The following is a 51,086-nucleotide window of genomic DNA, read 5'->3' on the forward strand; positions in this document are numbered from 1 at the left end:
AAAGAGAACTGGCTTCCGCATCAAGCGAAACTCCCTCAAGAGCAAGTTTTTCCATCCATACCATGAGAAATTTATCATCTGGAGTGATGGATTTCTTTCTGATTTGCAGAGTGAACGGCATCAGGAGATTATCACGAACACTACCGGGCAGAACAATAGGAGTCTGCTGAACAAAGCCGATTCTGGTTCTGAGTTCCGGCGGATAGAAAGTATCAATTGAAGTACCGCGCAAAAGAATTGCGCCCTGCTGTACTTCTTCCAGCCGGACGGCAAGACGAAGTAAAGTAGACTTGCCCGCACCGGACGGCCCTGAAATCAGAACAAATTGCCCCGCAGGCACAGCAAAAGAGATATCATTCAACTCAAGCCCATCGGGCCAACTGAAATTCACGTTTTTAAATTCTAGAACAGGAACGCCCTGCTCAACTTCATCCGGTTGTGGAATGTTCATTTTTGTCTCGGTTATATTGTTTAAACCCAGCCCTATTTAACCTTACCTTTCTTCTTGATCACACGGCGGGGCTGAGCAGTTGCATTCTTCATATTATCAGAAAAACTTTCCTGTTTCGTAAAATCCATAAAACATACATCAGAGCCGTCAACGGGAAGGTCTTTCACAAATATACGCTCTATAGGCACGACAACCGGACTGACGACAAACGAAACAACTGTGCCGACAAGATTCAACGCACTGAGTTTGATGCCGAAGTCTTTAAAGGTCCCGTGAACAGCCACCGGAGTCGCAAGATTGAAAAACTCAGGCCGCTTCGGTGTAGGTGCGGCTTCAAGGTCAATATTGCGCTTCTTAAAATCAATCGCGGCCTTTCCAAAGATTCGCATCTTTGACGTATCAACCACAATGGATTCGGAATCCATCATACCGTTCTTAATGCCCATTTGAAGTATAGCGCAGTTTATTTTTGACTTTTCCTTTTCCACACTGTCCATAACAGCGGTAAACAGGTTTACTGCCCAAAGATCAATAATTCCTGACTCAAGATTCTGAGGCTTGGCACCGATGCGGAAATGACCATTTGCATATTCCATAATAGAATTAAAATCCGGTGCTTCGGACTTTAAAGAAATATCCAAACTGATAAGCCCGCCCATATCCGTATCAGGTTTGGCTTCTCGGGCTATAATACCGTAATCGAATTTATCTATCAGAGCATTAATGCCGGCATTAACTCCCTGTGTTGTTATAGCAAAGGTTCCGTCAAAGTGAGCTGCGCCCCCGGGGATATATAAATCCAGAGGATCAATGGAGAGCACGCCGTTTTTAAGAGTTATAGCCAGCACTCCGCGCCCAAGACTGCTCTTACCTTTTTTAACTTCCTTTGCTTCAAATTTAAACTGGGCATCCAGACTGTTCATAAGTTCGGGACTTAAAAGATGTCTGACCTCAGAGCCGGAATCCACCTCAACATCAATTTTCGAAGTAGCATTAACGGATGGCTCATCCTGACTTCCACCGGAAGGGGACCAGCCGTCCAAATTAAAATCATCAAGCTGAATCAATTCGGCTGTAAGCTGCGTTTTTATGTCCGGTTTCGCCTTTGTCCCGGGCACTTTAGCGATATAATTAGATAAACTTCCGCTACCGACCAACCTGCTTTCCCCTACCCGCACATCCAGTTTTCGCAGACTGGCCTTACCTTTTCGTGCGTTCAATTCGCAAATGATTCCGTAATTTTTAAAAGGAGGAAGGTCAACTTTAAGTAAAGAATTTAAAGTAGTTAGATTCTCCCCCTTTACTGAAACACTTAGATTGGCAAATCCGGTTGAAGATGGAAGTTGTACTTCTCCAGTCAGAGCGAACTGAGTCCGGGCAATCTCACCATTTATTTCCGCCCAGCTTTTCTGCGTTGCTAAAAATTCTGAAAGAGATCCGACCTTCACACCAATAGTATAAGGATGCGCACCTATTATCCCCTTAAAATCCAGATAAAAAGGTTCCCCGGCCCTACCAGCTCCATTGCATTCATCAATACGATACTCTGATCTTAGTCCGGGAACTATTTCGGTAACTTGAATATCTTTAAATAAAATTTTCTGGATGCTTAAAGAATCGGAGGTCAGCTCTAAATGATTCTTCGCAGATTTCAGATCCGCAGATTCAGGTTCAATTTTCAGATGATCCGTGGCTCCGGTACCTTTGATCTCCATATCCCAATTAACGGAACCGTCCTGCTTACTTTCAAGATTAAGTCGAATCCCTTCAACCGTAAGCTCGTGAATTTCAATCTTCGCAGCCAATAATTTTAGGGCATTAACATGCAGTCTTGCGAATTTCAGAACAGCAAAATTTTTATCTGAAAAACCGGGGGGGTTGGCTATAGTAACATCAGCAACTTCAATAGCGGGACTGAGGGACGTAACAAACTTAAGCTCTCCGCCGAATGTAACTTTGCGACCTAAGGCATAGGAAGATACTTTTTCCAAAGAAGGTTTAAGCAAAGTAGCATCAACCGGAATCTCAAAAAAAAGGATTGCGGCAACAGAAAGGACAGTCAGAACCACCAAACTTAAACCCGTTAATAAAAGTATGCGAATAGCCCTGAAAAAAGACATGTCCCCTCCTGAAAGTTATATCACGCGATAATTATAAAGAGCGGTTTACCATTTAAGCATGTATCGTCTTTAATTGATGTTCCAACCTATGTCCGCTATATAAATAAAGAGTTATTTAAATCAATATCTACTCGCTGACACTAAATTATCAATCAACTACACCTAATTAACTACGGCTAATAAAAATGACTATCAATAAAAATAACATTAATTCAGAGACTAAGAAAGCAGCAGAAGAGTATGTCGAACATATTTTCTACCAGTCAGACAGTGACTGTAAAATAGTAAAAATGTTGAAAGAAGATGCAAATGAAAGGGTTTACCATGACATGGTTGATAACCCCGATGAGTTCAAACAAAAACCTCAGCTTTTATCTATTGAGCCTTGGAATGGTACAAAGCCTTCAAGCCCTCTTGAATTTTTAAGGAAAAAGAAAGTCGTGCTGCCTTCTTTACCGCAAGTTTTAATTCAAATTAAACGTGTCATTAACGATCCCCAAAGTACTATTGATGATCTAGTTGCAGTAATCAGCAAAGACCCTAAACTAGTTGCGGCAGTACTGCGCCTTGCCAACAGTAGCATATATAATCTTAGCGAGAAGATTGACACGCCAAGCAAAGCAGTTGCTGTTTTGGGCTTAAAAAAGGCGGGGCTTTTATCTCTTGGAACAGTGTCACTCAGTATGTTTAAAAAGTCTGAAGTTGCCGTTCTTGAACTTGAAAAATTCTGGAAACACTCCATAGCCTGCGGAATAATTGCTCAGGAAATTGCCCGCACGGCAAAACTTGGCGATCCTGAACATTTCTTTGTGTCGGGTCTTCTCCACGACATTGGAGTTCAAATAATTTTTGAAAGTGAAAAAAGTCTTGCTCTCGAACTGATTCGTGTCGCCGAAACAAGGCAAATAAGTTTTTATGAAGCAGAAACGGAAGTGCTGGGATTTAATCATGCGGTTCTGGGAGGAATTATCAGCAAAGACTGGGATCTTCCGCAAACACTTATAAGAGCCGCTACCGGTCATCACGATCCGGAAATAATCAAAACAGATCCTGAAGCCGCAGTTGTCCATATTGCTGATTACATCGCCAGAGCTCTTGGCTATGAACTTGGATTGTCAACGACTATAGGCAATTTAAATAAAGACGCATTAAAAAATATAGAAATAACTGCTGAGCAAATTAAAGAACTGATTCCTGAATTTAAAATATTGATTGGTGAAACTTTTAAAATACTGACCCCAGAATAAAAAACCCTCCTGCCGTGCGGTTGCCAAACCACATAAGTCGAGATATCTTGGGCATAATGAATGACACCGGAGGAAGCATGTCCAAGACAAAAGCAACAGAAGAGATATCCAGAAGACAAGCGCTTAAACTGATTGCCGGGGGCACGTTAGGTGTTCTTACCGGATGTGCTGTTAATCCCGTTACCGGTGAACAGCAGCTCATGCTAGTTTCAAAGCAAGAAGAAATACAGCTCGACAAACAGAACTCGCCTCATCAATTTTCTGCCGACTATGGCGCTGTGCAGGACAGTGAAATCAATCAATACGTCACACAGGTGGGGCAATCTCTCGCCGCCACCAGTCACAGACCGGACATGCCCTATAATTTCCGCTGCGTGAATGCCAATTACGTCAACGCGTACGCTTTTCCCGGCGGCAGCATTGCCTGTACCCGCGGTATTATGCTCAAGCTCGAAAACGAAGCAGAACTAGCCGCGCTGATAGGTCACGAAATAGGCCACGTAAATGCAAGACACACAGCCGCACGCATGAGTTCCAGCATGGCAACTCAGGGTGTTCTCGCCATAGGTGCCGGAGTTCTCGCGACACAGAACAGCGACCTTGCCCCGCTGGCAGCCGGACTTGGCGGAATAGGTGCAAGCCTGCTTCTCGCCAACTATTCCCGTGCCGACGAACGACAGGCGGACAGCCTCGGCATGAACTATATGAACAAAGCGGGATATGACACGGAAGGTATGGTCGGCCTTATGGATGAGCTCAATAAGCTGCACAAAACGGAACCTTCATTCGTACAGCAGATGTTTGCCTCCCACCCCATGAGCAGAGAACGCTACGACGACGCAGTTAAACAACGCAACACAACCTACGCCGGTAAGCACGGTAAAATTCTGCGTGAACGATACATGGACAACATCGCCTCCATCCGCAAAATCCAGCCTGCCATTGAAGAGATGCAAAAAGGTGAAGAATCCATGAGCAAAAGGGCTTTTGTAAACGCTGAGGAACACTTTTCCAAAGCCCTCAAAATTGCGCCAAGCGATTATGTAGGGCTGTTGCTCATGTCTAAATGTCAAATGGCACAGAACAAAAACAGAGAAGCAATACAATTTGCTGAACACGCCAAGAATGTTTATCCGGCCGAAGCACAGGCTCTCCAGATTGCGGGAATATTAAACTTTGAAACAAAGCAATATAAACAGGCATTAGTTGATTTTAATGGGTACGATAAAAGGTTGCCCGGCAACTCCATGATTACTTTTTTCAAAGGAATTTCCTACGAAGCTTTAGGAAACCGCCGCATGGCCGCGAGTGAATATTACAAATTCCTCCAAAACAATCGTGAAGGCAAATATGCTAAGCACGCATATGGACGGCTTAGTTCATGGGGATATACGCAATAGCAAGCCAAGTTAATTCTATAAATAAATTTAACTTTAGATGGAGACATTAATGAACCGCAAGGCAACTTTTACACTCCTCATAATGGCACTATTGTATTTTGCTACGCCATTTTCTGCACATGCCGCGGAAAAACTTGTCTTTTCAGGTATTGAATCCATTAACTCTGATATAAGCTTTAAAGTCCTTGAAGAAGCATATGGACGTATCGGAATTGAAATAGAACTAAAACATTATCCGATCCTGCGTGCATTACACTCATCCGATTCAGGCATTGTGGATGGTGAATTATTCAAAAAAAAAGGACTCGATAATAAATATCCCAACCTCACAATGATTCATGTCCCTGTGAACAACATTGAATCTATGGTTCTCACTAATAAATCATCCCCTCCCTTTACAGACTGGCAATCACTTGCCCCGTTCAGAATAGGAATCTACCGTGGGGTGGCTTTTACAAAAGAAAAAACAGCAAAGGCCGGTTGCACTCAAGTCTTCGAATTAGACACACATGATCAAATGATCAAAATGCTTGAAATAAACAGAATTGACGCGGCTATTGTCGCAAGAATTGCCGGATTGATTATTTTACGAAAAGCCGGACCAACCGAAATAAAGCTTACTGAACCACCTCTTGAAAGCTTCCCTGTTTATCACTACCTCAATAAAAAACACTCCAACCTCGTTCCCAAACTGACAGCAGTGCTGAAACAAATGCAAAAAGAAAGAAGGATACAGCAAATCCGCGAAGAAATTATTCAAAAGGAATTTGGAACACTTGGCAGGATGTAATTTTATAATTAGAAGAGGTTAATTGTAACCTTCCACCAAAACTCACTTGTTTTTTCCAGACTTAATCTGTTAGTAAGTGTGTACACGCTATCAATGATGTTATCATTTAAAAATATCAAAAAGATTTGGAAGGTATGATGCACTTACAAAAGTTTAACCTTTATCTATTATTATCAATTCTTCTATGTTTTCTTATTTTACCTTCTACAGTCTATGCTGAATCCTTTCCCAAACTCACACTTATAACAGAAGAATGGGAACCTTATAATTTCCGAAAAAACGGGACGATAGAAGGTATATCAACCGATGTGCTTATGCTTATGTTAGAAAGAGCAGGTTCTACGCAGGCACGAAATGACATAAAACTATATCCTTGGGCCCGTTCCTATAAAATGCTTCAAAAAAACACCAACACTCTTCTTTTTTCAACAACAAGGACCGAAGAAAGAGAACATATGTTTAAATGGGTCGGCCCAATTTTTAACACAAAATACCATTTTTATGCCCTAAAAAACAGGCACATAAAAATTAACTCATTTAAAGATCTTAAAAAATACCGCATAGGGACAATCAGAAAAGATGTTATCGAAGACCTGCTCGTAAAAAATGCTGACATGAACTCCAAAGATTTTGATCAGGTATCATCAACCTTACAAAATATAATAAAACTATCAGTTGGAAGAGTAGACCTTGCCGCTCAGAGTAAAGAATCCACTCTCAATTCGTGTAAAGAAGCAGGACTCAATCCTAATAATTTTGAATCTGTTTTTGTACTTGATAAAAACAGTGTATATTACGCATTTAATAAAGAAACACCTGATTCCGTAATAGCAATATTGCAAACAGTCTTTGATAATATTAGAAATGAGGGGAAACTGGCTGAAATTTTTAAAAAATATGGGAAATAAAAAATATTATAATCTCCACACATACAAGTTCTACTTTTCGGACTAAACTCTTCGCTTTCACTTTTCCTCTTTACAACCCAAATAGATTAACATACATTTTTATCAGCTAGGGGCGTCTTTTTAGACTGAGATGGCATTAACGCCTGTCCCTTCGAACCTGATGCGGGTAATTCTGCCGGAGGGAAGCTGCAATAGATTCTTATGCTTTTTCTATTTGCGCTTACCTTTTTTAAGGTAAGCGCTTTTTTTTTGCCGGAGCAAATTATGATTGTCATACTGAATGGGGAAAGAACCGAAATAAACAACAATACGAGCGTACTTGCACTGCTTGATTCCAAGCAAATAGCTGCGGACACAGTCGTTGTTGAATTGAACAAGGAAATAATCCCTTCCGACACTTTCTGTAATACAATGCTAAACGACGGAGATCATCTCGAAGTACTCCGTTTCGTTGGCGGAGGATGAAAAACACAATGAGCGAAGATCTTTTTGAACTCGGTGGTCGCAAATTTAACAGTCGCCTACTTAGCGGTACAGGCAAATTTGCCGATGATTCAATTATTCCTGCTGTATGCGAAGCTTCCGGTTCTGAGATTATCACCGTCGCACTACGCCGGGTTGATCTTGAATCAAAAACTGACAATGTCATTAATTTTATTCCTAAGCACATGCAGCTTCTGCCCAACACTTCCGGAGCAAGAACAGCCGATGAAGCTGTACGCATCGCCCGTTTAGCCAGAGCTATGGGATGCGGAGACTGGATAAAAATCGAAGTTATCTCAGACAACAAATATCTTTTACCTGACGGATACGAGACAGCCAAAGCCACCGAAATTCTTGCCAAAGAAGGTTTCATTGTTCTGCCGTACGTCAATGCTGACCTCTACATAGCACGTTCTCTGGTTGACGCCGGAGCTGCCGCTGTTATGCCTCTCGGCTCACCTATCGGAACAAACCGCGGCCTCCAAACCCGTGAAATGGTACGCATCCTAATTGAAGAAATCTCCCTGCCCATCATCGTTGATGCGGGCATAGGCCGTCCTTCTGAAGCATGCGAAGCAATGGAAATGGGTGCTGACGCATGTCTGGTCAACACTGCTATTGCTACAGCCTGTGATCCCGTCACAATGGCAAAAGCTTTCGGCCGGGCTGTTAAAGCTGGACGCGAAGCATACCTTTCCGGCCCCGGAGCAAAACACCGCCAAGCAATGGCTTCATCTCCTCTTACCGGCTTTTTGAGCGAGGATTAGGCAATGAGCTTTTATCCCATCTGCGCTGAATACGGAGCTTTACCCCTCGCAGAAAAATTTGCCGCGGTAACAGAAGACGATGTCCGGCGCGCAATAAACGGTACCACAGCCAGCCCCGAAGATTTCATGGCCATGTTAAGCCCTGCGGCTGTCCCCTTTCTCGAAGAAATGGCGCAAAAGGCGAACAAGCTGACTGAGCAGTATTTCGGTAAAACAATTCAAATGTTCACCCCGTTATACCTTTCCAATTACTGCACCAACCGTTGCATATATTGTGGATTCAACACCACAAATAATATCAAACGCGATCATCTGGAGCCGGAACAGGTCGAAGAGGAAGCTAAAGCCATTGCCGCCACGGGAATGAAACAGCTGCTCATCCTTACCGGAGATGCACGCACCAAGGCTTCCCCGGAATACCTTGAATCCTGCACAAAGATTCTCAGCAAGTATTTCCCGTCAATCTCAATTGAAATTTACGCTATGGAAGTTGAGGAATACGCCGCTCTGGTAAAAGTTGGAGTGGACGGGATGACAATGTTCCAAGAGACCTACAACGAGGAACTTTATCCCACGCTGCATCCTGCCGGACCTAAAAAGGATTTCCACTTCCGCCTGAATGCACCGGAGCGTGCTTGCAAAGCGGGAATGCGGGTGGTCAACATCGGTGCTCTGCTTGGACTGGATGACTGGAGAAAAGACTCTCTGCTTACCGGAATCCATGCCGCTTATTTACAGAAAAAATATCCCAATGTTGATATAGCTGTATCCCTTCCCAGAATGCGTCCTCACGCCGGATCTTTTCAGCCCGCTTCTATAGCCACTGACCGTGACATGGTTCAGAACATGCTTGCACTCCGCCTTTTTCTGCCGCGTGTAGGTATCACTGTTTCCACGAGGGAAAGTCCTGAATTCCGTGAACAGATTCTACCGCTCGGCGTTACTAAGATGTCAGCCGGAGTTTCGACTGAAGTTGGCGGACACAGTCAGAAAGGTGAAAAAGTCGGACAGTTCGATATCTCCGACGGACGCAGTGCCGCAGAATTATGCGCGGATCTCAAAAAACACGGTTACCAGCCTGTTTTCAAAGACTGGCAGTGTCTGGACGAGCATTACGGAGAACCGATTTGAACCTGACGGAACAAGGCATAGCCGCCTATCTGGGCGAAGAACGGTTAAAATATATCCAGACCGTTACCATCGGTATTGCCGGAGCAGGCGGTCTTGGTTCCAACTGTGCCATGCATCTGGTCCGTAGTGGATTCAAACGGTTTGTGCTGGTGGATTTTGATCAGATTGAAAAATCCAACCTCAACCGCCAGAGCTATACATTGAAACAGCTGGATCAATACAAAGTCACAGCTCTTTCCGAAAATATGCTCGCAGTGAACCCCGACCTAGACCTTGATGTGCTGGCAACGAAAGTTACTCTGGAGAATATGCAACCCCTTTTCGAACGCTGCGATGCGGTTGTCGAAGCGTTCGATGACCCAAAGATCAAAAGGAACTTTGTCGAATCATTCCTGCCTACCGAAAAATTAGTTATCGCAGCCTCGGGCATAGGCGGCACCGGCAATGCTGATGCCATCATCACCCGCAAGGTACGTGATAACTTTTACATAATCGGAGACATGGTAACCGAGTGTTGCGCCAAACAACCGCCCTTTTCACCGAAGGTCGCCATTGCCGCAGCCAAACAGGCTGACGTTATTCTCAGCTACTATCTTGATAAATTCGAGACAGAAGGAGGCGCAAAATGAGCGCGATAAAAATCACCAGAAAAACTATTCTCGACACGGACATTTACTGTCTGACCGCAGAAAAGTTTTCGCTGGGCCGTTCCAATCTTGAAGTGATCAAGGCCATGCTCGACAACGGAATCAAGCTTGTCCAGTACCGCGAAAAAGAAAAGAAGATGGGACTCAAATATCAGGAGTGTCTCGAAATCCGCAAGATGACCCGCGATGCAGGAGCCGCCTTCATCATTAATGATGACATCGACCTAGCCATACTGGTTGAAGCTGACGGCGTGCATATCGGGCAAGAGGATTTCCCCATTGAAGCAGTGCGTAAACTGGTTGGAAACGACATGGCAATCGGCCTTTCCACCCACAGCCCCGAGCAGGCACGCAATGCACTTAAACGCGGCGCGGATTACATCGGAGTTGGTCCGGTTTTCCGCACCTTTACCAAAGACGATGTCTGCGATCCAGTAGGATTTGAATATCTGGAATATGTTGTTGAAAACATAGACATCCCCTTTGTCGCCATCGGCGGCATCAAAGAAAACAATGTAGCAGAAGTGGTCCGGCACGGCGCACGCTGTGTGGCACTGGTTACTGAAATAGTAGAAGCCGACAATATCGGAAACAAAATCAACGCCCTGCGTGACGCTATGCTGTCCGCGGCAGAAAGTTAAAAAAGCCTGAAAAGGAGTTTATCATGACATACACCACACAAATGGACGCAGCCCGTAAAGGCATTGTCACCCCTCAGATGGAAATAGTTGCCCGCAAGGAAAACGTCCGCATTGAAGACCTCATGGAGCGCATGGCTAAAGGGACTGTAATCATCCCCGCGAACAAGAATCACAAAAATCTTGATCCCGAAGCTGTGGGCGAAGGCATGAGCACCAAGATCAATGTAAATCTTGGTATTTCCAAAGATTGCTCTGAAATTGAACCTGAAATGGACAAAGTCAGAATGGCTTTGGAAATGAAAGCCGAAGCTATCATGGACCTCAGCTGTTACGGAAAAACACGTGAATTCCGTCAGCGTCTGCTTGAAATTTCACCGGCTATGATCGGAACTGTTCCAATCTACGATGCCGTTGGTTTCTATGATAAAAACCTTCAGGATATCACCGTAGACGAATTTTTTGACGTTGTTCAGAAACACGTTGAAGACGGCGTTGACTTCCTTACCATTCACTGCGGTCTGAACAGACACACCGCTGATAAAGTTAAACAGGGCGGAAGGCTCACAAACATCGTATCCCGTGGCGGTTCACTGCTGTTCACTTGGATGGAAATCAATCAGGCTGAAAATCCATTCTACGAACATTTCGACCGCCTTTTAGATATCTGCGAAGAGTACGACGTTACACTAAGTCTCGGTGACGGCTGCCGTCCCGGTTGTCTGCATGATGCCACCGATGCGTGTCAGGTTGAAGAGCTTATCACTTTAGGTGAACTCACCAAACGCGCATGGGAACGCAACGTACAGGTCATGATCGAAGGCCCGGGCCACATGGCTATGAACGAAATCGCAGGCAACATGATGATGGAAAAACGTCTCTGCCACGGTGCACCGTTCTACGTATTAGGACCACTGGTAACAGACGTTGCCCCCGGTTATGACCACATCACAGCCGCAATCGGCGGTGCTATCGCAGCCATGAACGGAGCAGATTTCCTCTGCTACGTGACACCTGCTGAACATCTGCGCCTCCCTACACTTGACGATATGAAAGAAGGGATCATCGCAACCCGCATTGCAGCCCACGCTGCCGACGTTGCCAAGGGTCACCCCGGCGCAAGAGACTGGGACGACAAAATGAGTAAAGCACGCGCCGCCCTAGACTGGAACGGCATGTTCGATCTCGCTATGGACCCCGTTCGCCCTAAAGAATACCGTGAATCCTCCATGCCGGAACACGAAGATTCCTGCTCCATGTGCGGTAAGATGTGTGCGGTTAGAAATATGAATCGCGTTCTTGCAGGTAAAGATATTCAGCTTGATGATTAATTTTTATTAATTATATATAGTTGTAATATTTGGAATTAGATTACCCCGGCGGATTTTGTGTCTGTCGGGGTATATTTGTTTTTAAATTAATAGACGAATTATTCTTCACTCTAATTTGAAAGTTGTTTAGTTTAGTTGCTTAGCTCTTAATTCTTCCATATAATCCATAAAATAAATACCATATCAGGAGAATCTTATGGATCAAATCGCAACGGCAGGCTTGGATAATTTGGGATATATATTAGCCGCACTAGGAGCATGCGCGTGGATTCCACAAGTACCAACCTTATGGAACAAATACATTTCAAAACCAAAAATATCTATTACGGCAAAAAGTATTGAACTTGGATTTGATCTTAATGGTCCATTACTTAATATGAACCTCGCACTGTTGAGCCAAAATAAATCAGGTACAATTGGAACAATAAAAGCAATTATTACACATGAAGATAAACAAGAAACTACATTTGAATGGTCTACCATTGCAAGTGGAGTTGAAAACAAAAGTACCGACAATAATGGAGGTACAATAACAAATAGATCTTCAGTTGAAGCCCTTATGCTTCACCTTCCCTTAGATTTTACACAAGTAATTTCATTATGGTTTTTTAGTAATTTAAAAAAAGCTAGATTTGATAATATTATTTTCCCTTTTGAATATAAAATTGATCGAATGTGTAGAGATAACCAGCTAGACAATGAAGCCCTAGAAAAATATTTAAAGAACAACACAGAGTGGACCAACGTAAAAGATCTCATACCTGAAATGTTCACTTGGAAAGCTGGTAAATACAAACTAACTTTATTAATTGAAGCTTTAGATGGAAAAATTTCCTACACACCACAGACTTTCAAATTCAAAATAAATACGAATAGTGCAGAAATACTCAAAGATAATATTGAAACAACTTTGCATAACATGAACGAAACACTCATATGTAAAATAAACCCTACGTACCAAAAACAAAATAAAGCCTACTATTGGCAAAACTTTATGTTAGAAAAATGCTAATTTTTCAGCATGTTTTCAAGCTTCCAACATTTATCCCTCAGCACACGAAAAGGACTCCCAGTGAAACAGGATAAGAAAAAAGCCTTATTCATCGTTCACAAGATGTTCGCTGAAATCATCTTCGACTTCCAATCGCTAGAAGGAATGCCGTTCACTTTTCCAGAGGTACAAACATACCTCCAAGGCATCACTGTGGGTGGTCATAAAATCGCGGATGAAGATAAACTAAAACAGCAGATTCTCGGCTGGGAAAAACTGATTGAGCTGGTCAAAACAGATCGCTTTGCTATCACTAAAGAAATCGCCTGTTCCATACAAAAAGTTATCGCAAAAGATGAAGCTCTTGAAATCGGACAATTCAGGTCTGGACAGGTCGGCATTTCCGGAACGGAATATGAGCCTCCTAAAGCTGATGAGCTAGAAAATTTATTTCCAATCGTAATTAATGAAATATCAACTTTATCAAACACTTGTGAACAAGCTTATCGTATCCACTTAGACTTTGCGCGTAGCCAATTCTTTTATGACGGAAACAAACGCACAGGCTTGCTCATGGCAAACGGACATTTGCTTAGCAACGGATATGCCCCCCTCTCTGTTCCTGCTAAATGGCTGACTGAGTATAATACCGGCATGATCAAATTTTACGAAACAGGCGACCGTTCCGAGATGATGATTTTTCTAAAGAAATGTCATGAAACTATGTATGGACGGTTTGAATAATTACGACTTAATTTTTCCCGCATTTCCTTTGTCCACCCCACTCATGTGTGTTATACTTCTCCTAAACCCAGCTTCTGAGCAGGTCATCAGAGGTATCACACATTATGGAGGCGAATTATGGATAAGGTTTCCTTCAATGCTTATGAACGCGAACTGGAACCCGGATATCGGGCAATGATTGATAAGGCTGAATCTACCGAGGATATTCGTAAATTTTACGAGCGCACTGCCTTGGATTTTCTGCAAAAAGCTGTAGGTGATCAGTTCGACATTGGAACGGACTCTCTCATGTTCGCCCCGGATTCCAAGCCAGGATACCTGCTTTCTCCCCCTCTCATGGAAAACGCTGATTTTCAAGCTATTGTAGACCAATCAGACCTTACAAATATTCTCAACCGCTTTACGGAGAGAGCTGTAAATAAATATGCCCATATGGACCGGAAACACCCGGACAAGACTGAGGCAAAAATAAATCCCACTCCGGGTCAACGAAACAAATAACCAGAACATTTTTCTGCACAAATTATATACCGAGACCTGTTTCCTGATCACATGACACAAAAAAAGGCTTGGAAGATTTTTCTTCTAAGCCTTTATAATTACAACTATTAAACTTATATTTTTATTTTACGGCAGCCAGCAATGCATCTGCACCTAAACGTTTAATGGTGCCGCTTGTACGTTCGCGTTTTCTACCATTTTCGCGGTAATAAACTAGAGCTTTACCGATCAGGCTCAAGGCTTCGTCTTCACTTACATTTTTACCCAGTTGAATTCCTACGCCCGCATTTCTTGTCGCTGCGCCGCCGAAATAAACATCCCAACCTTTGGGGGCTCCAACTAAGCCGATGTCACGGATAAAGCTTAAACCACAGGCCATCTTACAACCGGACACGCCACTTTTAACTTTAAACGGATAAGGCCCGTTCTCTTTGACCAAGGCCAATATTTTATCGCCCATAGCGCGTGTTTTCTGCACACCGTAGATACAGATTCCGGCGCCACTGCAAACGGATAATCCGGGAGGAGCTTTCTCAACAGCTATGCCAAGACTTGCCACAACTTCACTTAGTTTTGCTTCGGGAATACCTTCAAGATTCATACGTTGTCCGGTCGTCGCCCTTAGCGAAGTCAGATTAAACTTAGCCATGGTATCCATGACTGTTTTCAACATACCGACAGTGAGTTGTCCCTGATTAATACATAACCGCAAAGAATAAGTACCGTCTTTACGTTTAACAGGCGAAACAACTAAAGATTCAGAATCAATATTATCCATTAAAAAGCTCCTATATAGCTAATTTATCTAACTGGAAACAGATGTGAAGATTATCAGGTGAGTTTTTTTTCGATATTATTTATATCACTTTCGCGAAGCAACGGAAGCTTAATTACGAATCTTGTCCACTGACCAGGTTCAGAAAAAACTTCCATACTGCCGCCGTGCTGATCGGTTATGATAAAGTAGGAAACCGATAAACCTAAACCTGTACCTTTTCCCGTAGCCTTAGTGGAGAAAAAAGGCTCAAAAGCTCTATTGCAAATATCCGGATTCATGCCCGGGCCGTTATCTTCAATTTGAATGACTGCCATGCCATCCTTTTCAGAAGTCCGCAACACGAAAAAAGGACTGCCATCTTTGTAATCCTTTTCAGTCATAGCCTCTCCGGCGTTCTTAAAAAGATTAAGAAAAACCTGTTGAATCTGATTACCTTCACAATATACAGGGGGCAAACTTGGATCGTACTCCCTATACACTGATATCTGCTTAAAATCATAAGATTTTTTAAGATCATAATCGCTCATAATCAATTCAATAGATTGATCCAGAAGAACAGCTATGTCGTGTTTGGTGAAATTATCACCGCTTTTTCTGCTGAAATTGAGCATGTTGCTTACAATTTTTGCTGCCCGGTTTCCAGATTCATAAATACCGTCAAGCATCTTAGGAATTTCACGCAATTCCAGATAGGCACGCAACTTATCCAAGGCAACATCGCACTCATTTGCAGCATCAATATTACTCTTCTTTTCCCCAAAAAGGCGATTCCTTATATTCTGAGTGTACCCAAGGATGGCGGCCAGAGGATTGTTAATTTCGTGAGCCATTCCTGCGGCTAACCCTCCTACAGAAAGCATCTTCTCGGACTGCACCAGAATCTGCTCAAGGCGGACGCGCTCTGTTACGTCGTCGATACGGATAACCGCCCCGTCTATTCCGTTAGCAATTAGGGGAAAGATGGTTATATTTTCATAACGTATCACCCCGTCAATCATATGGACCCGCTTGGAATCCTCCAAAGGGGAACGACAGCGCATAGCCTCATGAACCCGCTCCATCTCGTCAGAAAGATAAGGCAATATCTCTCCCAAAGGATGCCCGGTAACCGCTTGCTTCTTTAATCCCGTGGCCTTTTCAGCCTGAATATTCCATTGAGTAATATCACCCTCGGCATCAACACTCACCAATACCGACGGCATAGAATCAATGATGTTAGCTATATAATTTCGCGCATTGAGCAGATCAAGTTCACCCTGTTTACGTTCAGCAATATCTGTAATCACAGCCATAATTCGCAATCCCTCAGGCAAATCGAGTCGCCGCAACCTTACATAAGTTGGAAACTCACTTCCGTCCTTTCGGCGTGCTACCCAGTCAAAGGCCTGCAACCCGTGTTCGATGCACGAATCTATCAGATGCAGAGCGTCCTTCTCAGTCAACCCACCACCACTGATATCTTCAATACTTAGATTATGAGCCTCGTTCAATGAATGACCGAACGTGTTCTCAAAACTTTGGTTCGCATCGAGAATAGAGCCTTCGGCATCATGCAAAATAACAGTGTCGGGCAAAGTATCGAGAAGAGACTGCAATCTTTCAGTCGAAGCCAGTAAACGCTGACGAGATTGAAAGAGAGCCTTGCTCATCTGGTTGAAAGTCACGGCCAATTCGCCAATTTCATCGTCGGATTCGATAGGAATAAAGACCTTATCCTCCCCTCCGGACAAAGCCCGGGCGGCGCCAGTGAGCGCAAGGACCGGATGCGTGATGCCTCGGGTAACGCCTACTGCGACAAGAAGGACAGCCAGTACTATGCACAACACAACCACAAGGGCATAGTGCGACTGCGTAGCAATTTTAGCAAGATTAGCAGCTTCGGAATAACCGAGCACTATGGTCCAAGGCATATAGCGAAGGCGAACCTTAACATTCAACGTAGGTTCGCTGTCTGGCCCATACAGAGAAGTATGGAAAAATGTAACACCGGGATCAGACAGTTCCTTCCTGCTCATACCAATAACAAGCCCTTGATCAGATTCAACTGTGATACGCCTCTCGGATGCAATCTGCGTCTTGACGTTCTGATACAGTGTAAAAGTAGGAGTAAGCACTAAATCCGGTCGATGACTATCCGCCAATCGGAGCCCCTCGTCACCGAAAAGAGCAGCACTGAAAGCATGATCCTCTATGTCCATCCTCGGCAGAATCATCTGCTGAAGAACTGCAGCATTGTAACGGGAACGCAATACACCCAATATACGTCCTGAGGTATCACGCACCGGAGAGCTGAAATATAAGGACGGTTGCTGTGCGCTTTCTGACAGTCCCACAGCAGCGACATAAGGCAATCCTGTTTCTATAGGAATTAAAAAATAGTCCCGATTAGATTTGTCCAAACCTATATCATACCCGAAAGTGTCAGCCACTGCGCGGCCACTCAAATCCAGAAGAGCAAGAGAAGTTATGTTGGTCTGATCACGCCGCTTAAGCGAGGTAAGAATACCCATAGCCGCCAGTTCTTCCGGAGAACCTGCCCGCTTATCCGGAGGCAGAGACAGGTATTGCGCAAATTGTGAGATTGTAGATTCTGTTCGCACAGTGGAAAGATTTGCCAAGATAAAAGAATCGATAGACTCTGCTGTATGCGAAGCTGCGGCAAGCATGGCCTGACGGCTGTTCTCCGAAAGGGCTTCAGAGGTCACTTTCTGATCTAAAATGGATAGAATACAAATGGGAACCAGCGATATAAACAAAAAGGAACTGATCAGCTTGGTCCGTAGCCCCGTTGTCCATAAAAAAGCACGTAACGCCAAAAACACTACCAGCAACACAATGGAAACCAGCACCACCTCTGTAGCATTAGAAAAAAATAAAAAGACAGGCTCCTCTGCATGGCTTGCCAATACAGATCTTGCAAAAAGAAGCACAGCCAAGCTTATACACATAGACAGTGTAATTCTGAAGCTGAGAATGCGCCGGATAAACTTGATCATTTTACGTCGGCTCCCATGCCTTGCACATATGACGGATCAAGAATTTTGTTCAGATCAGGAGCCGTGAAAACGTCACCTACACTTATAAAAAAATCTACCTGCTTAGCGCCGGTGTCGAAGAGCGAAGTACGCTCATCCTCTTTAATAAAAGCCTTCTGATTATCCGAACGTGACAAGATGCGACAACCTTCTATAGAAATATCTTCGGCGCGCTGCCCTGTGGCCTTGGCAATAATAGCATCACACTCTTCCCTGTTTGCCATCCAGTATTCCTGTGCCTCAAACCACGCATCCACAAAAGCCTGCACCTCTGGGTGGCGCTTTTTCGCAACTGCCCCCTGAAAAACGATGACGTCAGGGACCATTCCCGGCGTATCAGCCGTGGTAAAAAGTACCTTATAACCTTTTGCCTCAGCCTTGGAGAGATAAGGTTCCCATGTGTACCCCCCTTGAATCTGTTCAGGCATAGTATCCAGAACTATTTCCGGCCCGACATCTACAAGGATAAGATCGTTTCGCGAAAGACCGTGACGGCGCAACAAAGTGGTGATTATGAACTCGCTTCCGGACAGCGCTCCTTGAATGCCTATGCGCTTTCCTGCCAAATCCCCCGGAGTAACAATATCCGAGGTTACAACAACTCCTTCAGCGCCGTCTGAGTTATCAGTAGCCAAAACTACCTTCATATTCGGAACATTAATTTTCAATAGTTCGTAAAGCCCTCCGTGAGCAGCATCAATCTTAGCAGCCGCAAAGTCGGAAAATATGTCGGTATACGAAGTGTAAAGTATTGGCTCTACCTGCACGCCGTGTTTATCGAAAAACCCTTTTTCTTTGGCAATAACAATGGGGTACCAACCGGGCCACAAAAACCATCCCACTCGTAGAGGTTTGGCCTGAACAGGCGGAGGAGTTTGAGAACAGCCCGGAAGAAGAACGACAGTTGCCGTTAGAATTAATACGAGGAAATATGACAAGAGTTTACGCATATCAAAACCTCTCGTGAAAGTTCGCGATGCAAGTCCTGCAAACCCAAATACCATCGCACTGAATGTTTATCAAATTAATTGCCGCACCCGAAAGACTGTCAGAGCATGCAAAATATAACTTTTTCTCAAAATTCATTGCAAAACATTTAAGATAAAAAAGCAAGAGCCGTTCCGATTTAAATCGGAACGGCTCTTATTATATACAAGAAGGAGGTTCTGCTCGTCTAAAATTATAATTAACTATTATCACTATTAATTTCTTCAATTATACTTTGAAGACGTTGTGCCTGCGAAGCTAGATTCATCACAGCTTCGGAAGACTGGCGCATCGCATCACTTGTTTCAGTTGAGATATTATTAATTTCATCTATTGCACGATTTATTTCTTCAGACGTGGAGGACTGCTCTTCACAAGCGGTGGCTATGCCTCTAATCTGATCAGAAACTTCATCGGTAAACTTCTGAATTCCTATTAGAGATTCGCCGGCATTCTTCGCCATTTCAGATACTGAAACAACTTCTTTTACAGTGTCTTCACACTGAGCCATACTGTTGCGTGTGCCATTCTGGATACCTGAAATAGCATCTTCAACTTCTTTTGTTGCGGTCATTGTTTTTTCAGCAAGCTTGCGAACTTCATCCGCTACAACCGCAAATCCACGCCCGGCTTCCCCTGCACGTGCAGCCTCAATTGCGGCATTCAGAGCCAGCAAATTAGTTTGATCAGCAATGTCAGAAATTACATCTATAATTTCTCCAATTTTTTCAGAACTATGTCCAAGCTGAACCATTTCATTCTGGAGATTTTCAGAATGTTTTTGGACTACGCCGATTCCACCAATCATTGTATCTACAATGTTTGCACCGGAGGATGCAGTGGCTTTGGCGTCATGCGCCGTACCCGAAGCATTACTTGTGCTTTCTGCAACTTCTAATACAGAGGCCGTCATCTGCTCCATAGCGGTTGCAGTTTCACTTGTACGCTGAGCCTGTATGTCGGAACCTCTGGACGACTGTTCTATTTGAGCTGACAATTCTTCTGATGCTGTGGAGATTATAGCTACAACTCCTTCAAGTTCGCGAGCCGCCTGCAGCATGCCTTCACGCTTGGCTGTTTCGGCCTGAGCTCTAGCTTCCTCTGCTTCGGCCATGGCCTGATGAGCTTTTTCTGTCTCGCCTGCGGCCAAACGGGTCTGTTCCTGAGCATGTGCAATCATGTCTTTAAGATTTGCAACCATTTTTATCAAAGCGCCTGCGAGGACTCCGACCTCATCTCTGGTTGTAACAGTAAGTTCGTGATCCAAATTACCTTCAGCAACAAAAGAGGCAAATTCAGTAGTAAGAACGATGGGTTTCGCTAAAGATTTTGCTATCAACCATGCAGCAAGAATCATAAGGGGAACAATTACCAAAATTACAAGCAATGATGAATTAACAACATTAGACTCCGCCTTCATTAATGCTTCAACAGACATTCCAATAAACCACATACCTAAATTTTGCCCGGAGATCCCTTTTATAGGCCAATATGCTGTCTGAAATTCTTTGCCGAGAATATTGTTACGAGCTAAAAAAACAGCCCCTCTATCAAGAACAGTCGAAATGACTTCAGGGTTACTAATTCTAGTGCCGACAACTCGTTGCCCGGACTTAAAGATTGTAGTCATTGCGCGTGTTTCTTTATTGAAAACCGTAACTTCCAGACCTGTAAATTCTTTAATATCATCAACAAAGGATTCCTTGTTCAAGGAAACACCAAGAGAAACGGTTCCAATTACTCTGCCATCATATTTAACAGGTGAAGAAGCACGTAATGAAAAAGGGACTTCTGTCCCTCTAACAACCCCGACCTGACTTTGATTGCTAAGCGCGGACCGCACTGTAGCTTGACTGTTTACATTATCGCCACGCCTATCAGAATGACCGCGGGCAAGAACTTTACCATCCGCATCTGTCACAGTAATCAGGTCAACTCCTGTTTCTCTTAAAAATAAATCAATCACCGATTTTAGCTTAGAATAATTTTTCGACTGAACAGCTTCAATCAGCTCGTCCTCGTTAGCTGCCATTTTAGATTCTTCAAGATACCCATTCGAAAGCGTGGCAATATGATTATCGACAACTTTTTTTAAGGTCTTGATGTTGTTGCTTGATTCAATTGCAAACCCTTGGGCCATGTAATGATCAACCGTAAAAAAAATGGATGATGCAGTTAGAAGCACCATACATACTGACATCAATACTATCTTATTCAATATACTGAACTTCATACAAAAGACCTTCTCTCTTTTTAATTAAAGAACTAAATTATCAACAAAAACTAAATGATCTATCGCCAATTATTGCTTAATTTTACAAAAATAAACGAATTTAATCATAATACTCCAAAAAACACTATTTGAAAAGCAAGTAATCGCTTATTATAAAAAACTTCAATTATAACAGACTTCTACATGCCGTTACTGGGCATCTTAATTAAATATATCCTCACGGTTAGTCCTCAAATTCTTTATTACAAATATCCTTGTTATCGTTTCGGTTTTGAACCTAAAAAAACACCCATCTTTAAAAATGGGTGTTCGGGGCATTAGAACCAACAAGCTGTTTACAACTCAGTTTACCAAGGGAGAGGATCTGGGATAACTATATCCTCAGCATAATCGAATCTCTCAAACTGAACTGCAAACCATTCAAAAAAAAGATCATTACTAAAAATACGGCGTCCAACTTCTACTTTATCCCATACCACATCCTCGTCGTCTGCAACCTCTTCTGAAGCTGTAGCCATCACGGCATTAATATCTTCAGGACAAAAGTAAGGAACATTCTCAATAACGAAATACCGAATCGTAAACTCTCCAAAATCAACTTGTTTCAAAGACAAATCACGCATACTCCCCCCTCAACACTCAACACTCAATGGTTAACTGCATTATCCAATCATGTCTTCTAAGATATATTATACCAGTTAAAACACATCATATATAAAGAAGTGTTCTTCCTTTCATGCCTTATTCAGATAAAAAAAGAACTTCACTTGAAAAAATGAGGTTCGTCAATATAGTAATGAAAATAAATCTTACAGCAAAAAAAAACTGTTTTATGTTAAAGCCGTACTGAATCTTTAGCCATTTCAGTTACGTCCTCATTTTCAAAATTATACAGTTTTACAGCTGTTTGTGAGTTTTCATCCGCCCTCTGTGGAGTTATAACCACAAAGGTCATTGTGACTTTATCTGGATTATGATCAATCCATGTTCCTGAGTTTACATAGACTGTTTTTTCCCCTTTATCACTTGTAGAAGCCTTTATTTTAGGGACATGGCTATGACCGAAAACAACAAGTTTTTTATCGGAAACGGGATTCATAAAATATTGGGTTACTGCCATATTATCCGTTTGGCTTGCAGAAAGAACATTATCAATTGCCTCGGCAGTGGGAATCGGCACAGGAACATTGTTGAGAAGACACCTTGCAGCCCACTTGTCTTCAATCCCATTAAAAAGAATTACCGAAATTGGACCTTTATCTACAGCTTGCGAAGGAAGTAAATCATTAACAGCATATGTCGCGGTAAACTTGTTAACATTTGTAACGATAATATTTTCGTTAAAAAGATTCTTTATAGGAAAGGCCTTCAACGTCCACTCCCATTTTTGCCAATATTTATATGGCAAAAATTGAGCGCTGTTCCACAAAGGATCTGGAACAACAAGGGGTACTACATCGGCTCCGCTTTTGCATTTCTGTACAACATGCTCCGCTGCAATTCGTGTAAAGAAATAGCCCGGAGGCAATATTGTTCCCGGGTCGATACTAACTTTATGAGAAATCGGATCCGGTGAACAAAAGAAATTGTATCGATGACCATGCTCAATTGCAATTTTAGGCTGTCCAGCGGGTGAATATGTTCCCAGACCCAACAACCCCGTATCACGAGCCTGATTTATTCCGGGCAATACGTTTTCAACATTTGCATCCGTGATAGTTAAATCATGATTTCCCGGAACATATGTAACTAAAATTTTTCCAGCTGTAATAATACGATTAAAAGCATCAAACACCCTGTTGTTGGTAGCAGCTATGCGCTCAACAAAATCGAACTGATCATATCCATTATAGGTATCAACTGTCGCCGGAACAAACCACTCGTCAAGCAAGTCTCCCCCGATAACAAGTTCTTTAACATTCGTTGAATCTTCAATTCTTTTGAGAAAATTTTCAAGAGGAATCAAATTATCTTTAGTTTCTGTATAACTTATATCAGCACCTAGATGGAGATCGCTTATAACTACAATTAAATTCCTTTCATCGCTGCCATTATTGAACGGGTCAAGGCCATCACCTGATTGGTAACATGAAGTAAATAGACAAGCAGGCCCCATGCTCATAACTGCAGCAGTGGTTGTTGCACTGAACTTCATAAAATCGCGGCGGGATATCCCTTTCTTTTTAAGACTGTTCTCAGTTTCAACATTTCCGATTTCATCAGATAATTTCATAAGAACTTACATCCCCCAATTTAAAATCAGCGGGTATTCCCCCCCGACAGCATACTTTTCAATCCAGAATCAGAAACATATCAAACGCCAGAACCGTGAATATAATAATTTTATTTTACAGCAGTGATTTCCCATATTTTTATTTAAATTCATTACAATCCTCAGCCCCTCTAGCGTATAAACTTAATAATACCAAAATATTATTAACATTATCACTCAGACGTTATTGAAAAGCAGCTACCATTAAGAAGAAACGGTTTACCCTTAATAAAAAAGGGCTAGCTAATTAATTAGCTAGCCCTTTGACATTATAACGATACTGAAAAACTCAGTTAATCACACAGAACTTTGTCTCTAATATCATTTTGATATGCTTTTTCTAATTTATTTTTGAAATTGTCAGGAGTCCAGTTTTTTACGAGTGTTTCAAGACGGCCAGAACATATCATGCCTTCTAATATTGCATCAATTTTACGAATCATGACGCCTCCCCATTTGGTTTTAGGCGTAGCATAATAGCGATATATAGGGGTAACTGGCAGCTCTAAACATTCAATGAACTCTATATTCGATTTCTTTATATCATCTTGGTGTGTATAATAAGCTACAAGTGGGTCAGCAAAGAAGAAATCAATTCTATTATGAAGAAGTAAATTTATTTGATCAATAGTGTCGAAAGCTGCGACTCCGTGATTTTTAGAATTTGTTTCTTTTATTATATTCAAAAGTTTCCCATAATATATTCCTTTCATATAGCTAAATATATTATTAGTATTGTTTAGATTGGTGTATAATGAAAATTTTCCGTTGCTTGTAAATTTATTTCTATCTTCTTTTCTAATAACAGCAACTATACTCCATGAAACCATACAAGGATATTTTGAATAATATAAATATTTTTCTCGTTCAGTAGTTTTAACTATTCCTGTAATGACTATATTTTTCCCGGATTTTGCATCTAATAATCTTTTACTGGAGATCCAATTGCATTAATATGTGCGTCATTGGGTAACATGTTCTGAATATATTCATTAAGTGTATTGCCTAATCCAGAACGTTCCCCTGATAAACTGTACGTGAAAAGCGGTGGACAATCGAAACTTGGCCAAAACACCTTATCTTTTGCAAAGGCTATTTCAATACAAATTAAAACTGACAAGAAAGTTAAAAAAACTATTTTTAATTTGCTGATCCGCATATTAATCCTGTGGTCGGTTTTCATGTAAATTGAATACATTCCTTACTGCTAATACAATAAATAAGGCTATCATCCCGGCAACAGAAGAACGATACTTTAAATAAGAGTGACATACAACAGCACAAAAAAATGGTCTACGATTTTACTCGTAAACCATTTAAATTTATTACCCTATCAGGAACACTTCTTGCCTATTTTCGGAACTTTACAGCGATGAGAGGTTTCCCGGAATTAAGTTTGGAAAACCGACGTAACACCAGAGACAGAATTGCGATCAGCATCAGGAGAATCGGGCCATACTCATTATCCATTCCCACAGTGCATCCTGTTCCGCCCGTATCAGGCGAATTCATACCGAGAATCTGCGGGTCGTCGATAACTCCCGGATCTGGATTGTCATCATAAGAACCGTTGTCCTTAAGAACTGAAACAACATAATACGCAGTATCAGAATTCAAAACATGAACAGGCTCAATAAATTTTCCTGACACATCTGTAAGCCACCAGTTGCCGTCCGTATAATTCTCAAGATTTGCATATTTGAATTGTTTATTCGTTCCGTTGGTAAACAACTTAGCCAGTGTTAATTCTCTTGCCTCCACCACAGGCAATCCGGTTACAGAATACCGAATACTGATTATACTTTCAGCTGTTGTTTGAATACAAAATGAAGACTGATCGCTATAAACACTCTCAAGAGCTGTTCCGTATATAGTATTTACGTTTACAGCAGAGCTGGCCGAATGCGCTTTGCTCAAAAAGGTCGATACTGGCGCACCAGGCTGATCAGTATTAAGTTCAATCTCGCCTTCAGTAGGATTCTCACCCACCATACCGCTCATAACCAGAGCATAAGGCTGTGGACCGACAGGAATATTATTAACGGTAATTTCCGCCTTGTATGTGCCGGCCTGCGGACTATTAACTGTTACAGATACAGTATTGTTCAAGCGGTCAAAATTAGTTGCGACTATCTGCGTCCTGAAATTAACACCAATAACCGGTGTAAAAGCAACCGCCGTCCAAACTCCCTCGTCATTAATCATTCCACGGTCAGAATTAATATTCTGACAACTAACCCCAAGGTTGCTGTTTTCCTTTTCCACAGCAACTAAAATCTCGCCCTCCGTAAGAGTCAATCCGACCGGAAACGCATATTGCCCTGAGGGAATATATGCAAATGATTTTCGAAAAAGTTCATCCCCGACACCACCGTCATATTTGTATATAACGATTTCAATCGTCTCAATAAGGTCAGATGGATTGGTAAAAGCAAGACCTACAACCTCAAGAGTGCAGGGATAAGAAGGAGGACTAACACGCAAACCGGTTACGTCGTCATCATAATGGCCATCAATTGCGGTAGCATACAGACATTTTGTCAATGGGCTTAGACTGACAGCGTTATCCGGATAGACCCATGTTCCATCAGGTTGTTGAACCCTGAGATCCAAATCATTAACCAACCCGCCGGACGCGGCAACTGACCCTGGATAATCAGTCCACCCAAGAACAGCTTTGAAAGGTTTTTCGTTATTCTCCACTTTAAAAGAAAAGGCCCGGGAATAGGTTGTATCTGAAGGAGCAGAATCCTTGATATCATGGTATTCTGTTTCATACTTGTCATCAGAATTGATAGAAGACTCTAGGTTGACTCTTCCCCACCCCTGAACATTATCCGGTGCCGCAGTGACTTCCTGTGTAGAACCGGTCCCGTACTGACCGGGAACAAGTGATCCTGCCCCGTGGATAAGACTCGTTTTAACCAGAGCGGCGCTTGGATCGGTAAAACCTTCCTCCTTCATCAAATACTCACGCAAAACAGCGGCAGTTCCGGCAACCAGCGGGGTTGCCATACTGGTTCCGCCCGACCAGTAATAGTCGTCGTTGAAAGAACCCCATCCATTTCCCACCTGATTCGAGGACCGTGTTGAAAGAATGTTTGTTCCCGGGGCAACAATTTCCGGTTTGTAACGACCGTCTATAGTCGGTCCACGACTTGAAAAGGCAGCTAAGCCGTTGGGCTTATTAGCAACCGGATCAGAAGCTAAAGGCTCAGCAGAATAGCTAAAAATATTCCAGAATTGAGAACCGTACCCCTCACTGCTGCCGATTCGGTATGACTCAGAAGCACCGACAGTCAAACAATTTTTAGCTGTTGCCGGAGAATCAATGCTGTAAAGATCGATAACTCCGTCCAGATCTTTGTCTTTCCCGGAATTGCCTGCAGCACAAACAATCAAAAAATCTTTATTGTTCCACATAAACTGGTCGACGCTGACAGATTCACTGTCGTAATTTCCCGGCCCTGAAGACCCCCAGCTGTTGCTGTGAATACGTGCTCCGGCATTATATGCAGGCTCAAAAACGTCAAACAAATCATTAGGAATTCCGGGAAGGCTTGACCCTCCATCAGCCGGCCCCACAGTTTGAAAATAAAGCCGGGCCTTTGGTGCCGCCCCCGCATAACATGTGCTCGGAAATGAATTAGCCAAAGGCGATGAACCTGATTTCATACCGTTGCCGAGAACAGTCCCCGCAACATGAGTACCATGCCCGCTATAGTCAATAGTACTTACTTCTACTCCTGAAAATACGACATTGTCGATAATCCGACTTCCGCCCTGTCCATCACTGAAATCCTCATGAATACTAGCCTGTTCACCAGTATCAATCCCGCTGTCGCAAATGGCTACAATCTGACCTTCACCAAAAAGATTACTACGGGAAACCGGCCATACTTTTTCCTGTTCTGAACGGGCTTCGATTATACCGAGTCCAATATTATTGTCAGTGCGATGTTCAGGGGATCTTTCGATCCATTTCACGCCCTTTATATCTTTAAGTCCGTCTACATTTTTAATGGATATTTTAACATTGATCAAAATACGCCACTCTGACGAAGAGCTTGAAAGCACAGATCCTCCGGCCGAACTGATTTTACTTTTCAGCAAAACCATATCTTCGCCGGGAAATGCAACGACCCTGACGTCCAGAAAAGCTTCCTGCTCCCGCAGTTTTTCAGGAGTGATATCATATACATCTCTGGACAGCTTCAAATCAGCAGCATACTCGCCAATCCAACGCACAAAACCCAGCCCCTTGACGACATCAACCTTTGCAGTTCCTAACTTAATTATGAACGCATATTGGGGAATGTAATCAAAAAAAACTGCTCCAAGATCTGCAAGAGACTTTTTCCATGAGGATTGAATAGGGCCGGTAAATTGAACGACGTAGTAATTGTACTCTACAACGTCAGTTGGAGCAGAAAAAGAAAAAAGCCTTTTAAAAGTTCTTGCAAAACTTGTTGCAGAACTAGAATCATCTGATTTTTCTAAGGGAGGAGATGCCTTGTCAGAGGGCAAAAGAGTGTCGCCCAGAGATTTATTTAAAGGGTCCACCTGCTGATTCTGAAAATAAAGTTTTGGACCGGAAGAATCACTATCTTCACCACGAACTGAACAGGGACACAGAAGAAATGTTAATGTCAAAAAAAACAGTAGTTGTTTAGTCGCAGCGGCTCTGAATGGGCGCACTATACATTTCCTTTTTATAGATTATTGCCACTAGCTAATAGTTATTAATCTTCTAACATGTCAAGAAATATGTGATAATTAGCGCAAAAACACGCCAGCCAATGCCCCCCCACTTGCCCGAATTTTTTTTTTCGAATACGATACTATAGTTCATATCATAAACACACTAAAGTAAGAGGTTTCTCATGCTAATGACTGACTTATTATCCAAAGATCAGTGGAATGATCTGGAAAAAACAATCCATAATGACTGGGGGTTCAATGCAAGTGCATACGATGCCAAAGGAATGACCTTCACCGGCTTTAAAAATTTCGTAAATCCGTTGTGCTCTGAAATTAAATCCCACCCTGAAGGCATTCAAGCCATCTGTTCAGTGGCCCACCAGCACATGGCCCAGCTGGCCCGGTCCACAGAAAAAAGCGTCATAGAACAATGCGACGCAGGAATGGTCAAGATTTGTACCCCCATCATTGTTGATGGCGAATTCATCGGCATTGTAGGCGGCTGCGGACGAGTGCCCGATGATTCCGAAATCGAAACCTTCACGGTACACAAAGCCATCAATGTTCCCTTGAACAATATAGAAACACTCGCAAAGGATGTTCCAACCATCTCCAATAAAAAAGCTCAGGATCTGGCCACATTCCTTGAAAAATTTGTTGCAGACATTCCCCGCCCCTAACATCGGGAAACTGACTTTTAATCAAAAGACCTCAATTTAGATGGGGTCTTTTGATATCTTTGATGAAAATACCGATAATTACACTTTTTTATTTGTGCTAACCTTCCAACAGTAATTGACAATAATTCCCCTTCAAAATATACGTTAATTATATATGCTTAATAATATATAATAACTTTAATTGGAGCGAATATGCGTCTATTCTTACTTGGAGTTACACTCTTTATGCTTTCTCTTCTTTCTGCGGCACCTGCATTTGCAGGTGAAGATCTCAGTGGCGATGTAATCATGTTCCATGCCGGATCCCTTTCTGTTCCTCTGGCAAAAATGGAAAAAGAATTTGAAGCCATGCACCCCGGCGTTGACATAAAAAGAGAAGCTGGCGGTTCCACCAAAATGGCCCGTATGATTTCCGAAGTGGGCAAACCTGCTGACATTATGGCTTCTGCCGACTACGTGGTTATTGATAAGAACCTCATCCCGAAATATGCAGATTTCAACATCCGCTTTGCTACCAACCAGCTTGTTCTCTGCTATACAGACAACAGCAAATTTGCGTCAGAAATTAATGCTGACAACTGGTATGACATTCTCCAGAAACCCGGCGTAATCTGGGGTCACTCTGATCCAAATCTTGATCCTTGCGGATATCGCAGTGTTATGGTTCTTCAACTGGCTGAAAAATTTTACAACAAACCTGGTCTTTACGAGAAACTGGTTTCAGTCCGCAAAAAAGAATGGGTTCGTCCCAAATCTGTTGAGCTTATCTCTCTGCTTAAAACAGGCAACATGGACTACGCATGGGAATACCTTTCCGTTGCAGTTCAGCATGGCTTGAAATACATCACACTTAATAAGCACATCAACCTTTCCGATTACAAATATAATAAGTTCTACGAACAGGCCCAAGTAACCGTAAGCGGTAAAAAACCCGGCACAACTATTGTTCGCACCGGTAAATCCATCACTTACGGCATCACCGAACTGAAAGACGCGCCGAACAAACCGGCAGCAACAGCATTCCTAGCTTACATGCTTTCTCCTGAAGGCGGTCTCAAAATCCTCAAGGAAATGGGCCAGCCTCCTTTCGTTCCTGCAATCATTCCTGACGATGCAATGCTCAAAAAAATGCCTGCATCCCTGCAGAAACTCGTAAAAGTAAAAAAATAATCAGCCCACAACACATGAAAGCCGGACGAAATATTCGTCCGGCTTTCTTATTAAGAACCTCATGAAAAAATTCCACAATATTTCAGTAAGCAATATTATCTCGGCTTTCCTTGTTCTCGGCTTTATCCTCCTCCCACTGAGCCAGTTGATTTTTGGCTCAAGCCCTACAGAAATAATTGATACCATCATGGATAAGGATGTCCGCGAGGCAATTATTCGCAGTATGGCCTGTTCCGGGCTTGCAGCCATATTAGCTTTTGCCATAGGAACTCCATTTGCATTTCTGCTGGCCCGCAACAATTTCAAAGGAAAAGAATTACTTAATTCCATAATCGATCTGCCTATCATGATCCCGCATCCAGTTATCGGCATAGCTTTGCTGGGCATTGCCGGACGCAACCACTGGATAGGACAACGACTGCTTGATGCCGGAATCCGGCTCATGGGAACATCCACAGGAATTGTGGCAGTGCTGCTCTTTGTAGGACTGCCCTTCTATATAAATGCGGCGCGGGACGGTTTTGAAAGTGTCCCTGAACGACTGGAAAAAGCCGCTCGTACTCTCGGAGCAAACAGAAGCCAGACATTTTTCAGGGTAACATTCCCGCTGGCGTGGAAATACCTGCTCACAGGAATGATCATGTGCATGGCACGTGCACTCAGCGAATTCGGCGCAGTGGTTATTATAGCCTATCATCCAATGGTCGCTCCGGTGCTTATGTACGAAAGATTCACAGCTTACGGTCTTTCATACTCCCGTCCTGTAGCGATTTGGCTTATTGCCCTTTCACTAGTTCTGTTTGCAGCTCTCAGACTTCTTTCAAGAGGATTAAAAGGTAACAAAATATGATTACCATTGAGAACTTAGATGTAAATCTTCCAAATTTTTCTCTTGATAATATCAACCTTCAAATAGATGAAGGTGATTTTTTTACATTGCTGGGCCCTACCGGTTCCGGAAAATCTGTACTGCTGGAAACCATTGCCGGACTTATCCCTGTTTCGAGCGGATCAATTAAAATAAACCGGACTGATATTACCCGCACAGCTCCGGAAAAACGCGGTCTGTCTATTGTTTATCAGGACTATGCTCTTTTTCCGCATCTCAGTGTTAAAGATAACATTACTTTCGGTGCAAGATATAAAAATATTGAAAAAATTAAGGCTGACAATAAAGCTCATGAACTAGCTGAAATGCTGAATATTTCACACCTGCTGGACCGCACTCCCCGAAATCTTTCCGGCGGAGAAAAACAACGGGCTTCCATCGCCCGCGCACTGCTGGTCGACCCTGCTGTACTGCTGCTGGATGAACCTCTTTCCGCTCTTGATCCTGCTTTCAGGCAGGAAGTTCAGGATCTACTGAAATCCATTCACAGGGAAACCGGAATTACTTTTGTAATGGTCACCCATGACTTTGATGAAGCCCTCTACCTGGCAACCAATGGCGCTATCATCAAAGATGGGGAATTAATCCGAAAAGGATTAATCCGGGATATTTTCAATACTCCCGGATCTGAATTTGTAGCTAATTTCGTAGGCATGACCAATATTTATGTATGCTCTCCTGAAAATGACTGTATGCGTTCAGGGGAACTGTCATTGCAATGCGAAAAACAAATAAGCAACGAGAAATGCCACATGGCATTCAGGCCGGAAGAAATTATACTAGGGAACGAGCTACCTGAACAAGGACATCCGAACTGCTTTGAGGCGGTAATAAAAACCATAACCGTCGGTGGATTTCATGCCCGGGTTACTTTGGATTATGCGGGGATTGAAATTAACGCCCTTGTGCCTCGAAATTTAATTATTAATGGAGAGCTTGAAACAGGCTCTAAAATAAAAGTATCTATACCACCAAAAAGTATACATCTTTTTTAAACATGCAAAACAAATCAATAATTTTAATATTGAAAATAAAAAAACCCGAACAATGTCAACATTGCCCGGGTTCAACTTTACTACAATAACGGCTTAGTCAAAAGCCATGCCTACTTTCCACTCATCACACACCTTGCCCACCAAATCAGGACCGGGGTTAAGAGTTTTTTTACCGGGTTTCCAGCCGGAAGGGCAAACTTCTGAGGCCTTGGTTTTACGAACCAATTGATAAGCCTGAATCTGACGGATAGTCTCGGATACGTTACGGCCCACAGGCGGAGTCAAGACTTCGTAGCCGACAATCACACCATCAGGGTCGATCAAGAACCGACCACGCATATCAACACCGGCATCATCGTCATACACTCCGTAGAGTTCCCCTACTTTGCCACCACCGTCTGAAAGCATAGGGAAAGGAATTTTCCCGGCAGTTATCATCTTACCCAACTCTTCCTGCTCCCACATTTTATGCACAAAGACACTATCTGTACTCATAGTAAGAACCTGAACACCGAGTGCTTCAAATTCAGAATATTTTTCGGCGACCGCCGAAACTTCAGTAGCTCAAACGAAGGTGAAATCGCCAGGGTAAAAGCACAGTACAACCCACTTCCCGAGATAATCGGAAAGAGTAACGTCCTTAAACCCGCCGTTCTGATAAGCTCCAGCGGTAAAATCCGGGGCTTTATGACCTGCTTTAATCATGGATACTGCTCCCTTATTAGTTGCGGTGGATTCAGCTTGAACTTCTTGCTTATCTTCTGCCGCAGCTACGTTAACAGGCTTTGAACAACCTGCTGGTTGTGAATTACTCATATGTCTATTCCCTCCATCTCTTGATTACTTTTATTGCTATCAGTAATTCATATCAATAGGAAGTATTTTCATCACAAAAACGAATACTTTATATAAAAAATTAATTCATCAGCTAGAGATTCTAAATCGAAAAACATTAAAACAAAGCAAATACTATTTTTAAAGACCTCAAGTTCACATTTTTTTACCAGCTACAATTCAATATATTTCATATAATTACCTGCGAATGAATACAAGTAGACCAAGATCTTCAACAAGTACGCAGCTATTTTTCATGTTTCTTCAAAATAGTTTTCTTTATGATTCTTTATTTGCTAGATATTTTTACTTTTTGTTGAGTCTGGGATACGAGAGAGTTGTCTCACAATATTTTAAAACAAAAAAATTATTAACAAATATATGAGAAATATTACGACCATTTTAGTGATCGCGGCCGGAACATTCCTAGTTAATCTGGATGCCAGCATCGTTAATATCGCACTTCCAACACTCTGCACAGATTTAGGAGCCAGCACACAGGATGTCGCGTGGGTAGTGCTCATCTATTTGTGCGCACTGGGAAGCCTGCTTCTTTTTTCAGGAAAACTTGGAGATGCACTGGGTTCAAAACGAATTTTTATCACGGGGTTTTTAATTTTTTCCGTGGGTTCTCTTATCTGTGCTTATGCTCACCAGATTCACATAATGTATCTAGGCCGACTGGTTCAGGGAATCGGTGCGGCATGCATTATGGCGAATTTTGGCGCAATTTTACTCCAGAACTTACCTTCAGATTACATAGGTAGAGCATTTGGTCTTAATACGGTTCTTGGAGGAATAGGATATGCCATGGGCGCGCCTCTGGGCGGCTGGTTGATCCACTCTTTCGGCTGGAGATGGATCTTTTTAATCAATATCCCTGTAGGAATTGTAGCGATTATTGCTTCTGTAATATATCTAAAGAAAGACCAGACAGGAGAATCAGAACCTGAACGTTTTGATCTATATGGCCTTTTCCTAAGCGTAATAGCTGTGACTCTCTTCCTCCTGATCCTGACCCGGGGATTCGGTGAAAGTATTTTTTCAGCACCATACGCTGTTGCTGTTATTATTTTTCTCTTATGCACAATGGCCTTTGTCAGGCAGGAGCTTAAAACTAAACATCCCCTCCTTGAAATACCTCTGTTTTTAAAAAAAGGCATACTCGCATGTATTGCCGCCAATATGGGATTTGTGATTGTTCTTTCCGGCTTGAACTTTCTATTCCCATTTTATTTTATGGAAGTGTTGCAAATAGGGGTAGGCAGGACAGGCTTTTTCCTCATGTTCTTCCCGGTGGTTTCCATCGCGGTAAGCCCCCTTGCCGGATATTTAGCGGATAGATTCGGTCCCAAAACAGTTGAGGTCAGGGCTTCAGCTCTGGCAGTGCTTACCACCGCAAGTTTCTATTTTTTCTCACCCGACATTTCAAGTGCATTAATCATTATCATTTTTATCGGATTCGGTATTGCTCTTGCCATGTTTTTCACAGCAAACATAACTCTTTTCATGAGCAATGCCCCGGCTGACAGAGCCGGAATGTTCACTGCGGTCGCATCTTCGGGCACAACCATCGGGGCGGCTCTGGGTGTAAGTATTTTTGGAAATTTTCTGGAAACCAGTAAGGGATCTGCCATTTTAAGCCGTGCCTTGCAGATTGATTCCGGTTTTCACTATGCAGTTTTTCTGGCTACAGCCTTTGCCCTGACAGCGTTTGGGGCTTCCATGATATCTAAATCAGGGCAGCCTTCACTGCCTGAAGAGGAGCATAAATTGTGAAAAATAAAAAATCAGAACATAAACTATATGACCTGTCACATCCTCAAAAAAGAATCTGGTATTCTGAAAAGACATATCCCGGAGTAGGTGCCGCCAACCTCGTTTTCCTTGTAAAGTTTGATTTCAAAGCCGATAATACTATACTGGAATCCGCTATAAATGCGGTAATCAAAGCCCATCAAGGGATAAGAATGCGAATAACAGAGCTTACCGAACAGGAAACGGTAAGACCCTGTCAGTACATTGAACCCCATAAAGATAAACTATTTGATGTATATGACTTCCATGTTCCCGGTGGTACTGCAAAACTTAAAAACTGGACAGGTGACCAGACTTCCCAGCCCTTTGAATTTTTAGATTCCGATCTCTTCTATTTTGCGCTGTTGCGTCATGACGACGGGAAAAGCGGCTATTACATGAAGCTCCACCATATAGTCTCAGACGGCGGCACTCTGCTGTTATTTCTCAGAGATATCAAAAATACCTATTTTCGATTTCTGGAAGGAAAAACAGCTGATTTTTCAACGACCAATTCCTATCTTGACTATTTAACCTATGAACAAAAATATTTGAATTCAGCCAGATACAATGAAGACAAATTGTACTGGGAAGAAGAGATGCTGCCCTTACCCGAAGAAATTAATCTATCAGGATCACGTTCTACCGATGATTCCATAGCAGCAGGTAAAAAAACATTGGCCTTCGACAACAGTCTGAGAGCCGGTATGCGCAAATGGGCAAAAGAGAATAAAACTTCTGTTTTTAAACTCGTTTATACAGCGGTTTCTATCTACACGAGTCGCATTACAGGCATAGATGATTTTGTACTGCCCACCTTCAATCACAACCGTTCTATAAAAGAACAGTATGAAATGGCAGGTATGTTTATCAGCACCATCCCCGTTAGGATTCGAATGAAGGGGGATGAAGTTTTTGGACCACTGGTCAAAACCGTCGGGAACCAGATGAATTACCTTATCAAAGAACGGCAGAAATACCCTTTTGATGAATTGGTTGTAAATCTGAGAAATAAATCCGGAATTGACCCATCCTTTTTTCTAAACGTTTCTGTGATAGGCCATCAGGACGTGCTTTTTGAAGATCTTAGTGTTGAGCATATTCAGCCCCCCTATGAAGCCGGCGGCCTTTCCATCCATGTTAATCCGGAAAACAAAGATATTCTCGGAATTTTAGAGCTTGAATTCGACTATAAAGAGGCTTTGTATTCGGAAGCATCCATTGAGACAATTTTTAAAGGAATATGTAATATTATTTCTGCGGGAATTAAGCAGCCCGACCTGAAAATCAAAGATCTGCCTATTATAGACAAGGCTCAAATAAATCAGGTCATACATGGTTTTAACGTTACAAAAGAAGCTTATAACCTTAAAACTACCCTTGTTCACATGTTTGACAAACAGGTGGAAAACTATGGCGACTCACCTGCCCTCGTTCTCAATGATGAAAAACTTACCTATAATGAGCTTGCAAGTAAGGCTGATTCTCTCGCCTTTAAGTTGCATGAAGCTGGAGTTGGGCCGGAAACCATTGTGGGACTCATTGCAGGAAAGCGCATAGAAAGTATCATCGCCATGCTTGCCATATTAAAGGCTGGCGGAGCCTATCTTCCCATCGACCCAAAATATCCCGAAGACCGTATTCTCTACATCCTTAAAGATTCTGGGGCAAAGCTCCTTCTGGCACATTGCGATGAAGTTCCAAATTCATATACCGACAATTATTTTGATCTTTCAAATAGTTCTCTTTTCACTGCGAAAGCTGAAAAACTCCCCATACGGACGAATGCCGGAAATGCAGCCTATATAATTTATACATCAGGCTCAACGGGGCGGCCCAAAGGGGTTGTCATTGAACACAGGAATGTTGTTAATCTTGTTAACTGGCACAGCCGGGCCTATGGCATAACAGCCGGAGTTAAAACAGCCGAGTATGCTTCTTTCAGCTTTGATGCCTCAGTTTCCCAGATATTTTCTCCCTTGCTAAACGGTGCAGAACTTCATCTTATTTCCGATGATATCAGACTCAATCCCGTGAAAATAAATGAATATCTTGAAGAAAATCAAATTATTTATATCGATCTTCCCACCCCTATGTGTGAACAGTTCCTTGAAATGTGCGACAATAATTCTCTCAAGGTGATGACCACAGGCGGTGAAAAGCTAAAGAAATACAGCCTGCCTAAATTTCGGCTGGTTGATGAATATGGTCCTACAGAAAACACAGTAATATCCACACATATCCATTTGGATAAAAAATGGCTTAAATCCCCCATTGGAAAACCAGTTCCCAACACCCGTGCATATATTCTTGACCGGTATAAAAATCCTCAGCCCCTTGGTGTGTCCGGAGAACTTTATCTCGCCGGAGCTGGTCTTGCCAGAGGATATCTGAATCGGCCCGAGCTTACGCTTGAAAAATTTGTAGCTGATCCTTTTTTCCCCGGGCAGAAAATGTACCGGACAGGAGATCTCGCAAAATGGCTTCCAGATGGCAATATAGATTTTCTGGGCCGGATAGATTTTCAGGTAAAAATCAGAGGATACCGGATAGAGCTTGAAGAAATTGAAGCACGAATAGTAAAGCTGCCTCATGTCACAAATGCTGTGGTTGATGTCAGAGAGGATAATACCGGATCACCCTTTTTATGTGCATGGGTTGAAACAGCGAAAGAAAACGGGTTTTCAGACATACAGGCCAGCTTAAAAGCAGATATGCCGGACTATATGGTTCCTTCATTTATTACCGCCATTGATAATCTTCCTATGAACAGTTCAGGAAAAGTAGACCGGAGAGCGTTGCCGGAACCCGATCTTGAATCCCAAAGACAAACCGAATATGAACCTCCCAAAACCGAAACAGAGAAAAAACTATCCCTTATCTGGGAAAAAATACTGGGCATAAAGAAAATCAGTGCCAATGATAGCTTTCTATCTCTGGGCGGCCACTCATTGAAAGCTTTGACCATGCAATACCGGATACAAAAAGTTTTCAAGATCAACCTTCCCATATCAGAAATTTTTAAACTGCAAACATTGAGAAGAACTGCCGCCTTTATTGAACAGTTGAAAGACAACAAAGAAGACGGAATAAAATCGGTACCTGTCCGTAATTTTTACCCGGTAACGTCTGCCCAGAAAAGACTCTACCTGATTCACCAGATGGGAAATGTGGACACGGCATACAATATCCCCCTTGTCATGAGAATGCAGGGTCCTCTGGATCATGTGAAACTGGGAGCCGCCATTGATGAACTTGTTTTGCGTCATGAAATTCTGCGCACAGATTTTAAACTAGAAAAAGGAATTCCGGTGCTGAAAGTTCATCAGGAAGTGGCTCCTAAAAGAGTTTTTGCCGAAACTTCTCCCAATAATGTGCAAGCCCAGATAAGAGATTTTGTAAAACCGTTTGATCTGGAAAATGCTCCTCTGTTCAGAACAGCATTGTTCAGGGAATCTGCTGACAGCCATATATTTGTTTTTGATGTTCACCATATCATTATGGATGGGCTTTCAGTTTCCATTCTTATGAAGGAATTATGGGATATTTACGACGGCAACGAACTGCCCGCACTCGAGTTCAGCTATAAAGATTTTTCAGTATGGCTGCAGGAAACCAACGTAGGCGGCAGATTACCTAAACAACAAACGTATTGGCTGGATGTTTTTAAAGGGTTTAGCCAGACTATGGAATTTGAAGCTGACCATGTGCGGAAAGCCTCCATGGATTACAGCGGAGGTCGCCTGCTCTTTGACGTATCCAAAAACGTCAAAAACAGATTGGCAAAAGTTGCTGAGAAATCAGGGGTTACTCTGTTTACAACTATGCTCGCAGCCTACGGAATCTTTTTAATGCGTCATACCTCCTGCACAGACCTTGTTGTGGGAATTCCGTCATCAGGCCGCACCATCCCGGAAGTGGAAAATATGCTGGGCATGTTTGTCGGAACTATGCCGCTAAGATTGTTCCCGAATAAAAACACTCCGATAAAAGATTACCTTTCGTCGGTAAACCAGACGGTCATGGGTGCTTTGGATAATCAGGATTACCCTCTGGAAGACCTTGTTGAAAAGCTTGGCGTAAAAAGGGAACCCGGAAGGACTCCACTGCTTGATGTCCTTTTTACTCTCAGAGAAATGCCATCGACAATGAAAACGGGAGAACTTTCGATTTCGCCTGTGGATTATGATCCGGGAGTTTCCAAGTTCGATCAAACCTTTGAAGCCATCATTCATGAAGAAGGCATTCAACTAAAAATTGAATATAAAAAAGCTTTGTTTGACGAAGAAACCGTGCTTGGCTGGGGAGATCAGTATATTCAGCTTTTAGAGCAAATCTGTGAACACCCAGATAAAACGGTTGGTGAATATGATATAATTCTGCCTCGGGAACGAAAATTTCTTCTAGAAGAATTCAATGATACCAGAGTGCCATGTCCGAATCAGACTGTGACCGATTGTTTTTGTCAGCAGGCCAAGCTAACACCGGAAGCCGTTGCTATTAAACAAGAAGACAGGACCATTTCATTCGGCGAATTAGACCTCCTGACCAATCGGCTTGCCAATAGACTTAGAGCCGAGGGCGTGTGTTCGGGGCAGGTTGTAGGAGTAGTAGGTTCAGCTTCCATTGAATTTATTGTCGGTATTATGGGCATTCTGAAAGCTGGGGGAGCATATGTTCCTGTTGATGTAGGCTACCCTGCTGAGAGAATAAATTTTATGATGCAGGAAGCCGATGTCCGGATTGTTTTGACAACATCAGGCAATGATCAGGCTCAAAAACTGGACCCGTCTTTAACCTGTCTGAAACTTGAAGATGAACAAACGTATTCGAATAATGACCTCATGCCGGATTCCGGCAGTAATCCGTCTGACCCCATTTACATCATCTATACATCCGGCTCCACGGGTAAACCTAAAGGAGTAATGGTAACCCACAAAGGGGTTCTTAATTATTTGCTATGGGTAAAAAGATGTTTACTTCAAGATCAGGTCTTTGACGTCCCGCTTTATTCTTCACTTTCATTTGACCTTGTTGTCACCTCAGTATTTCTTCCTCTTTTGACTGGTTCCCGTATGGTTATTTATCCGGGAGAGGATAAAAGCGGGTTGGTAGAGAAAATTATCAGGGAAAATGAAGTCGATGTATTGAAAATGACTCCAAGCCATCTGGCACTCCTTGAGATGGTTGATTGTCAGAGCACCCGTGTAAAGAAGCTGATTGTAGGTGGTGAAAATCTAAGTACAGATCTATGCCGCCGGGTTCTTGCAAAATTCCCGCAGGGACTTTCAATCATAAATGAATACGGCCCCACAGAAGCATCCGTGGCCTGTTCATGGCATGCTTTCAATCCCGCAACTGACAGAGGGGGAGCTGTCCCCATTGGAATCCCTGCCGACAATGCTCGGTTGTATATACTTGACGAAGACCTGCGCCTCGTTCCACGGGGAGCTGTGGGTGAATTATACATCGCTGGTGACGGACTGGCTGATTGTTATGTCAATCGGCAAGATCTCACCGATCTGGCCTTTTTGCCTGATCCATTTATTTCCGGCGAAAGAATGTACAAAACAGGAGATCTTGTTCGTATGTCTGTTCAGGGACGAATTGTTTATCTGGGCAGAAAAGATCATCAGGTGAAAATAAGAGGGTACAGAATTGAAACCTCTGAGATAGAAAATGTACTGGGAAGATACCCTTCTGTGAAGGATACTTATGTGTTGGCCGTGGCTGGTGATAATTTAGAAGATTCATTTTTATGCGGCTATTATACCGGCCCTCAGAAAATAGCTCAGGCAGAATTAAAAGATTTTCTACTCCAAGAACTGCCCGGCTATATGGTCCCTTCCCACTTAATTTATCTGGATAATATACCGGTAACAGCCAACGGCAAAGTCGATCGCCGCGCACTCCCTATGCCCGGTAATGACACGAGTGAAAAAAGACAGATTGTTAAGCCTCATTCAGAGGTGGAAAAGAAAGTTTTGGATGGATTTTGCAACATTCTCAAGAAAAAAAATATCAGTATGACTGACAACTTTTTTGATATGGGAGGAAACTCACTCAAGGCTGTAACCCTTATCTATGAGTTGAAAAAGCATGTGGAAATCGGAGTGAATGATATTTTCAAATATCAGACGCCGGAACGACTGGCCCGCAATGTCAGACCTCTTGAAAATAATCTAATGAAAAAATTGCTTGATGTTAAAGAAAGATTCGGGACCGGACCGGATTCAGAGATCGAAAAATCTTTTGCACAGATGGAATCATCCTATAAAAACCAGTATACGCCATATGAAAATTTGGATCTTTCTGATCAGCAGCAATATGAATCTGTGCTGTTAACTGGTGTTACCGGATTTTTAGGAATTTTCCTTTTAAACGGATTACTGACAACGGGAACTTCCCGTATCCATCTGATCATCCGAGCCAAAGACAGTGATACGGCCCGTGCAAGGCTTGACTCCAAATGGGAGTATTACTTCAAGAGCACCATGCCGAAATCATATAAAGACAGAATTAAAATCCATGCCGGGGATCTTTCCAGTGAAAGACTGGGGCTGGATGTAGCCGACTGGGAAAAACTTGCACAAGAAGTGGATTGTATTATTAATGCTGCGGCCCTTGTAAAACATTACGGGCATTATGAAGAATTTGTAACGGCAAATGTGGTGTCTGCCAGCAACCTGATCGAATTTGCTCTTCATGACAGAGATAAAGTCCTACACCAAATTTCAACCACTTCGGTAGGACTGGGAAATATCGATGATAAAAAAACTTTTCTGTTCACAGAATTTGATACTGACGCTGGACAGAAAACAGATAATTTTTACCTGACCACAAAACTTGAAGCGGAAAAACAGATTATTTCGGCAAGGCAGCAAGGACTGACAGCCAATATCTACAGGGTTTCCAACATTGTTTTTGATTCCATTAACGGACGCTTTCAGGAAAACATCGAAGACAACGGATTTTTCAGGCAGGTAAAATCCTATGTTGCCATAGGCGCAGTCCCCGAAGGTATGGACAGAAGTGATTTTTCCTTTGTTGATCAGGTTGCCGGAGCAATTCTCACCCTGTTTGACAGGCCTGCACTGTTCAATGAGATTTTTCATATACAGCATGAAACAAAACAAAGTGTTGCCGAATTGCTGGAAGATCCTGCTCTGAACCTGCCCACACAACGAATGCGTATTCCGCAGTTTATTGATTTCCTAATGGAAAAATTAAATTTTGACGAATATCGCGAAGATATTGAATCTCTTCTGCTTCATCTGGGTTGGCTGGAGAAAAAGACCGCGCAGACAACCACTATGATCAGCTCTGATAAAACCATTCTAGTACTCAAAAAGCTTGGCTTTGAATGGCCTTCTCTAAATCCTGAAACGGCCCGCAAATTTATTTTGGAAGCTTTAAAAAAACGCATGGAATTTTTGAAGAGTATCAGAGCCTTTACCGGTCTGCCCACTCAGGCAATAGAAGGGCTGGCGCTTAAATCAAGACATGAAGTTTTTGCTGAAAACGGCCTTATTCAAATGGAAGGAGATGCTGCAACAAACATTTTCCTTATTGTAAAAGGGTTTGTTGAGATAAGTAAACGTTCCCATTCAGGATGGGCAGGCACAATAAAAATAGCCCATGCCGGTGATTTTGTGGCTGTGCAGAATTTTTCTGAAGATAAAGGGGCCAGTATAACGATAGAGGCGATCATGGGAGAAGCTCAGGTTGTTATTCTCAACCGGGAAGCTCTATTTGCTCAGATTGTTCAAACCCCGGAATTGGCAGTAAAGGTCATGCAGGTCATGGCTCGTCAGCATAGAGATCTGGAGCAGCTTTTGGTGTATTCAAGTTAGTTCGTTTTAGCAGAGGAATAAAACCCTGTACACTTTTTGCACAATTCAATGTTGCTCTTATTTCCTTCACTAAACTTCCGCAACATTTCAAGTCGTTTTGGGCTGGTGGCTAACTGAGTTAATGTCTGATCAGCAATGTTCCCGATAACTCCACGAGCATTTAAGTCATTACAACAAACCGTAACATTACCGTCAGGCAAAACCACTAAATTTCGTTTTAAAAGAAAACAAACCTCATTAATTCGGTCTACTGCGACTTCTTGATAAAAACTATCGTCGACTTCAAGCTCAACGCTCCCGTCCCAATTGTGAGGAGGCCTAAGGCTAACTTTATCGATCATAGACAACAAAAGTTTAAATTGCGGATCCAAGTAGGCGCTTTCGTTCAAATCCGGTGGAATTATGCAAATAGCCTCTGTCGAAATAGGTCTCCCGGCAACTTCATTTGCTTTAAGAAAATTATATATATTTGCCTGTACCTTATTCCAAGAAGCGCCTTTCCGCATCGATTCGAACAACTCCGGAGTGCCACCATCTAAACTAAAACGCATTTGATCAATTGCTTTACTCCTTACGATCTGTTCAGATTTTACAGGTGTAAGCAACGTCGCGTTGGTAAGAAGCCCAAAAGTGGCCTTTGAATTAAGGTTCTGCCTAGCTCGCCGAATAATAGTTAGCATTCTCGGCAAATCTGGATGAAGTAATGTCTCGCCAGCATTATGCAGATCTACACGTCTCAAGTTTGGGAGTTGACCTGCTACAAGCTCATCCATGACACGGGCTAAAATGTCTTCAGACATGACCATTCTTTCCTTGTCGTGGTCCAAAGAACACCATTGGCACCGCAAGTTACAGCTTGAGTTAAATTCTAAATTCAAGAGTGTAATATCTGCAGCTGTAAATTTTTTTTCTTCTGGTGCATGAATTGACATAAGAGTCCTCTTCTTTAACAAAAAAAATATATTCTTATAATTTAATTATGGTTCATATTCAATAAGACAACAGGATTAGCATCAACAAATACGACACAAAAAAGGGGAACTATTAATAAAAACGAATAAATATTAATATTATCATTACGAAGATCCTGACTAGCTGACAAGTTCTTTATAAATTTCAAAACAAACTTCCCAATCAGCTGTGAGAAAGCACTACCTCATGAGAGAAAGGGACTATTCAGAATAGTTGCTCCGGATATTATAAAACCGTTCTTCACTTCATAGCGGCCATGTATTTTTGAGCAAACCAGAGAAACTTCAGGAGATTCATGATTGACGGCAACACAAAAAGACAACTCATTAAAATCTAATGTAATTTCAGCTTGAGCATAATCAATAAATTCCAGAGTAATCGGAAACTGACATTTAAATGCCGCCTCTTTTACACTAAAAAGTATCTTCGCTAATTTGCCACGTTCGCTGAGAGAATAGCTGGAAAGCCAGACAAGCTCTTGCGGAGAACATATAAGCTCAGACAGTTTCCAATCAAGTGGAGAATACAACTCTACATCAAGGCCGACACCTTCAATATCATCCATTTTTGCCACCGCAGCCGCGCAATATCCTTGAGTGTGCGATATCGAACCAGTCACGTTGTCCGGCCACCGTGGTGAACGATCTTTATTTTGTAAAATAGCACTATCAACCACGCCTAATTGCTTCAAAGCCTGATGCGCGCAAACCCGTCCCCCGCAAAACTCCGCCTGCCTTTCAGGTACCGAGTCTGCGACTATCTTCCATTCATCTTCATGCAAACTGCTTCTACAAATATGGGGCGAAGATTCTGCGGTAACCACAAAATTTGGAAACAAGAGATCAAGGAAAGAATTCTTATCCGGCCTAACAGATTGGGGCGACATAATAATTACATCCTAAAATTTACCATATTTTTTTTAAACGCCTATTCATAAAAGCAATGACTGGAATAAGAGCACGCATAGCTGAATCTGCACTAAGCACTACATCTGCATCGAAACCATTAAAAATGAGGAGCCTGTTCCGGTAGCTTGTCAGAATCAATACCTTCACACAGCACATTTTCCACAGTAAGATTGCCGCTCGCATCAATCGTCACAGTCCAGATAGTGTTGTAATCCGTGACTGGCCAATCCTCATTGAGTAATGAGCCGGCGGCTACGTTATAACTTTCAAGAAGCTTATTTATTATCGGCTTAATCCTTGTTGATTCCCACGCAAGCAATATAGACTTACCAGTAAATTTTCCACCCAAAAAGAAAAAATCACGAGCCTTTTCGTTCTGATCCGGTTTCATAAGTAAGAAACTGGAAACCAAGTGATAAGGTAAATTATTGGCAATAACATAAGGCCATACAGTTAATGAGGGCCTGACATATGATACGTTGATATAATTTGATGGATTAATAGGTTTTGTTGAAAACCACTGTGCGGGATCACAGGAATAAACCATGTCGGGGCTAATTTTGCCGGAAAGAGCATTGGAGAGGTCCAACGCACGCCATTGCCCTGCTCCTACAAAATTGCCGTTCTCAAAACCAGGCTTTGGATCAGGATGAGCTTCTGCATGCCTGACCATATATACAGTCTCGCTTTTATTGACACCCGCAGGAGCTTTAGTACCGGCAACCGAAATTTTGACAAGAGGTTGCTGTGAATTTGTACATGGAACTCTTACAACAGGCGAAGGGAGTTCGGGATATGTAGAAGGAGGATTAATATTACTGTTATAGGTAATCAGACTTGCTTTGCCATCAGGCGAGATAGAGATCACATACACAATATCTGGCCCACTATAATTCGTCGGTATATCCAGAGCAAGTCCATGATACCGATTGATCTTATCCATCAAAGCGCTGGTAGTCTCCCATGGCGCAGAAAAAACATAAAATCCCGGATTATTTTCATAAATAATACCCGTTGCTATACCAACGTTATTATCTTTCATGTCATTAAAATCAAGCCCGACACAATCAGGACAATAAATAACTGGATCAACTACTCCGGCAGGCACAGAACCTTCTGCATATGCGGCTTTAATGGGGTAGCTGTTCGCGGTATAGGAAGAGTAATCAGCACCAGCAATGGCTACAGTATGCCGATTAAGAAGGGCAAAATGCTGTATTGATCCTATTGCTGCCATGTCCGGATAGTTATTTACAGTTTGCAAATGAGTCATCGGCGAGAGCGCATAAATGCTGGTTACATTCTTTTTTCCAAGCACATGATTTTTCAAGTACGTGCCCATGCGGAGCGCGCGCTGTAACCCTTGACTGGTAAGGTTTGCAGTGTCCGGGTAAATATCACCAGGACCGTTGTAAGCCAAATCCGAACTTACCACGAAGATAAGGTTTATATTTTCAGCGCTTAGTGAGTCACTCTCATCGGAAGAACCAAACAAACATCCTGACAAACATAAAATTAGTAAAACATTCAAAAAGATTAAACAAAAACTTTTGAATTTTCCAAGAAAAAACATAAACCTATTCCTTCCTTATAAAAATCCCGACAAAATTCAGATGAATGGTGCGATTCTTATTTTTTATTTGGAAAAATGAATTGCATACCAGAGTATTATTTTAAATATGACAGGCAGACTGTCACACATAAAATTGATAATTTAAACACTTATATTTCAAATATTTTTTTTCGTAAGCAATAGGAATTAGGTCTGAAAGATTTGACAAAAAGTAAGGTCTGAGGTGGTAAGGCAAGAAAGCCCCGTCGTGTTGTAGATCTGGACTTGGAACGAATGACTCCCATAAAATTTTGTTCTTTGTTGTTTCTCTTCGTACGGGTAATCAGCCTTAATTACTCTCCGGGAGACATTGATCTAACTGCCTTTTTTCCCAGCATTCATGCACATAATCTTTTAATATTTTACCGAAATCAGAAAATATATGAACTGACTCAAACCCTGCTTCAACTCCGTTTAAATATTGTAGAATCAAACTCTCACTGCCCTTGTATCCGGGGTTTATTCCAGCAAAAAAGAATCCGATTTTCTCACATTTTTCGCATATTTTAAGAGTCGCAGAGTCGCTAAGGGGAAGTCTGATTTGAATGGATGGAACACCCTGAGCACTAGCCTTGTAAAATTCACTTCTTATATGTGGAAAAGTATCAATTCCATACTCCTGCACAACGATTGAAAACCAACCTTCTTGTAATTCTGACTCAGTTGTAATGCGTGAAGATCCATTTTTTGCTTCAGTAAAACTATTCTCATCGGAAACAGATGGCTCAACACCTGCGTGAGCATAAATTCTCATAATCATGTCGCGATGATGCGGCGGCAGAAACACTGGAGCTTGATTTCGTACGCCAAAATACTTGGCATAGCCCATATTACCGATTCTGTCGGGACCGTTTTCGTTTTTATCCTTGTGTTTTGAAGCTGCATTTAAGGCAAGAAATAAACTATTTTCTGCAAAGTTATCCCTTTGAAGCCCTCGCTGGGAATAAATATGATTGGTCACCGCATATGCACTTACAGCATAGACCCCTCTGGATGTGGCATCTTCCATAAGTATCTCAGGTATTTTTGAAGAATCATGACTCCTAAAATTACCATCAACAACCACATAGGTTAATTCCTCCACCGATGATCCTGAAATTTCTTTTACAAGAGCAAAATGTCCCATAAGTTCGCCGCATTCAGTCTCACTAACCACGGAAATCATATCTCTTTTTTCAAGCATTTCCCGGACATGATCAGGGTAGTAAATAGACTCACTGAACAAGACTTCGCCATGCGCTCTCAAAAGAAGGCGGGAAATATTTTCGGCATCGTCAGGAATCGCAAATCTTGTTGTATGTGTGGTGTTAACTCGCGCAATTCGTTTGCGTGTAATTTTTTCCTGAACTCTTTTTTCGGGCAGATATTTTTCAAAAGAAAGCTCACGCTCTCCGTCTTTACCTATGGAAATATGAAGGTTATCCACCATCTGCTTCACTAAGTGAAAGCTTAAACCAGTAGTATCATTATGGTCGGACATTCTCTGCGAACAATACTGCGGAAGTTTTTCCGGCACTAATGGCAAACATAAACTGTTTATTTTGACTCCGAGCCCAGACGGTGTTTTTGAAAATAAAATGCCTACCTCATCGTCATGACCGCCAAAACCCATTTCAATTGAATTTGTGACTGATTCTTCCACAGCAAGACAGAATGACTGTACATCTTCAGGGGCAAACCCTCTCATTTTTGCACATTCACGAGCAGCAACACCAACTATTGAAATATTGGTTAATTGGGCAGGTATTTGTATCCCGAAAATTTTATTAGATGTCATTAATGGTCTCCTATTTTAAAATAAGAAGCAGAACCATTTAAAACATTTAACGTGGAAAATAAAGTTATTTTCTTTTTCGGGATATGATTTCAGAAAATTTTATACAGTCCTAAAACAAGAATTTAAACACTATCACTACCATCAAACAAATCATAAATAGAAGGGCGGCGACAGACGAAAAAACTCTGCCACCGCCCCCCACAAATTATACGTTTAATCTATCAAGCATGGAGCGCAAATCCTGTGCAAGAGTGTTCAGTTCCTGCACTGCGCGGGAAGATTCAATCATTCCGGAAGAAGTCTCATTCACAATCCTGTGCACCTCTTCCACTGCGGAATTAATCTGCTCAGATGTGGCGGACTGCTCTTCCGCAGCAGTCGCAATACTGCTGATCAATGCAGAACTTTCAATCGAAACGTTTACAATTTCAGCCAAAACTATACCGGAATCATTGGCCTGTGTGGTTGCTGATGCAATCCTATTCACAGCGGTTTCCACCTGTCTGATATTAGCTTCCGATGAATTCTGAATAGCCTTAATGTTTTTTCCAACTTCATTAGTGGCAGTCATGGTCTTTTCCGCCAGTTTACGGACTTCATCAGCAACAACTGCAAATCCTCGTCCGGCTTCACCGGCACGGGCAGCCTCAATTGCTGCATTTAGAGCCAGCAAGTTGGTCTGGTCCGCAATATCTAGAATCACAGTCATAATGCCCCCGATTGAATCAGCCTGTTTGCCAAGTTCAAGCATATTACCCTGCAAATCTCCGGCAATATCATTGACCTGATTGATTGAGGTGACGACCTCACCCACAAGTCCGGCACCTTCTTGCGCTTTTTCTGCGGCCTGTTCAGACTGCAATGTAGCATCAGCGGCATTGCGGGCCACTTCCAGCACAGTGGCATTCATTTCCTCCATTGCAGTAGCTGTCTCACCCACACGCTGCTGTTGGATATCAGTGCCCCTGCCAACCTGTTCGATCTGCGCGGCAAGCTCTTCAGAGGAAGTAGCAAGGCTGGTCGAAATACGGTCCGCAGCATTAGCTACTTCCACAATCCGATTATGAACAGCCTTGATCTCAGTCTGATCAATTAAAATTTCAAGAGCTCCGACAGTCAGCCCATTACGATCCACAACCGGCAATGCGGAACTGCTGAGTTCATAAGTACCGCACGAAGTTTTTGCAATGGTTTCAAAATTTTGTTTCTTCCCGCTATCCATACATTTTTCTGGAATACAACGGCTTTCGCGGCAGGCACCAGTTTTCATCACATCATCGCACTGCTTACCTGTAAAGTAGCTGATTCCGGCTATATCCATCCCGGCCTTATTGAGAAAAAGAATTTTCCGATCCTTCCCTCTGGTCAGCACTCCCACAGGAAGGGAGTTAAGCAACCCGCAATAAAGACTTACAAGGGTATTTACTCCCTCAATCATTGTTGCAAATCCGCCAGTATACCCGGAGGAATCCCCCTTCCGCTCAAGTTCACCTTTTTCAATGGCAGTAATGATCCGGTCAGTATCGCTCTGAAACTCCTTAAGTGACTCCACCAGACTGATTACTTCACGGTAAACACCGCAGGGCTTATCGTCATTTTCAAATTCGAAATCACCCTTTGCCACCCTGGCTACGACTTGTTCAAGCTCTGCCGGGTCCTTACCAAGAGCGCGGTGAACTGAACGGAGAATCCAGAACGCAATAATAATGGAAAAAACAAAAGCCATTCCGACCATTGCCCACAGAATGCGGCCTGTTTCTACGACACTCTCTGCCGCATTCGTATTAAAGGCAGCAGCTCTTTCTTCCGCAGAAAATATGAACTTTTCCATGCTCGATTCAAGTTCTTTGTGCAATTTTGCTTCTTTGGCCCGCTCAGCTTTGATAACACTACGCAAGGCTCCTTTTTCGTGAGTCTCGATGAGATTTTGCTCCAGAGAACTCATCTGAGTATACGTTTCGGTCAGCACAGAAAGCCCTCCCCGGTCATCAGGAGAACGCTCGGCAACCAAGTCAAAATCTTTAAGAATCTCCGAATTAAAATCATCGATATTTTTTCTATGCTTAGCAATTCTCAATTTATCGTATGATGTTATAATCTGAGACATTTCATTCTGAATTCTCATCAGGTTAACATCAATACGCAACATGGCGGTGCTGACGGCATAGGGACGCTTGTACAAGGAATCGGTAAGTGCTCCGACAGTTTCCAGCTTTGTGGCAGCAAACAGACCCAGTGTAGCTATAAGTAGCGAAATCCCTCCGAAAGCGACTATCATTCTTAATCGTAAAGTCATTTAATGCTCCCTGTATTTATTTAATTGACAATATTCGGACAGTCTTGCCATCTGCATAAACAAATAAATATCAACTAAAAATGTCGACATTCGACATTTTCTAAAAACATTTACTTTGTCAGAAAACTGATGTCAATCTCGCTCGGGATTTAAATATAAGGGTTAAATGACACTAAAAAGTCAAAAATACTGGCATATTACCAGACTTTAAAAATATTTTATCTTTTTTTTAAAAAGAAAAAGTTCTTAAAATTAGAATTGATAGATAGGCATGAATTAGAGAAAGCTACAATTGCTTCACGATAAAAATATTACATATAAAAACGTAAGCTCAGATAAAAAAACTATATATCGAAAGACTCAATGACTTTCTTCAGCAAGACTTGTGAATCATCTTCGAAACTGACAAATTTAAAACCCATTGAGAATTTATTTCCACAGCTGATAAAATTACGTACGACTCCTACTCCGAACAACATTGCAGAGCCTTCATCATATTGAAACTTGAAATTGACGAACTCGTCTTCCTTAATATCCCCCATTGTCTCGCCTTTACGAAAAACAAAAGAAATCCTACCGCCCCCTTCAGAGATATCCCTGAATACTCCCTTATATTCTTGATTCTTATAGGTAAGAACTACAGACTGAAAGCATTCAACTCGCTTATTATTTCTGAGATTAACTTTTTCAAATTTACTTGGATAAGCTAAATAAAGAAGTGGATAGGGATAAATAATAACGCGTGTGACAGTTGCCCTGAATCCACAGAGATAACACCCGTCACACTTTGCTCTGACAGTTACGTCTGAATCATCAACCAATATTCGTTTGTAATTACCTTCCCGCAAAGCAGGAAGCCAGATACTAAGAAAATAGCCGGGCCTAATCCCGACAACTTCTCCCCACAATCTTTCACCTGTAGAAAACAGCTCAACATTGGCATTCGCACCATGCTGCAATCCTAAATTATCACATGTTCCACAGAAAATAACGTCCTGTTCAACCTTCTTCTCACACATTATATCCAGTCCCATCCTTTAATAAATATCTTAAACAGAATATCGCACTAAAATAGGCTCCTCGACGTTTCGTGTGGAATTGACTTGATCGACAACACAAGTGAATGCAGTATATTCGGATGACTTATA

The 51,086-nt window shown here is 42.3% G+C and carries 36 protein-coding genes and 1 riboswitch (1 of these 37 cut by a window edge); of the genes, 19 read left to right on the forward strand and 17 right to left on the reverse strand.

The features are described from left to right. Together JEY82_RS12150 and JEY82_RS12155 are read right to left on the reverse strand one after the other, a co-directional pair. Positions 1-451: the 5' portion of an ABC transporter ATP-binding protein gene (locus JEY82_RS12150; protein WP_304085781.1), read on the reverse strand. Its footprint begins 239 nt before the window's first position; 451 of the gene's 690 nt are visible here — the first part of the coding sequence; it begins with the start codon at positions 449-451; the stop codon falls past the left edge of the window. A gap of 32 nt (positions 452-483) precedes the next feature. Further along, positions 484-2,571, reverse strand: a complete 2,088-nt coding sequence (locus tag JEY82_RS12155) for an AsmA family protein (protein WP_304085783.1) — start codon at positions 2,569-2,571, stop codon at positions 484-486. Positions 2,572-2,756: 185 nt separating this feature from the next. Between JEY82_RS12155 and JEY82_RS12160 the strand changes: the two genes are divergently transcribed. From JEY82_RS12160 to JEY82_RS12220, 13 genes are all read left to right on the forward strand, one after another. Next, positions 2,757-3,818 (forward strand): HDOD domain-containing protein, encoded by a 1,062-nt coding sequence (locus tag JEY82_RS12160; RefSeq protein WP_304085785.1) that lies wholly within the window; start codon positions 2,757-2,759, stop codon positions 3,816-3,818. A 77-nt stretch (positions 3,819-3,895) separates the two neighbouring features. Continuing rightward, on the forward strand, positions 3,896-5,218 hold the full coding sequence (locus tag JEY82_RS12165; RefSeq protein WP_304085787.1) for a M48 family metalloprotease: 1,323 nt from the start codon (positions 3,896-3,898) through the stop codon (positions 5,216-5,218). A gap of 49 nt (positions 5,219-5,267) precedes the next feature. Further along, on the forward strand, positions 5,268-6,008 hold the full coding sequence (locus tag JEY82_RS12170; RefSeq protein WP_304085789.1) for an ABC transporter substrate-binding protein: 741 nt from the start codon (positions 5,268-5,270) through the stop codon (positions 6,006-6,008). 134 nt (positions 6,009-6,142) lie between these two features. Continuing rightward, positions 6,143-6,916, forward strand: a complete 774-nt coding sequence (locus JEY82_RS12175; RefSeq protein WP_304085847.1) for an ABC transporter substrate-binding protein — start codon at positions 6,143-6,145, stop codon at positions 6,914-6,916. 98 nt (positions 6,917-7,014) lie between these two features. Further along, a riboswitch (TPP riboswitch) is annotated at positions 7,015-7,117 on the forward strand. A gap of 63 nt (positions 7,118-7,180) precedes the next feature. After that, positions 7,181-7,381, forward strand: coding sequence for a sulfur carrier protein ThiS (gene thiS, locus JEY82_RS12180; protein WP_304085791.1), 201 nt, complete (start codon positions 7,181-7,183; stop codon positions 7,379-7,381). An 8-nt stretch (positions 7,382-7,389) separates the two neighbouring features. After that, positions 7,390-8,166, forward strand: coding sequence for a thiazole synthase (locus tag JEY82_RS12185; protein ID WP_304085793.1), 777 nt, complete (start codon positions 7,390-7,392; stop codon positions 8,164-8,166). Between the two features lie 3 nt (positions 8,167-8,169). Continuing rightward, on the forward strand, positions 8,170-9,297 hold the full coding sequence (thiH, locus tag JEY82_RS12190; RefSeq protein ID WP_304085795.1) for a 2-iminoacetate synthase ThiH: 1,128 nt from the start codon (positions 8,170-8,172) through the stop codon (positions 9,295-9,297). Next, positions 9,294-9,926 (forward strand): sulfur carrier protein ThiS adenylyltransferase ThiF, encoded by a 633-nt coding sequence (gene thiF, locus JEY82_RS12195; protein WP_304085797.1) that lies wholly within the window; start codon positions 9,294-9,296, stop codon positions 9,924-9,926. Before thiH ends, thiF begins: the two co-directional genes overlap by 4 nt. Continuing rightward, complete coding sequence (gene thiE / locus JEY82_RS12200) at positions 9,923-10,585, forward strand: thiamine phosphate synthase (RefSeq protein WP_304085798.1); 663 nt, start codon at positions 9,923-9,925, stop codon at positions 10,583-10,585. The genes thiF and thiE overlap by 4 nt, the downstream gene beginning before the upstream one ends. A 23-nt stretch (positions 10,586-10,608) precedes the next feature. Next, positions 10,609-11,913, forward strand: coding sequence for a phosphomethylpyrimidine synthase ThiC (gene thiC / locus JEY82_RS12205; protein ID WP_304085800.1), 1,305 nt, complete (start codon positions 10,609-10,611; stop codon positions 11,911-11,913). Between the two features lie 196 nt (positions 11,914-12,109). Continuing rightward, positions 12,110-12,925: a hypothetical protein gene (locus tag JEY82_RS12210; protein WP_304085802.1), complete on the forward strand. Its 816-nt coding sequence runs from the start codon at positions 12,110-12,112 to the stop codon at positions 12,923-12,925. 60 nt (positions 12,926-12,985) lie between these two features. Then, complete coding sequence (locus tag JEY82_RS12215) at positions 12,986-13,648, forward strand: Fic family protein (RefSeq protein WP_304085804.1); 663 nt, start codon at positions 12,986-12,988, stop codon at positions 13,646-13,648. Between the two features lie 117 nt (positions 13,649-13,765). Beyond that, positions 13,766-14,149 carry a hypothetical protein gene (locus JEY82_RS12220; protein WP_304085806.1) on the forward strand — a complete coding sequence of 128 codons (384 nt, stop codon included), beginning with the start codon at positions 13,766-13,768 and terminating at the stop codon, positions 14,147-14,149. 121 nt (positions 14,150-14,270) lie between these two features. Here JEY82_RS12220 and JEY82_RS12225 read toward each other — a convergent pair whose 3' ends face one another. The 8 genes from JEY82_RS12225 to JEY82_RS12260 form a co-directional block, all read right to left on the reverse strand. Further along, entirely contained in the window at positions 14,271-14,927 is a 657-nt protein-coding gene (locus tag JEY82_RS12225) for a nitrite reductase (RefSeq protein WP_304085808.1), read from the reverse strand. Between the two features lie 53 nt (positions 14,928-14,980). Then, positions 14,981-17,923 (reverse strand): PAS domain S-box protein, encoded by a 2,943-nt coding sequence (locus JEY82_RS12230; protein ID WP_304085809.1) that lies wholly within the window; start codon positions 17,921-17,923, stop codon positions 14,981-14,983. After that, entirely contained in the window at positions 17,920-18,912 is a 993-nt protein-coding gene (locus JEY82_RS12235) for an ABC transporter substrate-binding protein (protein WP_304085811.1), read from the reverse strand. The genes JEY82_RS12230 and JEY82_RS12235 overlap by 4 nt, the downstream gene beginning before the upstream one ends. Before the next feature lie 236 nt (positions 18,913-19,148). Then, on the reverse strand, positions 19,149-21,182 hold the full coding sequence (locus tag JEY82_RS12240) for a methyl-accepting chemotaxis protein (protein ID WP_304085813.1): 2,034 nt from the start codon (positions 21,180-21,182) through the stop codon (positions 19,149-19,151). 347 nt (positions 21,183-21,529) lie between these two features. Continuing rightward, a complete protein-coding gene (locus tag JEY82_RS12245) occupies positions 21,530-21,805 on the reverse strand; it encodes a hypothetical protein (protein ID WP_304085815.1) in 276 nt (91 codons plus the stop codon). Between the two features lie 212 nt (positions 21,806-22,017). Next, positions 22,018-23,415, reverse strand: coding sequence for a metallophosphoesterase (locus tag JEY82_RS12250; protein WP_304085817.1), 1,398 nt, complete (start codon positions 23,413-23,415; stop codon positions 22,018-22,020). Between the two features lie 332 nt (positions 23,416-23,747). After that, a complete protein-coding gene (locus JEY82_RS12255) occupies positions 23,748-24,395 on the reverse strand; it encodes an ABC transporter substrate-binding protein (RefSeq protein ID WP_304085849.1) in 648 nt (215 codons plus the stop codon). A 409-nt stretch (positions 24,396-24,804) separates the two neighbouring features. Then, positions 24,805-28,152: a S8 family serine peptidase gene (locus JEY82_RS12260; protein WP_304085818.1), complete on the reverse strand. Its 3,348-nt coding sequence runs from the start codon at positions 28,150-28,152 to the stop codon at positions 24,805-24,807. Between the two features lie 191 nt (positions 28,153-28,343). Between JEY82_RS12260 and JEY82_RS12265 the strand changes: the two genes are divergently transcribed. The 4 genes from JEY82_RS12265 (at position 28,344) to JEY82_RS12280 (ending at position 31,889) form a co-directional block, all read left to right on the forward strand. Then, entirely contained in the window at positions 28,344-28,835 is a 492-nt protein-coding gene (locus JEY82_RS12265; protein ID WP_304085820.1) for a PocR ligand-binding domain-containing protein, read from the forward strand. 192 nt (positions 28,836-29,027) lie between these two features. After that, positions 29,028-30,005 carry a tungstate ABC transporter substrate-binding protein WtpA gene (gene wtpA / locus JEY82_RS12270; RefSeq protein ID WP_304085822.1) on the forward strand — a complete coding sequence of 326 codons (978 nt, stop codon included), beginning with the start codon at positions 29,028-29,030 and terminating at the stop codon, positions 30,003-30,005. Positions 30,006-30,066: 61 nt separating this feature from the next. Further along, positions 30,067-30,855 carry an ABC transporter permease gene (locus JEY82_RS12275; protein WP_304085824.1) on the forward strand — a complete coding sequence of 263 codons (789 nt, stop codon included), beginning with the start codon at positions 30,067-30,069 and terminating at the stop codon, positions 30,853-30,855. Further along, entirely contained in the window at positions 30,852-31,889 is a 1,038-nt protein-coding gene (locus JEY82_RS12280; RefSeq protein WP_304085826.1) for an ABC transporter ATP-binding protein, read from the forward strand. The genes JEY82_RS12275 and JEY82_RS12280 overlap by 4 nt, the downstream gene beginning before the upstream one ends. A gap of 93 nt (positions 31,890-31,982) precedes the next feature. Here the strand turns inward: JEY82_RS12280 and prxU are convergent, their stop codons facing one another. Continuing rightward, entirely contained in the window at positions 31,983-32,705 is a 723-nt protein-coding gene (gene prxU / locus JEY82_RS12285) for a thioredoxin-dependent peroxiredoxin (RefSeq protein ID WP_304085828.1), read from the reverse strand. Between the two features lie 399 nt (positions 32,706-33,104). On the opposite strand from prxU, the gene JEY82_RS12290 reads away from it, so the two are divergent. Both JEY82_RS12290 and JEY82_RS12295 read left to right on the forward strand, forming a co-directional pair. Continuing rightward, complete coding sequence (locus JEY82_RS12290; RefSeq protein ID WP_304085829.1) at positions 33,105-34,502, forward strand: MFS transporter; 1,398 nt, start codon at positions 33,105-33,107, stop codon at positions 34,500-34,502. Next, positions 34,499-42,373: a non-ribosomal peptide synthetase gene (locus tag JEY82_RS12295; RefSeq protein WP_304085831.1), complete on the forward strand. Its 7,875-nt coding sequence runs from the start codon at positions 34,499-34,501 to the stop codon at positions 42,371-42,373. Before JEY82_RS12290 ends, JEY82_RS12295 begins: the two co-directional genes overlap by 4 nt. Here the strand turns inward: JEY82_RS12295 and JEY82_RS12300 are convergent. The 6 genes from JEY82_RS12300 to JEY82_RS12325 form a co-directional block, all read right to left on the reverse strand. Then, positions 42,370-43,305, reverse strand: a complete 936-nt coding sequence (locus JEY82_RS12300; protein WP_304085833.1) for an SPASM domain-containing protein — start codon at positions 43,303-43,305, stop codon at positions 42,370-42,372. The two genes, JEY82_RS12295 and JEY82_RS12300, sit on opposite strands and share 4 nt — an antisense overlap. 224 nt (positions 43,306-43,529) lie before the next feature. Next, complete coding sequence (locus tag JEY82_RS12305) at positions 43,530-44,231, reverse strand: 4'-phosphopantetheinyl transferase (RefSeq protein ID WP_304085835.1); 702 nt, start codon at positions 44,229-44,231, stop codon at positions 43,530-43,532. A gap of 119 nt (positions 44,232-44,350) precedes the next feature. Then, positions 44,351-45,826 carry a hypothetical protein gene (locus JEY82_RS12310; protein WP_304085837.1) on the reverse strand — a complete coding sequence of 492 codons (1,476 nt, stop codon included), beginning with the start codon at positions 45,824-45,826 and terminating at the stop codon, positions 44,351-44,353. 328 nt (positions 45,827-46,154) lie between these two features. Next, a complete protein-coding gene (locus tag JEY82_RS12315; protein WP_304085839.1) occupies positions 46,155-47,642 on the reverse strand; it encodes an ATP-binding protein in 1,488 nt (495 codons plus the stop codon). Positions 47,643-47,847: 205 nt separating this feature from the next. Further along, a complete protein-coding gene (locus tag JEY82_RS12320) occupies positions 47,848-49,938 on the reverse strand; it encodes a methyl-accepting chemotaxis protein (RefSeq protein ID WP_304085841.1) in 2,091 nt (696 codons plus the stop codon). Positions 49,939-50,282: 344 nt separating this feature from the next. Next, the gene (locus JEY82_RS12325) at positions 50,283-50,972 is read right to left on the reverse strand and encodes a PilZ domain-containing protein (RefSeq protein WP_304085843.1); all 690 of its coding nucleotides are present in this window, start codon (positions 50,970-50,972) and stop codon (positions 50,283-50,285) included. Positions 50,973-51,086 lie beyond the last annotated feature (114 nt).

It is taken from the genome of Maridesulfovibrio ferrireducens, from assembly GCF_016342405.1.
GTDB lineage: Bacteria > Desulfobacterota > Desulfovibrionia > Desulfovibrionales > Desulfovibrionaceae > Maridesulfovibrio > Maridesulfovibrio ferrireducens_A.

Coding starts and splice junctions, on each gene's coding strand:
- thiE (WP_304085798.1), top strand. CDS start 9,923: ATGAGCGCGATAAAAATCACCAGAAAAACTATTCTCGACACGGACATT.
- JEY82_RS12210 (WP_304085802.1), top strand. CDS start 12,110: ATGGATCAAATCGCAACGGCAGGCTTGGATAATTTGGGATATATATTA.
- JEY82_RS12175 (WP_304085847.1), top strand. CDS start 6,143: ATGATGCACTTACAAAAGTTTAACCTTTATCTATTATTATCAATTCTT.
- thiC (WP_304085800.1), top strand. CDS start 10,609: ATGACATACACCACACAAATGGACGCAGCCCGTAAAGGCATTGTCACC.
- thiS (WP_304085791.1), top strand. CDS start 7,181: ATGATTGTCATACTGAATGGGGAAAGAACCGAAATAAACAACAATACG.
- JEY82_RS12240 (WP_304085813.1), bottom strand. CDS start 21,182: ATGAAGTTCAGTATATTGAATAAGATAGTATTGATGTCAGTATGTATG.
- JEY82_RS12250 (WP_304085817.1), bottom strand. CDS start 23,415: ATGAAATTATCTGATGAAATCGGAAATGTTGAAACTGAGAACAGTCTT.
- JEY82_RS12290 (WP_304085829.1), top strand. CDS start 33,105: ATGAGAAATATTACGACCATTTTAGTGATCGCGGCCGGAACATTCCTA.
- JEY82_RS12320 (WP_304085841.1), bottom strand. CDS start 49,938: ATGACTTTACGATTAAGAATGATAGTCGCTTTCGGAGGGATTTCGCTA.
- JEY82_RS12160 (WP_304085785.1), top strand. CDS start 2,757: ATGACTATCAATAAAAATAACATTAATTCAGAGACTAAGAAAGCAGCA.
- JEY82_RS12305 (WP_304085835.1), bottom strand. CDS start 44,231: ATGTCGCCCCAATCTGTTAGGCCGGATAAGAATTCTTTCCTTGATCTC.
- JEY82_RS12315 (WP_304085839.1), bottom strand. CDS start 47,642: ATGACATCTAATAAAATTTTCGGGATACAAATACCTGCCCAATTAACC.
- JEY82_RS12165 (WP_304085787.1), top strand. CDS start 3,896: ATGTCCAAGACAAAAGCAACAGAAGAGATATCCAGAAGACAAGCGCTT.
- JEY82_RS12265 (WP_304085820.1), top strand. CDS start 28,344: ATGACTGACTTATTATCCAAAGATCAGTGGAATGATCTGGAAAAAACA.
- JEY82_RS12310 (WP_304085837.1), bottom strand. CDS start 45,826: ATGTTTTTTCTTGGAAAATTCAAAAGTTTTTGTTTAATCTTTTTGAAT.
- JEY82_RS12185 (WP_304085793.1), top strand. CDS start 7,390: ATGAGCGAAGATCTTTTTGAACTCGGTGGTCGCAAATTTAACAGTCGC.
- JEY82_RS12275 (WP_304085824.1), top strand. CDS start 30,067: ATGAAAAAATTCCACAATATTTCAGTAAGCAATATTATCTCGGCTTTC.
- wtpA (WP_304085822.1), top strand. CDS start 29,028: ATGCGTCTATTCTTACTTGGAGTTACACTCTTTATGCTTTCTCTTCTT.
- JEY82_RS12155 (WP_304085783.1), bottom strand. CDS start 2,571: ATGTCTTTTTTCAGGGCTATTCGCATACTTTTATTAACGGGTTTAAGT.
- JEY82_RS12220 (WP_304085806.1), top strand. CDS start 13,766: ATGGATAAGGTTTCCTTCAATGCTTATGAACGCGAACTGGAACCCGGA.
- JEY82_RS12170 (WP_304085789.1), top strand. CDS start 5,268: ATGAACCGCAAGGCAACTTTTACACTCCTCATAATGGCACTATTGTAT.
- JEY82_RS12325 (WP_304085843.1), bottom strand. CDS start 50,972: ATGGGACTGGATATAATGTGTGAGAAGAAGGTTGAACAGGACGTTATT.
- JEY82_RS12300 (WP_304085833.1), bottom strand. CDS start 43,305: ATGTCAATTCATGCACCAGAAGAAAAAAAATTTACAGCTGCAGATATT.
- thiH (WP_304085795.1), top strand. CDS start 8,170: ATGAGCTTTTATCCCATCTGCGCTGAATACGGAGCTTTACCCCTCGCA.
- JEY82_RS12280 (WP_304085826.1), top strand. CDS start 30,852: ATGATTACCATTGAGAACTTAGATGTAAATCTTCCAAATTTTTCTCTT.
- JEY82_RS12235 (WP_304085811.1), bottom strand. CDS start 18,912: ATGCGTAAACTCTTGTCATATTTCCTCGTATTAATTCTAACGGCAACT.
- JEY82_RS12230 (WP_304085809.1), bottom strand. CDS start 17,923: ATGATCAAGTTTATCCGGCGCATTCTCAGCTTCAGAATTACACTGTCT.
- JEY82_RS12245 (WP_304085815.1), bottom strand. CDS start 21,805: ATGCGTGATTTGTCTTTGAAACAAGTTGATTTTGGAGAGTTTACGATT.
- JEY82_RS12225 (WP_304085808.1), bottom strand. CDS start 14,927: ATGGATAATATTGATTCTGAATCTTTAGTTGTTTCGCCTGTTAAACGT.